Raw genomic sequence first — 57,671 nt, forward strand, 5'->3', positions numbered from 1 at the left:
AAAATGAAAAACATGATTTTCGATAGAGATCATAATTCACTCATCCATTTTGATAAACAAGGAAGAGAATTTGAATTGGCAATTCCAACCCCAGAACATTATATGCCCTTATTGTACGTTTTATCGCTTCAGGAAAAAGATGAAAAAGCAACTATTTTCAATGACGAATTGGTGGCAGGATCACTCAACATGATGTCCGTAAAAATAGACAAAGCATGACTTTAAAAAAGCCTTTTTGGATTGCATTTGCCATTCTTATTACCCTATCAATTTTGAGTTTTACGATTATGAATTCAACTAAAGAAAAAACTAAACTGCATTATTTAATTAGAGAACCAAAAGTAAAAACGGCAAATCCGCCATTGGTGATTTTGCTTCATGGCGTTGGCGGAAACGAACAGAATCTATTTTCGTTTGCTCCGGAATTGCCCGAAAATTTTGTGGTGGTTGCTGCTCGCGGACCGCTGACTTTTGGCGCAAATAACTTCGCTTGGTTTCAGGTAGATTTTTCTACAGGAAAACCTCAAATAAATACTCAACAAGCAGAAAATTCAAGGTTAATGCTAATCGATTTTATTGACGATTTAAAATCTGAAATCAACTTTAATCCGAATGAAGTTTATTTAATGGGATTTAGCCAAGGCGGCATTATGAGTTACAGCGTTGCGCTCACCGATCCCGAAAAAGTAAAAGGAATTGCCGTAATGAGCGGACGACTTTTACCAGAAATAAAACCTTTTATGGCAGATGAAAAACGTCTTGAAAAACTTAAAATCTTTATTTCGCATGGAAAACAAGATGCCGTTTTAAATTATCAATATGCTCTTGAAGCTACCGATTTTCTAAAAACCAAAAACTTAAATCCTGATTTTCATTCTTATGAAGAAGGTCATACCGTAAATAGACAGATGTTTGATGATGTCAATCTTTGGTTAAAAAACAATACTATTTAACTCACTTTGCTAAATTATTTTCAACACATAGAAACATAGTTTATCTAAACTATTAGGTGGAATTAAAACAGTATAAATTTTGACGCGGATTAGGCAGATTCGTTATCACGAAAACGCGGAAAAAAACAGATTTATAAAAAGAATTAAAAAAATCCGTTTTTGTCCGCGCTTTTGCGAAGTAAATCCGTTTTATCCGCGTGCTATCTTATTCAAACTTGTATTTTTAATTATAAAAAAAGCCTGTAAACGTAACATTTACAGGCTTTTTTACATGAATCTAATTTCCTAAATCAAGTAATTAAAAAGTAACTAATTTCACTCCCAATGTAAACCATCTTGAAGGCAATGGCACTGCTCCTACTTCATAATACGTTGCATTGAAAATATTTTGTCCGTCTAAGAAAATGGTAAATTTATTAATCGCCTGACTTACTCTAAAGTCATTTACCCAATAAGAAGGGCCTGTAATTCTTTCGTTAAAACGAGTTGCAAACATTACAGATAAATTTTTAAACTGATAATCTATCGTATTGGTAATTTGATGTTTTAATGAAGAAATCGAGTATTTCGAATAGGTTTCTGTACGCGCTGTTTTAAATTCAGAATCTAAATAGGTGTACCCTAAAAGAATGTTCAATCTTGAATCTTTAGAAAAATCAAATCGGTAAGTTCCGCGTAAATTGATTCCGTTTGTGTTTAGATCTCCCGTGTTTTGACTTTGCCATGGCTGCGTTGTAAGATTACGCATCCAGTCGATATAATTGTCAATTTTTCTGTAGAAATAATTCGCGTTAAAGCTCAACGCTCTTTTATTGTATTTAAATCCGATTTCGCTCTGAAAAGCATTTTCTGAATCTAAATCTGGATTTCCAATGTTTCCTGTCTGTTTCAAATACAAATCTGTGAAAGACGGAATTCTTTGGCTTGTTCCAACATTTCCAATGATTTTAAATGAATCCGTGATCTCATAACTTGCATCAATTCCCGGATAAATTTGCCATTTATAATCTGAATTGTAGTTTAAATACGTTCCAATATTTACATCCAATTTATCCGTAAAACTTGTTCGGTATTCTGCGTAAAGACCCACATTTTCGCGATCGTGATCTCCAATATTTGAGGAGTGAATATTTTCATTTCTAAATTCTGCTCCAAAACCAATTTCGCCTTTAGATAATTTAACCGTAGAGTTCAATTCACCAGCAATAGAGTTGGTGTAATGCTGACTTCTACCAACTGCTAAATTTGAGTTTCCTAAATAACGGTAATCGTCATAATTGTATCGGTATGTTACTCTTGGCATAATTTTCCAATTATCCGTAATTTGATGGTTGGATTGAATATTAGCAAAAGTCGTCTGCACAATTTCGGTAGAATTTTTGTCTCCAGGTGCTGCGTAAAACCCGTTCGCCCCAAATCCGTTGTTGATGTAACCTGCAGATCCTAAAATTTCATTTTTATCATTGATCTGTACATTTCCCTGATAGAAAATTTTATTGTTTTCGAATGCCGTATTATAGCGGTAACCATTGCTTTTATCGTGAGATGCAAAAATTAAATGCTGTTGCTTTTCTTTTCCTAAAACAGCTCCTGCCTGAATTCCTGTTCCATAGAAAGTATCTCCTGTATCTTGCGTATCTTTTTCAAAATTAGAACCTGCATAAGTGCTTACTAAAAATCCGGAATCAGTCGGTTTTTTGGTAATGATGTTAATTGCTCCCGTCAAACTGTTAATTCCGTAGATTCTTGCAGCCGGACCACGAACCACTTCGATTCTTTCGATCGCCTCAACCGGAAGAGGAAGATTCAGCATATTATGGGCAGTTTGCGAATCGATCACTTTTGCTCCGTTTAATAAAACAACAGTCTGTTCAAAACTTCCTCCATCAACACTGATGTCGGCTTGAGTTCCAAAAGGCCCTCTTTGTCTGATGTCTACTCCGTTAGCATATTGCAAAACTTCTTGCAATGTTCTTCCTGGAAGTTTTTTAATGGTCTCGCTTGAGATCACATAAACATTTCTATTTTGTTTAGAAATTGGCGTGTTAAAGCGACCTTCGTTAATAATGACTTCATCCATTTGGTTGATGGAATCTTTCTTGGTCTGCGCGTAAAAATTGGTACAAATTACTGTAAAAACAGCAAAATAGATTTTTTTCATTTTGGTTTACTATTTTTTTGGCAAAAGTAACCTGTTACCGTACCAACAAAGTATACCAGTTTAATAATTATAAGTAGTCCGGATAAATTTCTAATGTATTTTGCGTGCAATTAAATAAAACAAAAGTTAAGCTGAAAGATATCACTTACAAATCAAATATTTAGCTTTGTTTTTTTGCCACAGATTAAAATGATTTTCACAGATTACCTTTTTGGTAAGCCACGAATTACACAAATTAGCACAAATCAATTCGTGAAAATTCATGTAATTCGTGGCTATAAAAATCATTTAAGCTGATCGGCGCAGAGAAATTTTAAAATTAAATCTGCTAAAATCTGCAAAATCTGCGTGAAAAAAAATTATTTAATCTTTCTATCCCGATAGCAATCGGGAGTGGCTAAAACTACTTATTAATCTGCCTCCAGATCTTTGCACTAAAATCATCCTTGTACATTAATCTGTTTGTTCTGGTTGGATTTACGCGATTGGTTAGAATGATTAAAAAACGGTTGGTGTTTCTGTTCATAAAGAAAAATGTTCCTGTAAAACCGGTGTGTCCGAAATCATCTTTAGTGAAAAACTCGTCTGGCTTTCTTTTGTCAAAACCTAAACCGCGATAAATGCCTTGTTGGGCTAAAGGAGAATCTGTAAACTCTTTTACGACCTTAGCTTTTAGAATTTGTTTTCCTTTGTAAGTTCCGTTATTCATCAGCATTTTGCAGATTACGGCAATCGATTCGGCGTTAGCGAATAAACCTGCGTTTCCTGAAACCCCACCAAAAATAGCCGCCGCTTCATCGTGTACATAACCTTTAATAGTATCTTTTCTAAAGAAATTATCCACTTCAGTTGGCATTACATTTTCTATCGAAGTCCATTTTAGCGGATTATATCCAATTTTTGAAATGCCTAATGCTGTATAAATTTCATTTGTAAACTGATCGAGTTTCTTTCCTGTTTTGGTTTCAATCATTTGCTTTACCAAAAGCAAGTTCAAATCGCTATACAAATATTTCCCTCTCGGATTTGTATTCGCCTTCGCAATCCTTTCATAAACCAATGAATAAAATTCTGGGTTCAGCCACATGTTTTTATAAATCTGAACCCAATTTTCTTTAGGTTCGAAAGAAAGATATTTTGAATCGTAAACAATGTTTTTGTTGACAAACATAACATCAAACGGCTCAACATATTGCTCCGATTTTTCGTTGCTCAACAAAGGCGAATTATCTGGTGTAGAAAGCAGCGCCTGATAAAAAGTAATACTTGGCGTTAATCCAGAAGTATGTGTCAACAGCTCAAAAAGAGTCAAATCAGAAATCGCTGTGTTTTTGTACATCGGAACAATTTCGCCAACTTGATCTGTAAGCTTTAGTTTTCCATCTCCAACCAAACGCATTGTTACTAAAGTTGCTCCTAGAACTTTAGACATCGAAGCCAAATCAAAAACATCTTCTGATTTTACCTTTTGTCTTTTTCCATAATCATGGAAACCATAATTTTTGGTTATCAAATTAAAATCTCCTGTACCGACAATAACTTGCGCTCCCGGAAAAAAGCCTTTTTCAAGCGCATTATTCATCATCGAATCGATATAGGCTTCGTTTTCTTTGTTATTGCCGTCCGTAACTATTTTTTTTGAAGAATGAAAGCCCATTACTAAAAAAACAAACGAAATAATGACAATACTGAATGTTATCTTTTTCATCTTTTTACTGATTAATTTTGAAGTCCTGTCCTATCATTTATTTGGTCGTAAATTCTACCGGACTACTTTCGGTCTGGGTCTGACTCAAAGCAGTCACTGCATAAACATAGTTTTCCAAATCGGCATTTGGCACTTCTAGTTTAAGCGCTGTGGTTACATAGTAGATATTTTCAGGATTTGAGAAATCGGTTATTCTTCCTTTTGGAAATCTGTAAATCACATATTTCTTGTCGTTAAATGCGGCTTTCCAAGTTAAAACTGCATTATTGCCTTTTTTAGCAATTACAGCGTTTGTTGGCGGTTCTGGTTTTAATCTTGTAATCCTGTTTGCTTCTGGAGTCAAAGCGATATATTTATATACTTTTTGAGTTAAAGGCTGTCTCAAAGTATCGCCTTTTTTCAGAAAATTAGACGCGGTAAAATGCATCGAACCATCAATTTGAGGCAGTTTACGAATCATTTCAATCTGTTTTACGATTTGATCTGGGCTTCGCCACTCTGGTTCTTTGGCAGTAGCTGAAAGCTTATATTCGCCATGACCTACATAAATATTTGTTCCGTATTTGTGTTCTGCCCACCATTTTGCTAAAACTTCAAAATTGGCTTTGTCAAAACCAATGTGCCAATATAGTTGCGGCGTTACATAATCGATCCAGTTTTCTTTTTGCCATTTTAAAATATTCGCATACAAATCATCATAATTTGTCGCTCCGGCAGAAGTTTTAGAGCCTTCTGAATCTTTAGCGCTATTTCTCCAAACTCCAAAAGGAGAAATTCCGAATTCGACTTCTGGTTTATTGGCAATAATAGTATCTCTGATTTGTTTGATAATTAAATCGACGTTGTCTCTTCGCCAGTCGTCTTTGTCTTTAAACTGACGCGGTTCTTTAGCGAAAGCCTTTTCATCTGGAAATTCTTGTCCGGCAATTTTATAAGGATAAAAATAATCGTCCATATGAACGGCTTGAACATCGTATTTACGAACAATTTCACCGACTACAGAAGCAACAAAATCTCTGGTTTCTTGTAAACCCGGATTAAAATATCTCGTTTTTCCGTACGTCAGAAAAAGATCTGGTCTTTTAAAATATAAGTGATTTTTTGAAAGTACATCCCTAACGGTATCTTTCTGCACACGATACGGATTCAGCCAAACGTGCACGTTCATACCTCGTTTTCCTGCTTCATCAATCATCATTTGCAACGGATCAAAACCTGGCGCAACGCCTTGAGTTCCCGTTATCCAATGTGAAGCAGGTTCTTTTGTCGATTTGTAAAAAGCATCGGCAGTTGGTCGAATTTGAAAAATCACAGTATTTAGATTATACGAACGTAGATTATCCAAAAGGGCAATCATTTCAGTTTTCATTTCTTTGTCTGACAAACCGGGCTTTGAAGGCCAGTCGATATTTTCTACTGTCGAAATCCAAGCGGCGCGCATTTCTCTCTTTGGAGATTGCTGACTGAAAATTTTGGTATGAATCAGCAAAACTAGCATTATAATTTTTACGTTTTTCATCTGCACTTTTATAGTTTAACCGCAAAGAGCGCAATCCCGATAGCTATTGGGAACGCTAAGTTCGCAAAGGTTTATATTTTTATTTATGTTTGTTTTTCTCTCGCAGATTTGGCAGATTCTCCAGATTTAATTTGTGAAAATTTGTGAAATTTGTGGCAAAAAAAATCATTTTAATCTTTTTAATCTGTGGCTATTTTTCTCTCGCAGATTTAGCTGATCTAGCTGATTTTAATTTGTGAATTCGTGGCTAAAAAAAATCTGTGGCTAAAAAATACCTAACAGGTTTTGAAAGCCTGTTAGGATAACTTTATATTAATTAAGCAAATAAATTCCGCCTTCGATAAGAGAAGTCCACACTCTGCCTTGATTGTCGATTGTGAAACCATTTACGCTTGAGCTCCCTAAAGTGATTTGTTTTATGATTTCAAATTTATCTGCATCAACAATGATAACTTCACCTTTTCTACTTCCGATATAAATCTTATTGTCTTTTTCTAAAATTCCTGCTGGATTGTGTTCATATCCTAACTTCAAATCCAGAACTTTACTTTGCTTTTCTACATTTTCTTCTGTCAATTCCAAATCATCAGAAAGAGGCACTCTTAACAATAATCCGTCCATTGTTTTGCCATAAAACCATTTTCCGTCTTGGCTTTTCCCCATCGATTCTCTAATTTTCCATTTTGACGTTCTTAAAAGCGTTTTCCCAGTTTCAATATCTAAAATAGTCAAGAAACGTTGTGGCGTCACAAAATAAAGTCGGCTTTTTGTTGCAACCATATTCACATTTCCAGCCGAATATAAAATCTGTTTGTCATTGCCATTATTCCATTTCCAGATCAACTCGCCTGTATTTTTATTCAAACAATAGATATAAGTATCCCAAACTCCAAAAATGATTTTATCCCCTTGAATCAAAGGTATTCCCTGAGAATACGATTGTGGAAGCTCTTTTTTCCAAATTACCTTCCCGCTCACAGCATCAGAACAAACAAACGCTGTCGAACTTGCTGTATAAATCTTGTTATTTTCAGCAATTGGAGAACCTACTAAAACGCCTCCAACAGCAATATCCCATTTTTGTTTTCCTGATTGCGAATCAAATCCCAAAAGTTTTCCTTCTATGGTTCCAATTACAAGATTACTTTTTACTAATATCGGTGAAAAATAAATGGCATTTCCGGTTTTTGTTTTCCAGTTTATTTTTTTGTCTTTCAAATTTACGGATTGTATTTCGCCAAGAGAATTGGCAAAATAAAAATTCTTTTTATCAAATGAAGGAAGACTATAAATTGAAGCATCATCTTTCAAAAATGGTGCAACTGCTGGAAAATCATCCTTTGGAATTTCAATTTTTGAAGGTTTTGTTGGAACAGAAAATTTGAAAACACCCGGTTTAGCAATTTCTTTTTGATAAATACTGACGCTATCAACACTGATAATCAATTCGTTATAACTTTGAGTTTTACCATCTAGCGAAGTTATAGAAGTTCCCATCAAACCGCTTAAACCCGAAAAATCATATTTTCTCAAGGTATGTCCGTGACCGCAAAAACTAGCAACAGTTGGATATTTTTGCAAAACAGAAAGCACTTCTTTATAATTGCTTACACTATTATCCATTGGATAATGTGCAAAATTTAGCACTTTTTTATTGTTCCCTTTAAGACTATCTTTCAACGTCTTATCCAGCCATAATACATCTTCATGTTTTACAAAACCATCACCCATTTTCATATATGGTCCGCATGGATATCCGATAAAAACGTAATCTCCTTTTGAAAATACAAAACGATCTTCTCCAAATATTTTTTTATAAGTCAACCCTGCACTTTCGCTCCAGTTTGTTTCATGATTACCCGAAATAACGTAATACGGTTTTGTCAATTTTGAAAGGATCGAGTTAACCTCTTTTAATTCATCATCTGCGCCTCGGTTGGTTAAATCTCCTGTTACAACTACAAATTCATTATCCGAATTGTTGATTTCCTTTACGATGTTTTGCAATAAAAAATCATTGTCATTTCCCACAGAAACGTGTAAGTCTGTAAGTTGTACAAATTTTATAATTTTCTTTTTTTCTGCATTCTGCGAAAATCCAGCTGTTATTACGAAAAGCAATAGTATTCTGAAAAATAGATGTTTCATGGTTTCTTTTTAGTTAATTAGCAATACTTTATTTTAAACAGTTCTTATTTCGGAATTTACTGTGTTACTAAACCGCAAAGAGCGCAATGATTTACGCAATGCTCGCAAGGTTTTGTTTTTTTTTAATCTCGCAAAGGCGCGAAGACGCAAAGTTTTTCTTTTTTAAATATTTTTATTCTTTGCGCCTCTGCGACTTTGCGAGCAATTTCATTTACAATAAAAAAATCTTTTTAATCCTTTTGATCTGTGGCTAAAATTTAACCGCAAAGAGCGCAATGATTTACGCAATGATCGCAAGGTTTTGTTTTTTTTTAATCTCGCAAAGGCGCGAAGACGCAAAGTTTTTCTTTTTTAAATATTTTTATTCTTTGCGCCTCTGCGACTTTGCGAGCAATTTCATTTACAATAAAAAAAATCTTTTTAATCCTTTTAATCTGTGGCTAAAATTTAACCGCAAAGAGCGCAATGATTTACGCAATGCTCGCAAGGTTTTGTTTTTTTAATCTCGCAAAGGCGCGAAAAAGCAAAGTTTTTCTTTTTAAAACATTTTTATTCTTTGCGCCTCTGCGACTTTGCGAGCAATTTCATTTACAATAAAAAAAATCTTTTTAATCCTTTTAATCTGTGGCTAAAATTTAACCGCAAAGAGCGCAATGATTTACGCAATGCTCGCAAGGTTTTGTTTTTTTAATCTCGCAAAGGCGCGAAGACGCAAAGTTTTTCTTTTTAAAACATTTTTATTCTTTGCGCCTCTGCGACTTTGCGAGCAATTTCATTTACAATAAAAAAATCTTTTTTAATCCTTTTAATCTGTGGCTATTTTTTCTCTCGCTCCCGATAGCTATCGGGATCGCAGATTCAACGGATTATTTCGCGGAATTTGAAAATCGTGGCGAAAAAATACCTAACAGGTTTTAAAAACCTGTTAGGATAACCAACCAAAATTTATGTATCCCGATCATGTGTGAGAACCGACATACACTTTATTATTACTTTGTTTTTACACTTTCATTGAAGAAATCATGAAAAAACAAAAGTTGATATTTTAAGGAATTCTCCCAATATTTAAGATTATGTTCTCCTGGGCGCTCAATATAATCGTGATTTATTTTTAGAGCCAACATTTTTGCATGAAGCTCTCTGTTTACCGTCATGAAAAAATCGTCAACACCGCAATCGATAATCAATTTTAATTTGTTGTCTTTTACTAAATCCAACATATTGGTAACCGTGTTTTTATCCCAATTTTCTGGATGTTCTGTAATTGTTCCCAATCGTTTTTTGATGTCCCAATTTTCAGGAAACGGACGGAAATCTACACCACCGCTCATACTTCCTGCCGCTCCAAATACATCTTGGTGTTTGAAAGACAAATACAAAGCACCATGTCCACCCATACTCAAACCAGAAATGGCTCTTCCTGTACGATCTTGAATTGTTTTATAATTTTTATCAATAAACGGAACCAATTCTTTTACGACATAAGTTTCATATTTAAAACTCGGATCGATTGGACTATCAAAATACCAGCTTGAATAATTTCCATCTACACCCACCACGATAAAGCCATATTGATCTACTTGTCTTCCTAGTTCCTTAAAATCTTTCGCCCAAGAACGATAGTTCCCGCTGTAACCATGAAGCAGGTAAACTACAGGAAATGCTTTCTTGCCCTTTTTATAATTGTCTGGAACCATTACACAAGTTTTAATATTCTTCTGCATCGAAGCACTAAAAACCTGTAAAGTATCAACCTTTGCTGCTCTAGTTGTAAAAACTAAAAGAAGCAATACGATTGTGTAAATTGTTTTTTTCATAACTGATGTTTTTTATAAAATAATATTTTGAAAAGTAGCGGTAAAATACAAAAATTTATTTCAAACAACTTTTCAAAATAGTGACGGGATGCAGCGCTTTTCTGCCCGTTCCATCAAAAATCTGATGACGGCAACTTGTTCCAGCGGCAGCAATTTCTGTTGTGGGTTCTGTTGCTCTAATTTTCGGAAATAAAGTATCTTCTCCCATTTGCATACTGATTTCGTAATGCTCTTTTTCATAACCAAACGACCCTGCCATTCCGCAACAACCCGAATTGTAAATCGTAACTGTATTATTTTTTGGAACATTCAGCATCGCAAAAGAAGCTTCAACGCTGCTCAACGATTTTTGATGGCAATGCCCATGAATCTTGATGCTTTTTTCTTTTTCAGAAAATTGTTCTGAATGAATTTTTCCGTCTGTAATTTCTCTTTTGAAAAATTCTTCAATAGTGAAAGTATTCTTAGCTAATTTTTCAGCACTTTCTTTATCGCCAGCCAATCGAAGGTATTCATCTCTGAAAGTCAATATTGCCGAAGGTTCAAGACCAATTAAAGGCGTGTTTTCAGAAATTATATTTTTAAAAATAGTAATGTTTTTATTCGCAATTTCTTGTGCTTCTTCCAGAAAACCTTTTGAAATAAATGCTCTTCCACTTTCTTCATGATCGATTACAATTACGTTGTAACCTAATCTTGTTAATAATTCGAAAGCATCGATTCCGACCGAAACATCATAATAATTGGTGAATTCATCGCAAAAAAGATAAACGCTTCCGTTTTCGAAAGAGTTGTTTCCCTGAAGTTTTTTATTGGCTTGATACCATTTTCTAAATGATTTTGGAGCCAATAACGGCACTTGTCTTTCAGGTGCAATTCCCATTCTTTTTTTAACGAAAAAACGATTCGAAACCCAATTGGTAATGGATGGCGCAATACTCCCTAATTCATTCAATTTCGAATTGAAAGCAAACATTTTATTTCGGAAAGAAAAACCGTTTGCTTTCTGATATTGATATAAAAATTCGGCTTTTAGAGTCGCAATGTCAACATTACTCGGGCATTCGCTTGCGCATGCTTTACAGCTTACACACAATTCAAAAACTTTATATAGTTCTTCGTGATCGAATTTATTTTCTTTTTCAGAATTCGTAAGATATTCGCGTAAAGCGTTGGCACGGGCACGCGTAGTATCTTTTTCATTTCGTGTCGCACGATAACTCGGACATAAAGTTCCGCCTGCTGAAGGCATTTTTCGGCAATCGCCAGAACCGTTGCATTTTTCTGCAGCACGCAAAATTCCTAAACTATCAGAGAAATCCTGAATCGTTTGAATTTCTGGTTCCACTCTACCCGCTTCAAAACGAAGATTTTCATCCATTTTAGAAGCATTCACGATTTTACCAACATTTAGAATCGTATCGGGGTCGAAGGCTTTTTTAATTCTTTTTAGCAATTCGTAGTTTTTATCGCCAATCATAAAAGGAAGAAACTCACCTCTTAAAATTCCGTCGCCATGTTCACCACTTAGCGAACCTCTATATTTCTTAACTAAATGAGCAACTTCGGTGGATATATTTCTAAATTGGTGTAAACCTTCCTTTGTTTTTAAATTGATTTTAGGACGCAAATGCAACTCTCCCGCTCCAGCATGCGCATAATAAATCGCACTTTGCCCGTGGCTTTCCATCATGGCTGCAAATTCGGCGATATAATTTGGAAGATCACTTAATTCTACGGCTGTATCTTCAATAGAATCGGCTGCTTTATCGTCTCCCACAATACTTCCTAAAAGTCCAAGCCCTGCTTTTCGAACTTCGTTTACTTTATCAATATCAGTTCCATAAATCTTTGGCAACGCATATCCGAAACCATTATATTGAAGATCTCTAATCAAAGCATCGGCTTGCAGTTCGGCATCTTCCATACTAATGTGCGAACCCACTTCAAGCATGATTACTGCTTTGGGCTCACCTATAATAAAAAATCTATTTTTGGCTTGTTCTCGATTGGTTTTAGTACAATCCAAAATCGTATCGTCCATCATTTCGCAAGTGTACAAATGATGTTTCATTGCCACTACAACTGCTTCTAAACTTTCTTGGATGGTGTGAAAATGCGCCACCACCATAATGTTATTGGTCGGCGGAAGATCATCTACTTTTAACGTAACTTCAGTTGTAAACGCTAAAGTTCCTTCGCTTCCGCAAAGCAGTTTCCCTAAATTGATGGTGTTTTCTGTACCCGAAAAAAGTTCTGATTTTAATAAAGCATCAATTGCATAACCCGTATTTCGTCTATGAATTTCAGGTTTTGGAAATTCTCTTAAGATTTCATCCTGATTTTCTTTGTTTGAAAGTTCTTCGTAAATCGTTTTATAGATTTTATTTTCTAAAGAATCACCTTTGGTTTTCTCGATAAATTCTTCAGAAGTCAAATCTTTAAAAACGGCAAGCGTTCCATCACTTAAAACCGCTTTTATTGCTACAATTTTATCCCTGGTAACGCCATAACGAATTGAAGTTGTCCCTGATGAATTGTTCCCTACCATTCCGCCAATCATACATCTGTTAGTAGTTGACGTTGTGGGAGAAAAAAATAAACCGTGCGGTTTTAAATATAAATTCAGTTCGTCACGAATGACTCCGGGCTGAACGGTTATGGTTTTATTCTTTGGATCAAAAGCTACTATTTTATTGAAATGTTTCGAAACGTCCACAATGATTCCGCTTCCAACCGTCTGCCCTGCAAGAGAAGTTCCTGCTGTTCTTGGCGTTATAGAAATTTTATTTTTTGAAGCAAAACGAATAATATTTACAATATCAATTTCTGATTTCGGAATCGCCACAGCAAGTGGCATAATTCTATAAGCGGAAGCATCTGTGGCGTATATTTTTTTATGAAGTTCATCATAAAAAAGGCTTCCTTCCAGATAAGTTTCTAATTCTTGTAGTTGAAGAGAATCGGACATTGATTTGGTTCTGTGGCTTTTAGTTCTTTAATAGGTCTCGCTTCTGCATTTTGCTTAAAAATTTTAAGCAACAGCGATACACCTTCTAATCTTATTAGAAATCTATTTTATTAAAGCACTACTTTGAAGCTTCAAACTTCTTTCAATGCACTAGAAAAATTCAAGCCAATGAAGTATTGTTTTTCATAAATATATTTGACTAACACCAATTAGTTTTAACAAATATAGATACAAAAAACATACAAATACATTATTTTGCGTTTTTTAACATAATAAATTTACAAAAACGCAACAAAACGCAAAATCGATTTTAAATAAGTTTGAGTTATAAGATAAAAACCCCAGATTTCTTATATTCTTCTAGTCTTTCATCTTCTGGATCTAGATTCGTAACAATGGTATCCAATTTTGTCAGGTCACAGACACCGTGAGGCATTTTGGTATCTAACTTATCAGAAGAAAACATTGAAACCACCTTATCTGAAGCCTCAATCATTGCTTTTTTCACAATTGAAATTTCATAACCAATTTCAGTTAAACCTTGTTTTATATTGATGCTGCTAGCACCAATGAAACAAATATCGGCTTTGATTTTAGAAACCACCTGAATTACATCCATACCTATTGTAACCATTGCGTTTTTCTGCATTTTTCCACCAATAAATATCAAATCAATATTTGGATGCTGAGACAGTTGCATCGCGATTGGAAGGCTATACGTATATATGGTAGCTTTTAAATCGGCAGGAATTAACTTGGCAAAAACTAGATTAGTGCTTCCTCCACTCATTATAATAACTTGATCGTCATGAAGTAGTGACAATGCTTTTGTTACAATTTTCTTTTTTTCTTCTTCAGCAGAAATTGCAATGTCAAAAACATTTGCCGATTTCTCTTTAACTTGAACAGCACCGCCGTAGACCTTTTCTAGCTGGTTTTTACTATCCAATTCGTTCAAATCTCTTCTTATAGTATCTTCGGATAAATCGAGAGCCAAAGCTAAATCTGTTGTAACAACTTTTTGGTCTTCAATAAGCTTAGTCATTATATATTTATGTCTTTCGGCTTTCAGCATATTTTTTTAAAAGTTAAAGTTCATCACAAATATATCAATTATTTCAATTTATAGCAGAAAAGACCGTTAAAACTGCAAAATCATGCATTTTATAGTTTTTGAGAATAATTTAAATAAATATTTTTCGGCAAAAATTGCGTTTTGTTGCGTTATTCAATTTTTTTTTCGAAAAAAAATAAAAAATAACGCACTTATATGCAATAAATAGATATATTTGCTCAACAACCATAAAAAAAACCAGATTATTATGAAAAAATTACTCCTTATTTCATTGTTGGTTTTGTTCATTCAAGTGACATTTGGGCAAACAAAAACAATTACTGGAACTGTAAAAAACCAAGCTGACGGGTTTCCCTTACCGGGGGTCAGTATTGTGATACAGGGAACGACAAACGGTACAACAACTGATTTTGATGGAAATTTCAGCATTAGTGTAGCCTCAGGACGTTCTCTTGTTTTTAGCTACATGGGATCTGAAACTCAAGTAGTAAAAATTGAGGGACAACAAAAACTTACCATTACTCTTGCATCATCTACTGCAAAATTAGATGAAGTAGTTGTCGTGGGATTCTCTTCTCAGAAAAAAGCAAATCTTACGGGAGCAGTTGCTAAAGTTGATGTAAAAAAAGCTTTAGGTAGCATTCCTATTACAGATATTACAAAAGGTTTACAAGGAACAACGCCTGGTCTTAATATTACATACAATTCGGGTAATATAAGCAAGGGGTCAAATGTTAATATTCGTGGAGCAGGAACTATTGTAAATGGTGAAGCTGCAGGATCACCACTTATTTTGGTCGATGGTGTTCCGGGTGATTTATCCTTACTAAATGCTGAAGACGTAGAATCAATGTCGGTACTTAAAGACGCTGCTTCTGCTTCTATTTATGGTGCACGTGCTGCATTTGGAGTTATTTTGATTACGACTAAAAGTGGTAAAAATGCTAAAGGAAAAGTACGATTCGCTTACAGCAATAACGTAGCGATAAGCAACCCAATTTCTTTGGTACAATTTAATGATCCTACCGTAGAGCTTCCTGCGATGATCGATGCACAAGCCAGAGCTGGTAACGCAAATCCAGAATCTTTCGGTATGAACTACAAAACATTATTACCTGGTATCATCAACTGGAAAGAAAAATACGCTGCAACGAGAAATCCTAATGATAAGAACATGATCTTAGGTGAAGATTTTGACGTGATTGGCGGAAAAGAATACTTCTACAGAATTTGGAACCCGCACGATGAAATGTTGAAAAAGAATTCATTACAAACGCTTCATAACTTATCAGCTCAAGGCTCTTTAGGAGAGAAAAGTTCGTTTATTGTTTCGTTAGGACTTGCTAATCAAGAAGGTGTAATGAAAATCAATAATGAAACCAACCAAAGATTCAATCTTAATCTTGGTTTCACAACACAATTGGCAAGCTGGCTTACAGGAGATTTTAAAGTATTAGGAACTTTCCAAGAATATGATTCTCCATTCAACTACTATAATAGTGGTCTTGATACAACTGGTAACGGATATTTTGGATATTATATGCGTTGGGGTTCTTATTTCCCTTATGGTACTTACAACGGCACTCAATTTAGACATGCGGCAGGATATATGGCAAATGCAAGTCAAAATGAAAACAAGTCAAATGATATGAGGATCAGTGGAAAACTTACTGCTCAAATTACAAAAGACTTTAATATTATTGGAGAATACAGTGTAAATAATAACTTCTCAAGTCTTAAAATGAACGGTGGTCAAATTCCGCTTTGGGATTGGTGGACAAGTGCTGCTGATTTAACTTCAGGAAAACCTACAATGATGGAAAGTGCAAATGATTTTGTTGCACAAGCCAAATCATCTTACACAAGAAATGTTGCAAATATTTATGCAAACTACAGCAAAACATTAGCTGAAAACCATAACTTTAAAGTATTGGGCGGTTTAAACTCAGAATGGTATGATTTTGAAAGAACGTATGCTCGTAGAAATACACTTTTAGATAAAAGCAAACCAGAATTTAATTTAGCTATTGGTGATCAATTTACTTCACCTCTTGTATCTACTGCTATCTTAAATCCAGGTTTATCAAGATATGCAATTGCGGGATTTTTTGCTCGTGTGAATTATGATTACAAAGGAAAATATCTATTGGAAATCAATGGACGTTACGACGGTTCATCAAAATTCCCTGCTAATGAACAATGGGGATTCTTCCCTTCTGCTTCTGTTGGATATAGAATTTCTGAAGAAAGCTTCATGGAAGGCACAAGAAGCTGGTTGAATGATTTGAAAATTCGCGGATCTGTTGGTTCGATTGGAAATCAAAATATCGCAGCAAATGCCTTTTTACCAACGATGACTAACTCTAATCCATTTTGGTTAGGAGGTGGTTCAACTGTTCCACCTTCTGTAAATCAACCAACAAATGTTGATCCGAATTTAACTTGGGAAAAAGTAACTACTCAAGATGTAGGTATCGATATCAGATTATTTAATATGTTAGGAATAACATTTGATTACTACCAACGTGATACTAAAGGAATGTTAGCTCCAGGGAAAACGCTTCCGGGTTCATTTGGTCAAACAGCAGCTAATACAAACTCAGGAAATTTAAGAACTACTGGTTGGGAGTTAGCGCTTAACTTTAACAAAGCCATCAATCAAAACGTTACTGTTTATGCAGATCTAACACTTTCTGACAATACTACTGAAGTAACAGAATGGAACAACTCTTCTAAACTTTTGGGATCTTTTTATGCAGGTCAAAAATTAGGCGAAATCTGGGGATTAGAAACAGACCGATTAATTCAAACTACAGATCAAGTTGATGCTACAGGATTAATCGTAAACGGTGTTGATTATAAAAACATTAGAACAGGTGCATTTAAATTTGGTGCTGGAGATGTATTGTACAAAGACTTAAATGGAGACGGAGTAATCTCAAGAGGAGATGGAACAGCTCTTAATCCTGGGGATTTAAAAGTGATTGGTAATACAACACCACGCTACCAATATGGAATTCGTTTAGGAAGTGCTTTATACGGCTTTGACATTGATGCTTTCTTCCAAGGAGTTGGTAAACGTCAATATTGGGCAACTTCTGACTTGATCTTGCCTTTCTACAACAGAACTGATGCTATGTATGTAAATCAGAATGATTACTGGACACCGACAAATACAGATGCGTATTTCCCGAATCCATATCCTGGTCATGCTGGTAATGCATTTGGAGCTTATGCACCTGGATCAAACAACTTTGTGGCGCAATCACGTTATTTATTAGACATGTCTTATTTGCGTTTGAAATCGGTAACTCTTGGTTATACTATTCCTAAAAGCATTACTCAAAAAGCGGGAATTGATAAAATCAGACCATACATTTCAGCATTAAACTTAGTTACTTGGAAGAGCAGCAAATTGCCAGTAGATCCTGAAATCAATGAAACTGAAGCAGCTTGGGGAAGAACTTTCCCGTACTCTAAAACATGGTCGTTTGGTGTTCAAATTGCATTCTAAATAAGGTATTTAAAAATTAAAAAATAATCAAAATGAGAAAATTCATAATAAACTCCAGAATAAAACTGTCAGTTGCCTTGCTTACTTTTGCAAGTCTTACTGTTGGCTGTTCCGATTTTTTAGATACACCTCCTGAAGATGTGTTTACAGATGACAATTTTTGGACTTCCGAAAATAACGTAAAAACCTATTCTTGGTTAAACTACAATACCTTTAATGGGTATGGAAATAATGCCGGAACAACAGCTGACTTTTACTTTCATGCTACCTCTACGTCGCTAATCGATGACAACTTAGCCATGAACGTTTTCACCAACTTCCCTACAGCGGCTAATGCAACCAGCACTAACTGGAACGAGTATTACACTTTGATTCGTCGTTGCAATCTTATGTTGCAAAGAGTACCAAATGTACCTATGGATCAAACGAAAAAAAATCACTATATCGGTGTTGCAAAATTCTTTAGAGCGCACACTTATTTTCGTTTAGCACAACAATTTGGTGATGTGCCTTATACAGACCAATATTTAGCTCAAAGCGATCCTAATGTATACAAACCAGCTTTAAGCAGAGCCGAAGTGGTTGATAATGTAATTAAGGATCTGGAAGAAGCAATCCCAATGCTGTTAAACGTTGATGACAATAACGTTACTGTAAATAAATATACTGCTTATGCCTTACTAAGCCGTGTATGTCTAAGCGAAGGAACTTACAGAAAATACAACGCAGGACAAAATGGAAATGCTTATCTTCAAAAAGCAAAAGACGCTTCTTTGGCTATCATGAACAATAGTTCGTATAAACTAAATGCAGATTGGAAAGCGCTTTACAATTCTGTTGAGCTTTTAGGAAACACGGAAGTAATTTTGACAAAAAGATACATCAAAGGTGTGTTAGGAAATTCAGTACAAGCTTATACAAACACTTCTACTGTTCAAAACGGATTGACAAAATTTGCAGCTGAAAGTTATGTAACGACAAATGGATTACCAATTAAACAAGCCGGAAACGCACAATACTTAGGTGATAACACTATTGCCAATACTTTTGCTAATAGAGATCCAAGATTTGCTAAAGCCTTCAGTACAGCGGATTATGCTTATTCTGACAAGCCTTATAATGGTTTAACCTCTATTACAGGTTATGTGTTTCAATTGTATAACAATCCTGCTACATCAGGTACAGAGGTTACCACAATTGGGCAAAACCAAATTGATGCTCCAGTTTTTACATTAAGCGAAGTATATTTGAATTATGCTGAAGCTTGTGCAGAATTAGGAACAGTTACGAATAGCGATCTTAACTTATCAATCAACAAAGTTCGTACACGTGCAGGAATCGCTACTTTAACAACAGATGGCACAAATGCTTCTGCTAATGGCGTACAAATAGATGATCCGCAAAGAACAACTGCATTAGAACAAAAAGCAGGAATTGTAAATCCTATCATTTGGGAGATTCGCCGTGAGCGCCGAATTGAGTTTATGAGCTGGACTACCATGAGAAAAGAAGATCTTATGCGTTGGAAAAAAGGAGATTATTTGGATACTAATGCCAATCCAGATGTGGTTTTAGGAGCTAGAATTATGGCTTTAATCGGAACTAACTCCAAAACAAAAGTAGATGCAAACGGATATGTAATTCCTTACGCAGCAGGTGTATCAAGATTATTTGTATCTCCAAAAAATTACTTAAGTCCAATACCAACAAACGACATTAGTTTGTACGCCGCGGAAGGTGTGGAATTAAAACAAAATCCAGGCTGGTAATACTAGTAAAAACAAGGTAAATTGCTCCATAATAAACTGCCTCTGAAATAAGATTTTTTAGAGGCAGTATTTTAAAATACTCTTTTTTCAAACACTTTGTGACCTATAAAAAAGACTTAACAAAATTTCAACCTGAAAAAAAATCAGATTTTCAGAACTTAGTTTTTAGATTCCCCAATCTACTTTAAACATTCGTATACTCCGATAAAATCTTAATTTATTAGTCCATTTTGTCTTAACTAATAATTGTATTTAAAATGATAAAATTTATAGCAAAAATCACTTTTGTTGCCATTTTTCTGTTTTGTGCACCAACCTATGCTGCAGAAAATCGATCAATTGATATCAATCATTCCGCAGATTTCAATTACACTATTATAAAAACTGGAGCCGACAATTACGAAAAATACCTTCCGCTTTTAAAAAATAAAAAAGTTGGAATCGTAACCAACCAAACGGGAATTTTAACCAACAAAACTCATGTGGTGGATTTCCTTTTGGAGAAAAAAATTGCGGTTCAAACTATTTTTGCTCCAGAACACGGATTTAGAGGAACAGCCGACGCAGGAGAACATATCGTTGACGGAAAAGACCCAAAAACCGGTTTGCCTATTATTTCACTTTACGGCGACAATAAAAAGCCAAAACCAGCGCAGTTATCTGGTCTTGATGTTATGATTTTTGACCTTCAAGATGTAGGCGCAAGATTCTACACGTACATTTCTTCCTTGCATTACGTAATGGAAGCTTGTGCCGAAAACAATATTCCGCTTATCGTTTTGGATCGACCAAATCCGAATGGTGCTATTGTAGACGGACCTCTTTTAGAAAAAGAATTTACAAGTTTTGTGGGTATGCACCCTATTCCGCTCCTTCACGGTCTGACAATTGGCGAATATGCCCAAATGGTAAATGGAGAAAAATGGCTGAAAGATGGTGCGCAATGCAAACTAACCGTCATTCCTTGTCTAGATTATAAAAGAACAATGCCTTATAGTTTATTGGTTAAACCATCTCCAAATCTACCCAACGATCAATCAATAAATTTATACGCCAGCTTATGCCTTTTTGAAGGTACAAATGTGAGCATGGGACGCGGAACCGAAAAACAATTTCAAATTTATGGTTCTCCGTACTTAACCAATACCTCTTTCAGCTTTACTCCAAAACCGAACTTTGGCGCCAAAGATCCTCTATACAACGGAAAAGAATGTTTTGGCGAAGACTTGACAAAATATCCAAAACTAAAACAACTGGAGTTAAAATGGCTGATCAAAGCGTATCAGAATACGAGTGATAAAACGAAATTTTTCAATGCCTTTTTTACCAAACTCGCAGGAACAAAAAAATTACAGCAGCAAATTGAAAGTGGCGTTTCTGAAAGTGAGATCAGAAAAACATGGCAGAAAGACCTTGAAGCTTTCAAAACAATGCGCACAAAATATCTAATTTATAAATAGCTTTTTAATACATCTATAACTATAACAGCCTGTTTTTCAAAATAGAAATTCTTGGAGAAATTAATTGCCTCCATCTTTAGATGGAGGTTCATAAAATTAGCGCAAAGATGGCTTTAGCCTAAACAATGCCTCTGCTTTATACTAATTTGGCTAAAGCCTACAATTTCTAGCCCCCCCTAGTTAAAACTAGAGACAATTGAAAAAAACAATGAATTATTATAAATGAAATTATTTTATTCCAATTCATACCATCAGCTAAAATAGAACCTATTAATGTAAAATAGTGAAACCAGAAAGTTAAAAAATCTAGGTTCCAAAAATCAAAAAAAAAAGAAAAATGAAAAATAAAAATCCTGAAACTGAACAAGAATCTTTGTACAAAGACTTGGATCAAATGAGCGTGAAAGAACTTCTTACCAACATTAATACAGAAGATAAAAAAGTACCGCATATTATTGAAGAACAGATTCCGAAAATTGAAAAACTGGTTAAAGCCATTGTCAAAAAAATGCAATTGGGTGGCCGATTATTTTATATTGGAGCAGGAACTTCAGGAAGAATCGGAATTTTAGATGCATCGGAATGTCCGCCAACTTTTGGTGTGCCACATGATATGATTATCGGAATTATTGCTGGTGGCGATACGGCAATCAGAAAAGCAGTTGAAAATGCTGAAGATGATACAGAACAAGCATGGAAAGATTTGGAAAAATTTGAAATTTCTAGTTTGGATATGATTATCGGAATTGCGGCTTCTGGAAACACTCCTTATGTTTTAGGAGCTTTGAAAAAAGCCAAAGAACACAATGTAAAAACAGGAAGTATTTCATGCATCAGTAATGGACTTATTGCTCAAGAAGCAGATTATCCAATTGAACTAATCGTAGGTCCAGAATTTTTGACTGGAAGCACCCGAATGAAATCAGGAACAGCGCAAAAACTGACCTTAAACATGATCTCCACTTCAGTAATGATCAAATTAGGAAAAGTCAAAGGCAACAAAATGGTTGACATGCAACTTTCTAATGAAAAACTAGTAAAACGAGGCATCAAAATGATTATGGAAGAACTTGATATTGAATATGATGTAGCTGAAGAATTACTTCATGAACACAAAAGTGTAAGAGCCGTATTATTGGCACAAAAATAAGTTTAGCAAAACCAAAACTATTAAAATCTTTTATAGTTTTATAAAAGAATCAAAAACCAAAAAACTAAAATGACACCAAGTACCATCCTTCTCCTAATTATCGTTTATTTCGGAACATTATTCTACATCTCACACAGAGTAAGCAAGAAAGACAGCGGAAATGAAGCTTTTTTTACTGCCAATAAAAATTCAAAATGGTATTTAGTAGCGTTCGGAATGATTGGAACGGCACTTTCTGGAGTGACTTTCATTTCCGTACCTGGAGAAGTTGGCGCCGCCAGCGGAGAACAATTCAAATATTTTCAGTTTGTTTTGGGTAATGCTCTTGGTTTTATTGTGATTACAAAATTATTGTTGCCTCTATATTACAGAATGAACCTGACTTCGATTTATGGATATATCGAACAAAGAATGGGTGTTTTTAGTTATAAAACGGCTGCTTCTATTTTCTTGATCAGCCGAACGATTAGCTCTGCCTTCAGACTTTATTTGGTTGTGATTGTTTTACAGCGTTTTGTTTTTGATTTTTACCATGTTCCCTTTGCTTTCACCGTTTTAATTTCGCTTTTGCTTATTTTCTCTTATACGTACAGAGGCGGTTTAAAAACTATTATTATTACGGATACTTTGCAAACGTTCTTCTTAGTTACCTCTGTTTTCTTAACGATTTATTTCATCTGCGACCGAATGGATTTGAGTGCTATTGGCGCTTTTGAAGAAGTAAAAAACAGTAATTACTCCAAGATCTTTTTCTTTGATGATTTCATGGGAAGTAAATTCCATTTCATAAAACAAATCATTGGCGGAATGTTTGTAACCATTGCTATGACAGGTTTAGATCAAGATTTGATGCAGAAAAACTTGAGCTGTAAAAACATTGGCGAAGCACAAAAAAACATGTTCACTTTTACAGGAATATTTGTTGTCATCAATATTTTCTTTTTGAGTGTTGGAGCACTTTTATACATCTATGCCAATAAAAACGGCATTTCAATTCCAACTGATTTAGTTACCGGAAAACCAAGAACCGATTTGCTTTTTCCTGAGATTGCTTTAAATCATTTAGCGCTTGTTCCTGCAATTGTATTCTTATTAGGAATTATTGCGGCGACTTTTGCGACTACAGATTCGGCTTTAACGGCCTTGACCACTTCTTTCTGCGTGGACTTTTTAGGAATGGATAAAAGCGAAAACACCAAAAAAAATACGGTTAGAACGAGACATTTGGTGCATATTAGTTTTTCGGTGATAATTTTCTTCGTGATTATTATTTTCAATACTATCAATGACAGCTCAGTGGTTGGAATGATTTTCAAAGTCGCTTCCTATACGTACGGTCCGTTATTAGGATTATACGCTTTTGGTTTGTTCCAAAAATCAAGACATGTCAACGATAAGCTAATTCCAATAATCTGTCTGTTGTCACCTTTTTTCACCTATTTAATCAATGAAAATTCGAAAGTATTATTTGGAGGATATGTCTTCGATAATGAATTAATAGTGTTAAACGGATTACTTACTTATTTCGGAATTTATATTACCAGTAAACGCTCAGCAGAAAGAATTTCATTTTAATTGCCAAAAACCATTTCATGAAAAATTATATTATCAAAATAGGATTGTTTGCAGTAATGCTTTTTTTCATCATCAATTGTGGTGTTTCAAAAAAGAGCACAACAACAACTGTAGTAAGCAAACCTGTTTCAACTGAAAATAAAGAAGTTTATATTCCGAAAACGAAAGCCCAAAAAAAACCATTTCTTCAGGATTCAGATGCTGAAAATCGTTGGACAGACAGTATTTACAGCCAAATGACTTTAGATGAAAAATTAGGTCAATTGTTCTTTGTAAATGCTTATTCCAATAAAGATTCAGTTCATGTCAATAAAGTAAAAGAATTGGTTTCAAAATACAATGTCGGAGGTATTATCTTCTTTCAAGGCGGACCAGTTCGTCAGGCTAGATTAACAAATGAATATCAGGCAAAAGCCAAAGTTCCATTGTTCATCGGCCTTGATGCCGAATGGGGTTTGAGTATGCGTTTGGATTCGACTTATGCTTATCCATGGAATATGACTTTAGGTGCAATTCAGGATTTAGCACTAATTGAAAAAGTGGGAAGAAATATGGGAAGCGAATGCAGAAGAATAGGAATCCATTTTAATTTTGCTCCTGTTTTGGATATCAATACAAATCCGCTGAATCCAATTATTGGAAATCGTTCTTTTGGCGAAAGCAAGACAAATGTAGCCAATAAGGCAGCTGCTTTAATGAGAGGAATTCAAAGTCAAGGTGTTTTATGTACAGGAAAACATTTTCCAGGCCATGGCGACACGGCGGTCGATTCTCATAAGACCCTCCCAACCGTTACTTTGACCAAAGAGCGTATAAATGAAGTAGAATTATATCCATATAAACAGCTTTTTGACGAAGGTTTAGCTTCTGTAATGGTTGCTCACCTCAATATTCCGAGTTTGGAATCTGGAGAAAATATTCCTTCTTCTGCCTCTTATAATGTGGTTACCGAATTACTTCAGAAACAATTAGGCTTTGAAGGATTGATTTTTACAGATGGCTTGGGTATGAAAGGTGCTAGTAATTTTAAACCCGTAGGTGATCTTGAGTTAGCCGTTTTAAAAGCTGGAAATGACATTTTTCTTTGCCCAGATAATGTTCCTGTAGCTTTAGAAAAATTAAAAGTCTTTTATGCTAATGGCGAAATTACCGAAGAACGTTTAGCGCATTCCGTTAAAAAAATTCTTCATTATAAATTCAAAGCGGGTTTAAACAAATACAAACCTGCTGATTTGAATAACTTGCAAAAAGATCTTAACAGCTCTGATAAAGATGCACTTCAGTATACATTATATGAAAATGCTGTTACGGTTTTAAAGAATGAGAAAGAAATTCTTCCGATAAAAGATTTAAGCGAAAAAATTGCATACGTAAAACTGGGCGAAGATACCAACAGTACCTTTATTTCAACCTTAAAAAAATACACTGATATTACAGAAGTTAAGGATACTAATCTTGACAGTCTGAATAAAGAATTGAGAAAATTTGACAAAGTAATTATCAGCTACCATAAAGTAAATAAAGCTTGGGAAAAACAAGATTTTTCACTTCAGGAAATGCTTTGGCTGAAAGAAATTGCCAAACACAACAAAGTGATTTTGGATGTTTTTGCTAAACCCTATTCGTTACTGTCAATCAAAGATTTTGATGATATTGAAGGATTAATAGTTTCTTATCAAAACTCTGATATTAGCCAAGTTGTTTCTGCAGAATTGCTATTTGGAGCCATTGCAGCAAAGGGAAAATTACCTGTTTCGATTAATGATGTTTTCCATGTAAATGATGGTTTGACTACAGAAAAACTGAATCGCTTGGCTTTTACAGCTCCCGAGAACGTAAATATGAATCCAGCCGTTTTATCAAAAATAGATGCTGTCGCACAGAAAGCAATTGATGGAAAAATGGCTCCTGGAATGCAAGTTTTAGTAGCTAGAAAAGGAAATGTTATTTTCCAGAAATCTTACGGAGCACAGACTTATGACAACGGAAAAAAAGTAGCCAATACAGATTTGTATGATGTCGCTTCGATTTCAAAAATGATTTCAACATTGCCAAATGTGATGCAATTGTACGATAAAAACAAAGTCACACTGGACACTCAATTAAAAGACATGTTGCCGTCTTTTGCAAAAACTAATAAAGGAAATATCACTTTTAAAGATTTGCTAAACCATTACGCTGGACTTCAAGCTTGGATTCCATTTTATAAAGCAACTTTAGACAGCAACAACCAACCTTCTGAGAAATATTACAGTAAAGTTGCAAGTCCTGATTTTACAACGAAAGTGGCTGAGAATCTTTACATCAGAAATGATTATCATGATACAATTATGAAAATTATTGCTGAAAGCCCTGTTTCTCCTAAAAAAGAATACAAATACAGCGACTTTACTTTTATTATTTTAAAAGAATATTTAGAAAGAAAAACGCATAAAAAACTGGAAGAATTAAGCCAAGAGAATTTCTTCAGCACGTTAGGAATGACGCATACGCTTTACAATCCGCTGGACCGATTTGACAAAAGCGCTATCGCACCAACTGAAATCGATACGTATTTCAGACATCAAGAACTTCAAGGGTATGTGCACGATATGGCGGCCGCAATGGAAGGCGGAGTTGCGGGACATGCAGGAATTTTTTCAAACAGTATGGATGTTGCCAAAATGATGCAGCTATTTTTACAGAAAGGAAATTATGGTGGTATTCAATATTTTTCTCCTGAAACTTTTGACGCTTTCAACACTTGTTATTACAAAAACCAAGGTGTTTGGAGAGGTTTAGGATTTGACAAAAGAGTCCATAAAGGCGGACCAACTTGCGACTGCGTTTCAGAATCTAGTTTTGGCCACACAGGTTTTACAGGAAACATGGCTTGGGCCGATCCAGAAACCGAAATTGTATATGTTTTCCTTTCCAACAGAACGTATCCAGAAATTGTGAACGACGAAAATAAATTAGCCAAAGGAAAAATTAGAGAAGAAATTCAGCAGATAATTCAAAATGCAATAGTGAAGTAAATTCCAAATTTAAAATCCCAAATTCCAAATCGGAAAGCGTCAAAAATCTTTCCTCTTGCTTCTTTCTTCTAATCAAAAATCTAAAATCTAAAATCAAAAATCAGCAATCTAAAATCTAACCCCATGACCAAAGAACGTTTAACCTCGCTCGATGTCTTTAGAGGATTTACCATCTTCTTAATGACCATTGTCAACAATCCAGGAAGCTGGGATGCTATTTATGCGCCTTTAGAGCACGCCGAATGGCACGGCTGTACGCCTACCGATTTAGTTTTCCCGTTTTTTATTTTTATCATGGGAACTGCGATTCCGTTTGCGATGCCTGTAAAACATTTTGACGGAAGTGTTTTCAATAAAATCTTAGTCCGTTCGCTTCGAATTTTCTGTTTAGGATTGTTTTTAAGCATTTTCAGCCGAATTCATTTATTTGGTTTAGAAGGACTACCGTTATTGGGAGTACGATTGGTTATTGCTTTTGCCGTGGCTTACGCTCTTTTAGGAAACTTTTCAATGAAAGTCAAAACCATTCTTGCTGTTGGAATCTTTGTCATACTGATTTCTCTATCCTTTAGCGGACTAGAGCATTTTGAAGACACAAGAATCCCAGGCGTATTACAACGAATTGCCATTGTGTATTTCTTTGCTTCTATTTTGTATTTAAAGACCAATTTAAAAACACAACTTTTAGTTTTAGCGACACTTTTGATAGGCTATTGGCTTTTAATGGCGTTTGTTCCCGTTCCCGGATTTGGTCCTGCAAATTTCGATAAAGGAACCAATTTGGCGGCGTGGCTAGACGATACTCTTTTAAACGGACATTTATGGGCATCATCTAAAACTTGGGATCCAGAAGGAATTTTGAGCACTTTGCCAGCCATTGGAACAGGAATTTTAGGAATGTACATTGGACAGCTTTTAAACTTGCCAATTGATAAAATCGAAATTGTAAAAAAAACAGCCATTACAGGAACTGTTTTATTAATTGGAGGTTTACTTTGGAATCTCTTTTTTCCGATTAATAAATCGCTTTGGACCAGTTCGTATGTTCTATATACCGCCGGAATTGCAACAATCTGTTTAACGCTTTTATATTATATAATTGATATGAAAGGATATAACAAATGGACGAAACTATTCTTGATTTGGGGTGTAAACCCAATGATTGTGTTTTTCTTTTCTGGAATAATTCCGAGAGCCTTAAGTGCAATAAAAGTTGCCGATCCAAAAACTGCTGGCGAAGAAATTGGCCTTCAAGCTTATATTTATAATCATGGAATTGTTCCATGTTTCGAAAATCCGTTGAATGCATCATTGGCTTATGCTTTGTCTTATGCCATTTTCTGGTCTTTCATCTTATGGATTTTCTACAAAAAGAAATTGATTTTTAAAGTCTAAATTCTTTTTCCAGCAGGTTAAATTTAATCTGCGCACATCTACTTTAATCTTTTAAATCTGCGTGAAATAATCTATTCGCAAAAATATTTCAAGCAGATCTAATAAGATTTCAGCAGATCAAATTAGATTTTATTCATGAAATAAAAAATAATTTCAGCCGGATTAACGTAATTGTTTGTTAGTTATGATTTCTGATGTTTGTATAAAATAGAACTGCTTTTCTTTTTTCTAAAAATTTTGAGAAAAGCAGTATCTTGCCGTACTAATCAAAAGCACCAGATTTTAATTATGGATAGTCCGGTTGAAATTCCTTTTAAAAGCTTTATTCAGCTTAAACCAGAAGAAAGCACTGCAATATACCTGCAGATTGTTTTTGAGTTTATCAAAGCCATACAAACAGGTTTTCTTCCCGAAGGCACCAAACTTCCAGGCACTAGAATTTTGTGCAAAGTGCTTTCCGTTAACCGAAATACTTTAATCAAAGCTTTTCAAGATTTAGAATCACAAGGCTGGATTGAAACGCTTCCTAACAAAGGAACGTTTATTTTATCGCAGCAAAAACAAAAAAACAAGGCTGAATTTATGATTTCGAAAGATCATAATTCGTCAGAAGAAAATATTGGCTTTAGTTTTCAGCGTTCGACTATTCTAGAAAATCCGATTGAAATCAGTAATCTTCCGCATCAATTTAATGATGGAATGCCCGATTTACGATTGGTGCAAACCGATGTTTTGGCTCGATTATATGTTTCAAAATTAAAGCGACGAAAAACATCTAAAACCTACGAACAGATAGAATTGCGTTCACATTCGAATTTTAAAACGCATTTTTCTAATTATCTCAATCTTACTCGAGGAATTCGCATCTCTACTTCGAATCTGCTTACGACAAGCAGCCACGAAATTGCTTTGTATTTGGTTACGAAAGTATTGATTGCTCCGAATGATAAAGTGGCTGTCGCTTCTCCAGGTTATTATATGTCGAATATGACGCTAACCAATACCGGCGCACAGATTGTTTCTATTCCTGTAAATGAGGATGGAATCGACACCAAAAGATTGAAAGAAGTCTGCCAAACAAACAAAATTCGAGTTTTGTACCTAACCTCCAATTATCACTATCCAACGACTATTTCGCTTAGCGCGAAAAAAAGAATTGAAGTTCTAGAATTGGCCAATCAATACGGATTTGTGATTCTGGAAGACGATTACGATTTTGATTTTCATTACGACAACAATCCTGTTTTACCTTTAGCTGCATTTGATTCCAATCAGAAAGTCGTTTACATTGGCTCTTTCGGGAGATCGCTTCCATCTGGATTCAGCTACGGATTTGTTGCTGCTCCATCTGAATTTATAAAAGAACTTGAAAAACATCAAAATATTCTCGAACCAAAAATTGATGTTATTAAAGAACAAGTTTTAACCGAATGGATTAATGAAGGCGAAGTGCACCGGCTTTCTAAAAAGAATAAAAAAATATATAAAGAACGTCGTGATCATTTTGTTTCGCTTTTAGATGAAAAACTTAAAGGCAAAATCAAATTTAAGGTTCCACCACGTGGACTTGCGATTTGGGTGGAATGGCTGGATCATTTTAATTTGATACAATTTCAGAAAGAATGTTCGAATCATGGATTATTTCTGCCGAAAACTATTTTATATCAGACCAAAAATCTTACCGCAACACGTTTAGGTTTTGGGCATTTGGAGAAAGAAGAAATGGAAAAAGCGGTTGCTATTTTAAAGAAATGCTTGGAGATAATTGTTGAGAAATGATTTTTCTCAAACACATAATAACATAACCCCTTTGGAACTCTCCCCATCTCGAATATAAAACATAGCCCACGGTTTCAACCGTGGGAGACATGCAGATTAAACCCTACATTGCGTCCCACGGTTGAAACCGTGGGCTATGTTTGAATAAGATTGTCTTAATTTTTTTTCTGCTCAAAAAAGGCTGTCTTTTTAGACAGCCTTTATATTGTTTTTTAAAGATTTTTTTCTCTTTCCCAGAAACGATGTCTTCCCAAAGCTTTTATAAAAGAAACACTTAAGTTTTTATCTGAACGATTTTCACTCATTAAGACTCCAGGATCATTATTGATGTCGCTGTTGTTTTTTATAATCTGAATTCCTTCTCCTTCAGCTGCAATAAATTTACAATGATGATAAGAATCGTTTAAAAATTCTTTTACCTCTTTAATTTTTGAAAGAGCTGCAATTCCTTTTCCCGCAGGAATAAAAACACCATCGAAAAGTACCGATGCAGCAATTTTATACGTTTGGTCCACAGGAATCTCTGTTCCTTCTTCAGAAACGATTGTTCCTAAATGAGGTGCAATAACAACGGCTTTTGCGCCCGCATTTTGCAAAGCGGTTTTCATAACTTTCACCGACTCGGCATTGACACCTTCTGCACATAAAAAAGCAATCTGTCGCGTAGCTATAGTATTCGAAATAGTTGGATTTTTAAGCATACTCAATGCATCTGAAGGAGTTATGTTTTGGTTTGGTTTAGTCGGTTCTTGTTTGCCTTCATCATCCGCTCCAACTCCGTGATTCATTGGTTTTTCAATATCTTTCGGAACTGGAATCCCTAAATTTTTACCAACCTTTGTCGCTAAACTGGAGTCGACTTGATTTAAAAGACCGAGCATTCTTTCTCTAATTGCTACTGTTTCAACTTTTCCTAGTTCAAAAGATAAAGCGCTTACAATATGATCTTGCTCAATTGGTGTCTGACTGTTATAAAAAAGTTTCGCCTGACTAAAATGATCCGCAAAACTTTTACTTCTCGCGCGCACTTTATGGGCATCTACACGTTCGTTAAAACTCACAAATCCGCCTTGATCCATTTTGGCTTGAAACGGACAGCCTCCTCCTAAAGAATTGGGATGATAACTCACTTTTCCTACCGCAATTTCCTGACGCATATGACCGTCTCGCTGGTGGTTATGCATTGGCGCAATGGTTCTGTTGATTGGGATTTCATGAAAGTTCGGACTGCCTAATCTTGATAACTGTGTATCGGTGTACGAAAACAATCTGCCTTGCAATAGAGGATCATTGGTAAAATCAATTCCAGGAACGATATGGCCCGGATGAAAAGCAATCTGTTCTGTTTCGGCAAAAAAGTTATCTGGATTTCTGTTCAAAACCATTTTTCCGATAATCGTTACAGGAACTAATTCTTCTGGAACTAATTTCGTCGGATCAAGCAAATCAAAATCAAATTTATGTTCGTCGCTTTCTGGAATAATCTGTACGCCCAATTCCCATTCTGGAAAATTACCTTCTTCTATAGCGTCCCACAAATCCTTTTTATGGAAATCGGAGTTTTTTCCTGAAATTTTCTGTGCTTCATCCCATGCCACTCCGTGTGTTCCTAATTTTGGTTTCCAATGAAATTTTACAAAATGAGATTCATTTTTATCATTTATAAATCGGAAAGTATGAACACCAAAACCTTCCATCATTCTTAAACTTCTTGGAATCGCTCTATCACTCATTACCCACATAATCATATGCATCGATTCGGGCATTAGCGAAATAAAATCCCAAAAAGTATCATGCGCTGAAGCAGCTTGCGGAATCTCATTATGAGGTTCTGCTTTTACAGCATGAACTAAATCTGGAAACTTCATGGCGTCTTGAATAAAAAATATAGGCATATTATTTCCTACCAAATCAAAAATACCTTCTTGCGTATAAAATTTCACTGCAAAACCACGAACATCTCGCGCTAAGTCGGTAGAACCTCTCGAACCTGCCACAGTCGAAAATCGTACAAAAACAGGTGTTTTAGTACTCGTATCGTTTAAAAATCCCGCTTTAGTATATTTTCCCATTGTTTTGTAAAGCTCAAAATAGCCGTGAGCGCCAGAACCTCGCGCATGCACAATGCGTTCCGGAATTCGCTCGTGATCAAAATGGGTGATTTTTTCTCGTAATATAAAATCTTCTAAAAGAGAAGGGCCTCTTTCTCCAGACTTTAAAGAATTGTTGTTGTCATTTATTTTAACACCTTGGTTAGTAGTTAAAAACTCATTCTCAGCATTTGATTTGTTATATTCTAAATCATTCTGTTTTCCATCAGAATTGTCTTGGTTTGTTTTTTTTGAATTTTTCATTTTCTGTCGATTTACAATTTTATCATTCAATGAACTATTGTTGTAATTGAGGCATTTCTCAAAAAATAGGATAACAAAGTTAGATTGCTTTTCAGCTTAAAATTTATACAATTAACCGCAAGGATTATAATATTTGAACCTAAAAAACATGATAATCAATGCATTACTGATAATTATATAAGTACCTTTTTGAATCCTATAACAGAAAAAAGCTTTTTGAAAGTAACTTTGAAATAGAGTTTTAATTCAAAAAAAGGCTTATGGATTTTTACATCATTATACAATTAATTTTAGTTGCCATTGGGGCGACGTCGGCCATGACTTGGTTTAGTTATGCGATGTCGAAAAGCTTTAGAGAATTGTATAAAGAACCTGTTTTATTGAGTTATGCTCTAAAAAAAACAAACATCAGCCTTTCTGAAAAATCTCAGAAAACATGGGGATGGCTGATACATTACATTATTGGTTTTCTATTTGTTATGGAATATTACATAGTATGGGTAAAGAATATGTTATCAGTTTCGCCACTCAATGCTCTCCTACTAGGAGTTATCAGTGGTGTAATTGGCATACTCAGCTGGATTGTTATATTTAAAATGACCGATCATCAACCCCCAATTGACTTTAAAGGTTATTACATTCAGCTGTTCTTTGCCCATATTATTTTTGCTGTTACCGCAACGGCGCTCTACTCTATTACATTAACGCTATTAATACTTCTCAAAGCTTATGTCACTGTCTAAATACAACGAGAAAAGAGATTTTAAACAAACTCGAGAACCTAAAGGAAAGATCGGAAAATCGGCAAACGAACTGATTTTTGTCGTTCAAAAACACGCCGCATCGCATCTTCATTATGATTTTAGGTTAGAAATGGATGGTGTTCTAAAAAGCTGGGCAGTGCCAAAAGGTCCATCTATGGATCCAGAAGTAAAACGTTTGGCCATGATGGTCGAAGATCACCCGTATAGTTATAAAGATTTTGAAGGCACAATTCCCGAAGGAAATTACGGCGCTGGAAATGTGATTGTGTGGGACAACGGAACATATGCTTCTGACGAAAAAACAGCTTCTGACGAAAAACAATTGCGAAGCGATCTCGCAAAAGGACGCTTGAGTTTTGTGTTAAAAGGCAAAAAACTGAAAGGCGAATTTTCATTAGTTAAACTTCACGGAAAACAAGAAAATGCATGGCTTTTAATCAAGAAAAATGACAAATATGCTTCTGTTGACGATATTTTAGAAAAAGACAAATCGGTTATTTCCAAAAGAAGCTTGGAACAATTGGAGGAAAAATATAAAAAACTAGCTGTAAAAACAGAAGAAAAACCTACTGAGAAAAAAGCAATAAAAAAAAAGTCCAATCCAAAAGTTGAAATAGCCAGATTCTTAAAACCAATGCTCGCAACCGTACGCGAAAAACCTTTTGATGATGAGGAATGGATTTTCGAAAACAAATACGATGGCTACAGAACTATTGCGGTTATAAATGTACAGCAAGCTGATTTGTATAGCAGGAATGAAATTTCTTTTAACGTTAATTTCAAACCCATTGCTGACGAACTCAAACAAATCGATCACACTGTAGTTTTGGATGGCGAAATTGTAGTAGAAAATAATGCTGGAAGAGCCGATTTTCAACTGCTTCAAAACTATATGAAAACTGGAATCGGAAACCTAAAATATTATGTTTTTGATTTATTGAATTTGGACGGAAATCTTATAACCGAATTGTCGCTTTTGGAACGAAAAGAACTGCTTAAAATTCTCTTTAACAAATACCCTTTTTCGAATGTTTTGTTTTCTGAACATACCGTTGGAGATGGAATTAAACAATTTGAAAAAGCGGTAAAAAATAAAACAGAAGGCATTATTGCCAAAAGAGCTGACAGTACGTATTCTATTAATAGAAGAAGCACCAATTGGCTGAAAATAAAAACGTCAAACCAAGAAGAAGCAATCATAATCGGAATTACAGCACCTCAAAATTCCAGAAAGTATTTTGGGGCACTTCTACTAGGACAATATGATGGTAAAAAACTGCAATACATTGGTAAATGCGGAACTGGTTTTACAGAAACTACACTAAAAGATTTATACGCCAAACTTGAACCACTTTTTATTGCTACTTCTCCCCTTGACGAAAAAATTCCGATACGAGATAAAATTCAATGGGTAAAACCAAAAGTCGTTTGTCAGGTGAAGTTTTCAGAATGGACGCAGGACCAGTATTTGAGACATCCCGTTTATCTCGGAATACGAGTAGATAAAAAGGCAGAAGAAGTTCTTTTGTCTTTCAAAAACGTTACTGCAGCACAACTAAACCCAAAAGAAATGACCGCTACAAAAAATAAAACAGAAATTAAGACCGAGAATGATTTCGATTTGAAAGTTGGAAAAACCGTTTTGCATCTGACCAATCAGAACAAAATTTATTTCCCGAAAGACAAGATTACAAAAGGCGAAATTGTTCAATACTATAACGAAGTTTCAGAATTGATTCTTCCCTATTTAAAAGATCGCCCAGAATCGATGAACCGTTTTCCTAACGGAATTGACTCGCCAAGTTTTTATCAAAAAGATGTTGATGTCGATAAAATTCCAAAATGGCTTAAAACCAAAAAGATCTTCTCAGAATCCAACAATGCAAATATTGATTATCTCATTTGCAACAATAAAGAAACCTTGCTTTATATGGCCAATTTGGGCTGTATCGAAATGAATCCGTGGAATTCGACCATTAAACATATTCAAAATCCAGATTGGCTGGTTATTGACTTAGATCCTGCAAAAGATGATTTTAAACAAGTGGTTCAAACGGCTTTGGTTGTAAAAGAAGTTTTAGACGAATTGGAAACTGAATGTTTATGTAAAACTTCGGGTGCTTCTGGACTTCATATTTACATTCCGCTTGGCGCGCAATACGATTATGATTCTATTAAAATTCTAGGAGAACTGATCGCCAAAGAAGTGCAGTCTAGACTTCCAGATATTGCGACAGTGGATCGAAGCATCAAAAAAAGAAACAACAAATTGTATATCGATTTTCTGCAAAACCGACGCGGACAAACTTTGGCAGCGCCTTATTCAGTGCGACCAAAACCTGGCGCAACAGTTTCTACGCCTTTAGAATGGAGTGAGGTAAATGAGAAATTGCATCCATCGCAATTTACTATCAAAAATGTGTTAAGCCGTTTTGAGAAAAAAGGCGATTTGTGGAAACCCGTTTTGTCTAAAGGAGCTAATATTAAAAAGATTATTCATAAACTGGAAGCCAATCAAAACACTTAAGAAACCCAACGGGTGAATTATAATTAAAATATAACTTTGAATAAAATAGCACGCGGATAAAACGGATTTACTTCGTAAAAACACGGACAAAAACGGATTTTTTTAAATTCTTTTTTTTAAATTCTTTTTTAAAAATCCGTTTTTGTCCGCGTTTTCGTGATAACGAATCCGCCTAATCTGCGTCAAAATTTATACTATTTTAATTCCACCAAACGGGTTTAAGAAGACTTTTTCTTTTTGGTTTCTAAACTGGCTTTTAGCATTTCCATTAAATCGTCGTTTTGTTTGTGTACGACTTTTAATTTTGGGGCTGCTTTTTGTGGTTTTCCTTTGGCTTTCTTTTTAATAATGTCCAAAAGCTTGGCGGTATATTCGTCTTTAAAACCAGAAATATCAAATTTCTCTGTTAGCTGATCGATTAATTTTTCGGCCATATCCATTTCTTTTGTAGACTTTTTGGACATTGGCGGAAGCTTCAATTCTTCTGTATTTCTAATTTCTTGCTCGAAACGGATTCGGTTTAAAACAATGACATTTTTGTATGGTTTTAAAATTGCCAAACTTTCTTTATTTCGCAAAACAAATCTGGTCACGCCTACTTTTCCGGAAACTTCAAGCGCATCGCGAAGCAATCCGTAGGCATTCATTGCGCCTTTGTCTGGCTCGAGATAATAGGGTTGTTCGTAATAGATACTTTGGATTTCTTTTTCGAAAGCAAAACTTTCAATGTCAATTGTTTTGGTTTTAATAGCGTCTGCAGCTTCAAAATCAGAATCTTCTAAGATGACATATTTATCATCTAGTTTGTATCCTTTCACGATGTTTGCAAAATCAACTTCTTTTCCTGTACTTTCATTAACACGCTTAAACTTGATATTGGCGTGATCTTTCGCGTCAAGCATATCCATATCCAAACTGCTTTCCTGCACCGCCGAAAACATCTTTATCGGAATATTAATTAATCCAAAACTTACCGAACCTGTCCAAATTGATCTCATGGCTTTTGTTTTAAAATTGAACCTTAAATTTAATTCAAGTAAAAAACGTAAGCCTTACAAAATCAAAACATTACTTTATAAAATTATGAGTTATGAATTATGAGTTATAAGTTGTTTTACCGAAACTCATAACTCATAATTCATAACTCATAACTAAAAAATTTACCAACCTCTTACAGCTCCGCCTTTAAATTGCTCTAGAGCCTCTTTTTCTACTTCTGGAGATTGAAAAGCTTGTAAAAACTGTTTTACTTTTTCTTCGTTTTTATTGTCTTCACGGCTTACCACCAAATTCACATAAGGAGATTCTTTATCTTCAACAAACAACGCATCGCGCGATGGAACCAAACCTGCAGCAGAAGCAAAAGTATTGTTGATGATCGCAATAGAAACATTTTCATCGTCTAAAGCACGTGGCAATTGTGGCGCTTCTAACTCTAAAATTTTTAAGTTTTTAGGATTGCCCACAATGTCTGTTACTTTTGGCAATAAACCAACACCATCTTTTAGTTTTAATAATCCGTTTTTCTGCAATAGCAATAAAGAACGTCCACCGTTTGTTGGATCATTTGGGATAATAATCGTGCTTTCGTTTTTCAATTCAGAAAGGCTTTTTATCTTTTTTGAATAAGCTGCAATTGGGTAAACAAAAGTCTTTCCGATGATAGCCAATTTGTAACCTCTTTGTTTTGATTGCTCGTCTAAATAGGGTTTGTGCTGAAAAGCATTTGCATCAATATCTCCTTGGCTTAAAGCTTCGTTTGGAATTACATAATCGTTGAAAGAAACCAATTCAACTTCTAATCCGAATTTTTCTTTCGCTACTTTTTTAGCTGCTTCAGCCACTTTTAATTCTGGTCCAGAAGCAACTCCCACTTTAATAAAATGAGGATCATTCTTTTTATCGCTTCCGCAGTTTGATAAAACTAATGCCAGAGCCAAAACTCCAGCGATTTTTACTATATTTTTTTTCATAATAATGGTATATTTTTAATTTCTAAATTTCACTTTGAACTTTGAACTTTGAACTTTCAACTTTCGACTTTCGACTTTCAACTTTCGACTTGCGACTTTCGACTTTCGACTTTCAACTTTCGACTTGCGACTTTCGACTTTCGACTTTCGACTTTCAACTAAATTATCTATGATCGAATCTCTTTGATAATTTATCTCCCGCAAACTGAATTATAAAGACTAAGATAACCAATAAAGCCAGAACAGAATTCATTGTCACAGCGTCATAACCGATATATCCGTATTGATATCCAACTTGCCCCAAACCGCCTGCTCCAACAGCTCCTCCCATTGCAGAATAACCTACAAGTGTGATTAGAGTAATGGATGCTGCGTTAATTAAAGACGGCAACGCTTCTGGCAATAATACTTTGTAAACGATTTGAAGTGGCGTTGCTCCTAAAGCTCTCGCTGCTTCAATTAATCCTGACGGAAGGCTTAGCAAACTATTTTCTACCAAACGCGCAATAAACGGCGCCGCACCAATGCTTAACGGAACCAAAGCCGCACTTACACCAATTGAAGTTCCAACGATAGCACGTGTAAACGGAATCATCCAAACGATTAAAATAATGAATGGAATAGAACGAAAAACATTTACTATAACCGATACTATTCTATTTAAAACGGGTTGATCTAAAATCTGATTTTTACGAGTCAGGAAAAGTAAAATTCCTGTTGGCAGTCCTAATAAAAAACCGAAAAAGCCCGATACAAAAGTCATCACAATGGTTTCCCATGTTCCTTTTACTAATAAATCTATAAGAGAATCAGACATAACCTATAATTTCTGTTTTAATGTGTTTTGAATTAAAATATTGAATCGCAGCATCGTAGTTTTCGCGTTTTCCTGAAAGTTCAATCAGCATAACACCAAAATTCACTTCGCCAGCCTGATCCATTTGCGCGCTTACAATTTTGAAATCGGTATCAAAAAGTCTTGAAACCTCAGAGATAACAGGTTCGTTAACCGATTTCCCTGTCATTTCCAATTTCAATAACGGATTCAAGTTTCCGTTATCTTGCTTTTGCAATTTTTCCTGATAAACCGCTGGAACATCAATATGTAAAGACGAAGCAATAAACTCTTTTGTCAATTCGTGTTTCGGATCTGCAAAAATCTCCCCCACACTTCCCTGCTCGATTAATTTTCCATGACTGATAACCGCCACTTCATCACAAATCGATTTTACCACTTCCATTTGGTGCGTAATCAACAGAACTGTGATATTAAGACGTTTGTTAATGTCTTTCAATAAATTTAAAATCGATCTTGTTGTAGCAGGATCTAATGCGCTTGTCGCTTCATCAGACAATAATACTTTCGGATTATTGGCCAAAGTTCTCGCAATTGCCACCCTTTGTTTTTGTCCACCAGAAAGGCTTGCCGGATAATCGTTTGCTTTTTCTGCCAAACCAACCAATTGCAACAATTCTAAAACACGTGTTTTGATTTCGCTTTTTGAAGTTCCAGCCAATTCTAAGGGAAAGGCTACATTGTCAAAAACGGTTCTTGAAGAAAGCAGATTGAAATGCTGAAAAATCATTCCGATTTGTCTTCTCTCAATTGCCAATTCTGCATTTGATAATTGCATTAAGGCTTTTCCATCCACGATAATTTCACCAGATGTTGGTCTTTCTAACAAATTGACACAACGAATCAGCGTACTTTTTCCTGCTCCAGAAGTTCCAATTACACCAAAAATTTTTCCTTCAGGGACTCTCAACGAGACATCAGACAAAGCCGAAACGATTTTGTCTTTCTGATGAAAAGTTTTGGTTACATTTTTTAATTCAATCATTTTTTGAGTTTTAAAAACAAAAAAGCCTTCCATAAATTAGTTGAAAGGCTTTTTCGAAATAAATTTTATCATTTTATATTAAGCCAGATCAATAAATGCCATTACAGCAACACAGCACATCATGCTGCGGTGATAATAATTATTCATTTTCTGGTTCTGTTTCTTCATAGCGAGTGCAAATTTAAATAGTTATTTTCAATTTTTACTCATAAATCATTAAAACTTTTATTTCCCTATCAATGTAGTAGGTTAAGTTTTAAATTCCAATAGTGAAATTCCAAATCCCAAAACCCAAATTCCAAAACCCAAATTCCAAAACCCAAATTCCAAAACTTAAATCTTAAATTCTAAATATCAAATTCCAAGATCTACTTTTATATATAAAAAAATTCCAAACTCCAATTTGAAGTTTGGAATTTGGAATTTGTGGTACTGGAATTTGGAATTTGGAATTTAACTTTTAGTTGTTTTGTTCCGCAATTACAGATTTATTAATTTTTATCACTCTGATTTTTTTATTGGTATTATCAGATAAGAAAATACGATCGTCAAGTTGTGCTGTCGCAACAATGGTTCCGAATGGATTTTGTCCTAAAATATCAGAAACGCTTAAAACTGTGCTATAATTCATTTTAACGAACTCCGCTTTAGAATATAATTTTAAATATGATGCACTTCCAATATTTTCTGAAGTAACAGCCCAATCTTTACTGAAAGAAACTGCAATTGGCTTGATATCTACAAATTGCACTTTTTGTGGCTCGATCGGAGTCGTTAGTGAAGTTTCGGCATTGGCTTTTATGTTTGCAATGTTATAATACAAATAACTCTTAGCGTCTCTTCCTGCTACAACTAGATTTCCATCAACGATATCCATCGAATATACTTCTGTCCATCCGTTTAAAGTATTCAATTTTGCAATAGGTTTTAAATCCCAATTGCTTGTTTCTGTAATTTGAGAAGCGTCAAGCACTTTTATGCTTTTTTCTTTTTCTTTTACGAAAACCAATCCGTCTTTTGCTACAACACCAAAAACGTGTACAAAAGTGTTCCACCACTGGCCGTTTCCAACGGTACTGATTCCCGAGTTCGTCGTTTCATCAAAAACAAATAATCTCGATTCTGTACTTCCCACATAGATGCGTCCGTTATCCACAGAAACCGATGTTAAACTTGTTAGCGGAATAGTTGTCGTTCCTTTTGTATACTCTTTTATTGTTTTAATGTGAGCCAAAGTCAAAGCATTAAAAATCTCCAGAACATTTCCGTTAATCACATACAATTTTTCTTTAGAAACCGCTATTCCTTTTGGATCAAAAGCTTCTGTACTTCCCGGAATATTTTCGTTCGTAATAGAAGCTTCATCCGTTGGATAATAGTAGGTGTAATCTTTAGATGATGCTGCGTCGTCTTTACTGCAACTTGCAAACAGACAAAGTGCTAAAATTAGGGGCAGGATATGTTTCATGTGTAATTTATTTTTTAGTTCCATTTTCCTTCTCCTTTATATTTTACTAAAAATGGATTTTTGGGATCGATTTTAAATACTGGTTTTTTATAAGTTCCCGTTACGTAAGCCGTTTTGCTATACGTTTTTAGAACATCTGGATCTAAAAACGGAAGATCATTTAAGTAAATCAAGTATTTATAAAAATCGGTAAGCATTCCTTGCTGGCCTCCGCCTTCTCCACTGTTTGCCAAATTACTGCTGTGATTAAAGCCAATATGATGCGAATATTCGTGCGACCAAACCGACATGTCTCCTACCCAATGCCCAGTTACATAACCCGATTCCCATTGCGATGCCAGATTTCCTCCGCCCCAAGCAGAATCTCCTCCTACCATTGCCATGTAAACGGTTCTTTTGTCAAGATAGTTCCAGTATATTTTTTCGATTTCTTCTTTAGAATAATAATCGTAAACGCCATCAACATCATCAGCATTTCCGTGCCAGTTTAAAGCTCCGTTTATACCCGTACCTGCTGTAGCTGCTTGTTCTTGTTTGTATTTATCGAAGTTAGTAAAAGTGCTGTAGTACAAAGGATGGCTCAATGCATACGAATAATTAATAATCATCGTAATGGCTTCTTTTGCCAAAGCTGGATTCATCGGAAGAAATTTACCAAATTCGTTAATGTGGTAGCCATCATGAAACTGAACCAAATGATTCGATTTAATTTTCTTGAACATCTTAAATAAAGGATCTTCCGATTCTATAGAAAACTCTATTGCTCCAGAAGAAAACCCTTCAATTTTATCGATCGTTACGGTATTTCCTGTTTCCAACAAATAGTCGTTTTTCTGTTCTGTCAAAGGAATTTTATGGAATGAACGGTGAAAAGCGGGAACTTTCGAAAAACTAAAAAGCAAAAACTTCTTATCGTAATTCGGCAGTTTTGCATAGACTTTTACATCTGTCAATCCGACTGGCGAATAAAGTGAAACTTGTACAGAATCTTTTCCTTTTTGAATAACTTGAAAAGGTTCGTTTACTCTAAACCAACGATCTGTTTTATCGTACATTTTTGAAGGACTCTCATTATCTTCAAACATTGTCATGGGTTTATTTTCTGCTGGCAAAGCCGAAGCGTCGATACTTGGAAGGTAATTTGGCTTGTAGTTTTCGCCATCATCACTGCAACCAAAAAGAATACTTGCCAATAGGGCAAATACAAAAAAGTGAGTGTTTTTTCTCATCAGTAAGTTAGTAGGTTTGGGGTTAAATATCCTGCAAAACTATAAATATGCTTGTTATAAACAAGTTTATTGCAAGAAAAATATGAATATAAAATATACTGAAAAGTAATTTTACCAACACCTGCTATACTTAAAATTGAGATTCTAAAGTGACTATTTCATTAAATCTAAAGTTTTGATAGTCGATAAATTGGCCTCAAACTCAACAAAACTTGCAGGAAAACCAGTTTTAATTTTTCCAAATTTATCCTTCAAGCCAATGGCAGATGCCACTCTAGTGGTTGCCATTTTTACTGCCTCATCGGCTGAGACATTCAAATGGTTATAAGCATTTTGAACGGCTTCTTCCATTGAGATTGAAGCGCCGGCCAAGTTTCCATCTTCATTTCTGTAGAAACCGTCTACCAAATGAGCATCAAAATTATCCCAATTAAAGTTGGCTACTTTTCGTCCTAAAAAGGTGGCATCGCTAATCAAGAAGAATTTTTCTTGTTTTAACTTGTAAGCAATTTTAGCCGCTGCATAATCGCAATGAACGCCGTCTAAAATTACGGGTGCATAAACGTCTTCATTTTCAAAAACAGCTCCAACCAAACCTGGTTCGCGATGTCCGAATTGTGTCATGGCATTGAATAAATGCGTTACCAGATTTATTCCTTTCGAAAAATAAACTTGCGCTTCTTTATGCGTTATCGTCGAATGCCCTATTGAGATGGTTATACCGCTTTCTATTAACATTTGCAATTGTTCTTCAGTAAAACATTCAGGAGCAATTGTAATGAGTTTTATAACGTCTTTTCCTTTATCAATAATTTCTCGAAGTTCTTTGTTAGTGGGTTTTCGAACTTGATCAATACTATGCGCGCCACGTCTTTGCGGATTTAAAAAAGGTCCTTCCAAATGCATTCCGATAACGCCATTATTGTTCTTTTTCATATAATCGCGAACGGCTTCAATTCCTTGCAAAATGGTTTCACGAGAAGATGAAATTAAACAGGGCAAAACATGCGTTGTTCCGTATTTCATGCTTGCATCGTAAATATCTTGAATGGTTTCTTCGTTTGGAGTTTGGCTGAAATAAAACTTTTCTCCACCATTAATCTGAATATCAATGAATCCTGCTGCAAGGTGATTTCCTTTTAAATCGATTGTTTGAATATCGTTTGGAATTTCATTCTGTACCGAAATAATAGTTCCGTTTTCTACGATTACAACTCCGTTTTCTATTATTTCCTCTCCGGTATGCACCACCGCATTGACAATCGCTTGCTTCATGTTTTTGATTAATTTCTTTGTTCCAAATGTAACGAAGTTTGAATTAATTCCTAAACAAAAAAAGCTTCAGATGTTTTCTGAAGCTTTTTTGAATTTAAATTCTGAAAATTAATATAATGCAGATTAGATAGGGACTGCCTATTTTTTTTAAAAAACGTTCATTTCAAAACATTAGCAATGCTTTCAACCATTGGGGCGCTATGAAATTCTGCGCGTTTCCCAAGGTTGAAACCTTGGGCTATATTTGAATAGGATTGTCTAAATAATTGATAGTGCTAAAAATATTCCGCCCCGATGCGGCTCTTTCTTTCTATCGTAAACATGTTTCTATAGACATTTCGCCCCAATGAGGCTGTAAATATGTCGTTCATGCTATGCTATAAATATTTCTTTCCGATGGGACTTTTGCGACATGATTTTAATGCTCTAGAAGAGCATAATATCTATAGCTGAAATTTGAACCATGAATCTAAAAGCTCCAGAGGAGCGACCTATCTTATGCCTATAGACTATCCATTTTAATCTGGATTTGCCAAGATTTTATACAATTCGGCATTCGAGATATAAAATTGGTTTTCTAAACTGATCTGCGAAAGCTTAGCGCTTACCAAATTATTTTCTCTCGAATTGATTAAGAAAATAGAACTTTCTCCAAATGAGAATAATTTCTCTTCTGAATCTAACATCGTCATATAATCTTTTACCAAATTGTCTATTACGATTTTCTGTTTTCTTAAAGAAGCAATTTCGGTCTGCTGCGCTTTGATTTTATTTTTAAGTTCCAAACGCTGCTGTCCGATATCAAACTGCATATCCTGAATTTTAAGTTTTGCCATTTTTAAGCTTCCTCTTTCTTTTCTTAAGAAAATTGGGAAACTGAAATCAATGTTAAATTTATAATCGTCAGCGTTGAAATTATTCCAATAATTAGGTTCAGAAATGTAATTATAACCCACATTAATTTTCGGAAGCAATGCGTTGGCTTTCAATTGGCGATTCACTTCTAGCATATCCATTTTAGTTTCTAGAGACTGAATTTTTGGATGTGAATCTAACGACTCAACATCAACCATCATGGCATCAGTTCTTAAGGTTTCCTCAATTGTTTGAATAAGGTTTTGTTCTGGTTTTACCATATCTCCTAATTCAACAGGAACATTTTCAATCCATAAATAATTAGCTAATTTCAATTTTGCTTTCGCTAATTTCAAATTTCCGTTTTCAACATTCAGTTCTCTGTTTCGCACTGTAATTTTAGCTTCAACACTATCGATCGCTGGAGCATCACCTTCTTTTATTAATTTCTTAACCCCTTCAAAACGCGTGCTCGCAAAACCTAAATAGTTTTTATACAATTCTGCTTCGTTATAGCTTTTTCTCCATTCAAAATAAGCTTCACTTGCTTGGTATAAAATTTCGATGGCTCGGAGTTTTCGCTGCGCATCACTTAGTTTTACCTGAAGTTTCCCTTCGCGAACATCGGCCATTCTTTGGTTAATAAACATTCCTTGTCCCAAAGCAACATTAATTCCAAGCGAAGTTAAACCAGCCTCTGGAGTCTTGTTCTGCGGATTGTAATATTCTCCACTTGTATCGTCAAAACCTGCTTTAATCTCCACTCCATACCAAGTTGGAATTTTGAAACTACTGTTTAATAACGAATAATATTCTGTGCCTTTAAATTCTTTCTTATTGTAATCTACTTCTAGTTTCGGATCAAATCCGCCTCGTGCCATCATCAGTTTTGCCTGAGCATTTGTTACTTCAAGATTGGCTTGTTTTACCAATGGGTGGTATTTTTTTACGTATCCCAAGAACTCGATAAAAGTAAGCTCCTCTTGATTAAAGTTCTGACTTTGCAACGTAGAAAAACAAAATAGTAGTAAGAAAGAAAATAGTTTTACTAGATTTCTCATTTTACTTTTTCTCCTTTCCTTTTGCTTCTTTTTCTCCTGAATTATAATAATTTGGCGGGAAACCATTCAAGTTTCGCCAAATCTCGTACCATACAGAAACGGTTTCTAGCAATGCAATACTTTGCGCACCTGCACCAATACTAAGTTCTTTTGGCCAATGACGATCTTCTCCATCTGGCGAAACTAAAATTCTGTATTTTCCGTTTGCACTAATAAAATTTTCTATCGCTACGACTTTACCTCCATATGTTCCGTAAGACAAACCAGGCCAACCAGAAAATACGATTCTAGGCCATCCGTCAAACCAAACACGAACTTTTGCACCGCGATGCACAAGTGGTAAATCAATTGGATCTACATATGTTTCTACCGCAATATCATAGTCGGCCGGCATAATACTTACGATAGGTGTTCCTTCTTTAATGGTTTCTCCAAGACCAGCCAATAAAGCGCGGTTTACATAACCGCTCTGTGGCGCTGTAATATAGTATAATCCATTTCTAAGTCGGTAGTTTGTATACTGATTTTCAAGTTTATTGACTTGAGCTTCTGTGTCGTATTGCGTACTTAAAGCCGTAAATTTATCACTTCTCGATTTTGATATTTTCTCCGTATATTCAGCCGTAATTCTGCTAATTTCTACTTTAGCGTTTATCAATTCATTTTTACTGCTTAGCAATTTATTTTCTTGCGTAATCACATAAGCTTCTGACTCTTGCAGTTTCAATCTTTTTTGCTCAACGTCGGTCATTGGTTTAAGACCTTCTTTATTTAAAGCAGTAGAACGGTCAAATTGCGTTTTTGCAATTCGAAGCTGTGTTTTTACTGCCACAAGATCCATGCTGTCGCTTTTTATTTTCAGTTGCGACTGACGAATTTTGTTTTGCGCCTGCTGCAGTTTCAATTGTCTTTCTGTGTTTAGCGATTGTGCTTGCACGTCAAGAGAATTTACTTTATCGCTATACGATTCCACCGCCATTTTTTTTGCATCGACTTGCTGTTTGGTATTATTAACCAAATTAGGATCTAGATAGTCTTCTTTAATTTCAGAAATATAAACAATTGTATCGCCTTTTTTTACATAATCGCCTTCCTTTACGAACCATTTTTCAATACGCCCTGCAATAGTATTATGAACCGTTTGTGGTCTTTGATCTGGCTTTAAAGTCGTTACAGATCCTGTCCCCGAAATATTTTGTGTCCAAGGCAAGAAAAGGCATAAGACAGCAAAAATCAGAAATCCGATTATAACTCTGTTTAAGATTTTATAATGAGGTCTTCGGGCAACGCTTGTAATCGATTTGTATTTGCCCGGCGTTATAAGTACGTTATTGTCTTTAGATATGTTGAGCATGATTAAAGCTTTATGTCGTTAATAATTTTTCCGTCATCAATCGTAATCATACGACTGCATTTGCTTTTCCAAACATCATTTTTAGAAGTTACAATAACCGTCCAGTCATTTTCTTCAGAAAGTAAAAAATCAACAATTTTACTTGAAGTCAATTCGTCCATTTTGTCTACCGGATCTTCTAAGAATAAGATATTTGGTTTACCCACAATACTTCTAGCCAAAAGAATCTTTTGAACATCAGAAGCAGAAAGTTCACGACCTCCAGGATGAATTTGATTCTCCAACCCGTTTTCGAAAGTTTTAATATATGGCGTAAGGCCTACATTATCTAAAGCCCATTTTAAATCCTCGCTATTTAGTTGTTCGTTTCCAAAAACAATATTCTCACGAATTGTTCCTGCAAAAAGTGTATCTCCTTGCAAATAGGTTCCAGACTGCGCTCTGTATGTATCTTCGTTAAGACGATTCATATAATTGTCAGTCACATACATCGCACCACTTTCTGGTTCTAAAACGCCCGAAAGCAAGCGCAACAAAGTACTTTTTCCAGCACCATTTGTTCCGGTAAGAATAATTTTTTCGCCTTGAGAAATTTTCAAATTGATATTCTTAAGCGATTTTTTGCTGTGTTCTGGATAATTGTAATTGATGCTTTCTGTCTCGATATTGATTCCCTTTTCTGTTTTGTCTGAAGTTTGCGGAATGCACGAAATCTCCATATCAGTCACCTGACCTATTTTTTCAACAGACGTCAATACATCATAGAAAGACTCCAATCCGAAGATGATTTTTTCTACCGAGTTAATCAATAATACGATTACGATTTCAGCTGCTACGAACTGCCCTATGTTCATTTGGTGGTGAATTACCAGAAAACCACCGATCGATAATAAGGCAGCAGTAACAATTACTTTAAAAATAGTAAGCTGAATATATTGTTTCTTCATTACCTGAAAGTGCTTTTCACGGTAATTGACATAACTGCTTGCGTATTCGTCATTTCTTCCCAAAGCATATTCAAAAGCTCCTTTTCTGCGGAAACTTTCTCTGTTTCTAGCAATTTCCTGAAGCCATGCTGCTACTTTGTATTTAAATTTTGATTCGTTCAAACTAGTTTCTAAACCGTCTTTGTACGAAAACTTAAAAATGACATATAAAATGACAATAAATAAAAGTCCGATTACCATGAAGAAAGAATGGTAAAGAACCAATAGAATAATCCCCAGACCAACCTGAAGGAATGCGGTGCAAAAATCTAGCAATAGTTTTGCAGTGCCTTTCTGTACCATTAAAGTATCAAAAAAACGATTGGCTTTTTCGGGAGCATATTCCGAGTACATTTCTTTAAATTTTATCAAAGGCATTCTGTACGCAAATTCAAAAGAAGAGCGCACAAAAATTCGCTGTTGCAGATTCTCTACAATTCGCAATTGCAAAATCGTTAGAATACCTCCAAAACCAACTCCAACTGTCACGAGAATTACGAGAACGATCCACGAGACGCTCAGCTGTCCGCTTTGAATAAAATTAATAATGGCTTGGATTCCCAAAGGCAGAGAAAGATTGACTAACCCTGCAAATGCAGCATAGAAGATAATTTGATACACATCGCGCTTATCAAGCTGCAATAAGTTATAAAAACGTTTAAATGGTGTCATGAATGTAAGTATAAATACAAGATTATTACATAGAATAAATATACGGCAAAAACCGCACTTATGGATCAAGATTTTCATCCTAATCCTTAAAAAACAAGTATTTATGAATTCACCCGAGGAGGCGGTATGTCTATTTTACCATGAAAACCAAATGAAAAGATTGTATTATCAATATATTTTTTCCCTTCAGATTCTTTTAAAAAATAAAAACTAGGCATCAATGATTCTGATGAAATCAGGTATTCCATTAAAGGAATTCCCTTTGCTAATTTGGCTGTTTTAGTATCTTTTGTTTTATAATCATCCAGTTCTTCTGGAATTCCGTCACATTTAAAGATTTTTTTCAGGAAGTTGCATGTAATGCCTTTTACCGTGTAGGTTTCAGCATTATCGCTAAGTACTCTAGCCACACTATTAGAGATATTTAAACTGCTGATTAGAAAATAGCCGACAAGTAACGCCTGAAGGCATTTACATAAAAAGCTATTTTTAATTTTGTTCAACATACTCTAAAAAAGGCTGAAAGTTTATTTAAATCACACAGCTTTAAATCGAAAGCCCAGTGATTTATGGCGTTTATTTAATTTTTAATGAGCGCGCAAGTTAGAGCCATTTTTTTTGCAGAACATTAAAATAACATTAGAATTTAGAACGATTCAAAACTTTAGAAATATATTAACAAGGCATTCTTACAGGGCTATCGGAATTATGTAAACACAAACTACAATTCTATAACTCAAAAGAATGTAGGCATTCTACTTTTGGTATTCGAAAATTTGAAACAATTCTTTAAAAATATATTACAAGTGTTACCGATTAAACAAATTAGATTTACGAACCATTTAATACAGAATCAAGAGATGACTTACGCAAAAAATGATTTGACCCGATTTTTAGATGCGCAAAACAAACTTTATCTGACAGCATTATCTGAAATAAAAAAAGGTAAAAAAGAAACCCATTGGATGTGGTTTATTTTTCCGCAGATAAAAGGTCTTGGTAAAAGTGCTCTTTCTGATTATTATGCCGTTGCTGACCTTAAAGAAGCTACAGAATTTTTAAAACATCCGATTTTATCGAAACATTTAATTGAGATCTCTAAATTACTGCTGACTTTAAAAAAGAAATCTGCAGAAGGAATTTTAGGAGAACTTGGCGCAAGAAAACTGCATTCTTCAATGAGTTTATTTGTCCAAGTAGAAAATGCGCATCCTGTTTTTCAAGAAGTATTAGATACTTTCTTTTATGGCCATTTGGATCAATTAACTTTAAATTTTACTCAAAAAACCAGTGTATCGCCAACCGTCGCACTTTCTTAATATTTTTGGCCACAGATTTTAAATAAACACCAACGAAATGTTCCTAACGGAACATCCATCATTCCGATCCAATCATTCCGTAGGAATGTCTCGTTGGTAAACCAGTGTTCTGCCAAACACTGTACTTTCTTAATATTCTTAGGACAAAAAAGGGAATAGCCTGAAAACTATTCCCTTTTTGATTAACAACATAATTATAAATAAAGTACAAATCCTGAACTTTAACTTTTCTCAAAGTTCGAAACTCCTTTTTGAAGCCAACTTAAATATTGTTCAATATCCGGATTATAGGCCGAAGTTTCGTTAAGTGTTTCTCCGTTATGATTTACCAAAACATAAAACGGCTGTGCATTGGTTTTGTAGGTAAGCGTTTGGAATTCGCTCCACTTTTGTCCAATATATTTTAACTTTTTTCCTGTTATTTGAGAAGTAACTTGCTCGCTGGGATGCAATTCTCTTTTATCGTCTACATATAACGAAATCAAAACTAAATCGCCTTTTAAGATTTTCTGAACCTTTTCGTCTGACCAGACATTGTCTTCCATTTTGCGGCAATTTACGCAGGCATGACCGGTAAAATCAATCATAACCGGCTTTCCGATTTTTTTGGCGTATTTCATTCCTAAATCATAATCAGTAAAAGCCATAATATTGTGCGGTCCAAGCTCTGCTCCTTCTGGCAGATTTTGCGTTATTTCTTTGGAAGAACCATTATTTAAACCATTGGGAATTTCGCTGTAATGCATTGGAGGAGGAAAACCGCTAATCATTTTAAGCGGTGCGCCCCAAATTCCAGGAATCAAATAAATGGTAAAAGCCAAAACCAAAACGCCTAATCCTAATCTTGGAACGCTTAAATTTGAAATCGGACTATCATGTGGCAACTGAATTTTTCCAAATAAATAAAAAGCCAATGTTCCAAAAATGGCAATCCAAATCGCTAAGAATGTTTCTCTTTCCAGCCAATGCAATTGCAGCACTAAGTCAGCATTCGATAAAAATTTAAAAGCCAAAGCCATTTCTAAAAATCCTAAAAAGACTTTAACCGAATTGAGCCATCCACCAGATTTTGGAAGCGAATTCAACCAGCCTGGGAAAGCGGCGAATAAAGTAAACGGCAAAGCTAATGCCAGAGAAAAGCCAAACATTCCGACAAACGGAGCGATTCCGCCACGAGAAGCCGCTTCAACTAATAATGTTCCCACAATTGGTCCTGTACAAGAGAAAGAAACGATTGCGAGAGCTAGAGCCATAAACAATATTCCGACGATTCCGCCTTTGTCTGCTTGCGAATCGACTTTGTTTGCCCACGCATTTGGAAGCATAATTTCGAACGCGCCCAAAAATGAAAAAGCAAAAATCATTAAAAGCACAAAAAACATCAGGTTAAACCAAATATTTGTCGAAAGCGCATTGAGAGAATCGGCTCCAAAAGCCCAAGTTACAACGGCTCCTAAAAAGATATAAATGCCAATAATGGCAATTCCGTAAAAAACGGCTTTTCTAATTCCTTGCGATTTAGTTTTGCTTTGTTTGGTAAAAAAACTTACTGTCATTGGAATCATCGGAAAAACGCAAGGCGTTAGCAAAGCTGCAAATCCGGAGAAAAACGACAGTAAAAAAATCGTCCATAAACTTCTGGATTTTGTTTGCGGTTTCTCTTTTTTCAGTTCTTTTTTTGGCGTATATACAGCTTCAGCAGGAACAATTTCTGCTGCTTGTACTTTTACTTCGGCAACGGCAGAATCTATTTCTGTTTTTATTATTTCCTCTTTAATCGCATCTTCTATTAAAGTTTTCGCTTTCGCGGAAGGACTAACCGTAAACTCTAATTCGTCTGAACTCGGAGGAAGGCAATTTTCATCATTACAAACCATATATTCAACTTCGGCAATGATTTTGAAAGGTTTTGATGAAAGTATTTTAAGGCGTTGTCTAAAAGTGGTTTCTTTCTCAAAAAACTTAATCTGCATTTTGAAAACAGGATCGCTAATTGTTTTTCCTTTTTCTTCTTTTACAGCATCAGTTAACTGAAAATCTGCACTTTTTATAAAATTAAAATGAGTCGGAATCGGACCTCCGTCTGAAACTTCCTGACTGTATAAATGCCAGCCCGATTCTATAATGGCTTTTGCCTGCAATTCATATTCCGTATCAGAAATTTTCTCGACACTGGTTTTCCATTTTATGGGATTATATATCTGAGCCTTTACGAATATGGAAAACAGCAGGAAAAAGCCCAGTAAAAAAATATTCTTTTTCATGGGTAAAAACTTTTATAAAGAGGGTTGAATAGCAAAAAACAACCCTCTAAAATCCGCTATACAAATTAAATTGCTTACTAATTCAAAATACTATTTGATAGGGAAATACAAATTAAACTCTAGTATAAAAATTGGGTCAGATTATTTTAATGGTTTAAAAACGACTTCCATAGAATCGGCTTTATCAAATAATGAATTAGCAAATTCCTGAATGTCTTTAGCAGTAATGCTTTTTACAATATCAACATAAGTTGCAGGATCGTTCATATTGTAACCCTCTTCAAAATAATTAGAAAGGACACTCATGCTATAACTATTAAAGTTTTTGGCATCTTCTCTAGATTTCAAATAATTGGTTCTAGTTTTCTCCACATCTTCAGCAACGATTTCGCCTTTTTTGATTTTATCAATTTCCTTGTATACAATTGGCAGTAAATGTTCTACTTTGTCTGCATCGCAATCAAAAGTAATTTCTACACCTGCCATTGCAACAGGATCTTTAGTCAATTGTGCTTTGACGTGCGCGCCATAAGTTCCGCCTTCTTTTTCGCGAAGGCTTTCAGTGTAGCGTAAAGTCAAAATGTCTCCTAAATAAGAATTTAAAATTCTGTTCTTCTGCGAATAAGGAAGTTCTTTTAAGAAAGCAATATTAACCGAACTTTTAGGCGTTTGCATTTTGATGAAAACATCACGATCTATTTTCTTTGAAATCCATTTTGGATAATCTTTACTAAATGTTTCTTTTCGTTTAATGCCTTTTATACTCGCAATATATTTTTCTAATAATGGTTTTAAAACTTCTGGTGTAACATCTCCAACAATGTAAAATTCAAAATTTGATACATCGGCAAAACGATCGGTATAAATAGCTTTCATTTTATCAAAAGATAAATCATCAATATACTTTTGATTTAATGGACGAATTTTAGGATTGTTTTTTCCGTAAACAATATTAGACATGCTATCTTGCATTTTGACATTAATGTCGTTTTCTCTGTTTTTCAAAGAGTTTTGAAGTCTTTGTTTAAGAAGATCGTACATCTGAGCATCGAATCTTGGCTGTACAAAACGTAAATGCACCAATTCCATCATCGTTTCAATATCTTTCACATTGGCAGAACCGGTTACTTGCTCTTTTAAAGAATTAATGGTAACAAAAGAATTGGCAATTTTTCCCTTTAGAACTTTTTCCAAATCTACATTTGAAAGTTCGCCAACTCCAGACATCATTGCCAAACTTGTAGAACGATATGCAGAAGGCAAATCTTCTGTTTTAAACAAAGACATACCACCTAAACTTTCTGCTTCTAAATTAACCTGTTTCTTATTTTTATCAGCAAATTTATAATGCACTTTTACACCATTGCTTAATACAAAAGTTGTGGCATCAATTGCAGTTTCTTTTTTCTCCGAAATAATTTTTCCCGGAACAATTTTTAGATCTCCCAAAAGTGTTTTCCCTTCAAAAGTATCAACGTAAGGTTGCAAAGAAGCATCGTTTTCTGCTTTCTGAATAATATCAAAAGCTTTTTCTTGAGTTAAATTTTGTTCGTTTTCAACACCAGTTACCGCCACAACTCGGTTTTGAGCAGTATATAATTTACTTATTTGCTCTTGCAACATTTTAGAATCCAACTTGCTTAAAATGTTTTTTACCATTTCAAATTCTGCTTTAGGGTCTGCAATGACTTCGTGATTCAAATAATCGTCTTTTACCATTCCGATTACTTGTTTGTGCGAAATCTCATTTAGTTTGTCTAAATAATTTTCATAACCTGAAATGTTTTCTGTAACCGCTCTATCGATTTCTCCTTTTGAAAAACCAAATTTGTAAACGCGAACCCATTCGTTCATTGCCATTGCAAATGCTTCGGCTTGTTTTTCTGGTTTTGGAGCAACACTCAAAATCCAAATATCATTCAAACGCGTATAGTTTTGATAACCAACCGATGCACTTTTAAATGGACATTCTTGTTTCTGCGCCATTTCTGCCAAACGATTATTTAAAATAGAAAAAGCAATGCCTCTTTGAGTAGATTTCTCTAATTCTGCATAGTCATTTGTAGATTTTTCAGCGGAATGGCGAATCATAAAACTAATGTTGGAAGCCGAAATTTCTTTGTCCAAAGCCAATTTGAAAGTTGGTTCGACTCTTTCTGGAATCGCAATTTCAAAACGTTTTTTAGGATTTTGAGGCGTTGGAATATCAGCAAAAAGCTTTTTAATTTTTGCTTCGATTTCGTCTGCATTAATATCTCCAACAATCGCGATTGCTTGCAAATCTGGACGGTACCAATCTTTATAAAAATCTTTTAAAACTTGATATTTGAAGTTTTTCACAATATCCATATCACCAATCGGCATACGGTCTGCATAAAGCGAATTATTGTAATAATACGGCGCTAACTGATTGTAAATTCTAGCACGAGCGTTTTGTCTCGTACGCCATTCTTCTGTAATTACACCGCGCTCGGCATCGATTTCTTCATTTGTTAGAGATAAAAAATTAGACCAATCATGCAAAACCAATAAGCAAGTGTCGACCACTCCTCCATCTTTGGACGGAATATTATCTAAGTTATAAACGGTTTCGTCTGTGCTGGTATAAGCGTTAATGTTTTTTCCGAAAATAGCTCCTTGTTTCTGAAGGGTATTCAAAATTCCTTTTCCTTCAAAATTTTTGGTTCCGTTAAACGCCATGTGTTCCAGAAAATGGGCCAAACCTTTCTGCTGATCGTTTTCTAAAATCGATCCAACATTCTGAATAATGTAATAACTAGCTGTATTTTTATTAACCTCAGTAGGATAAATATAATACGTCATTCCGTTTGGCAGAACTCCCTTTTTTATTTTCTGATTAACCGCAATTGGATCGGTCAATTTAAAGCTCTGCGCTTGCGCGAATGACAAACATCCGACAACGAATAATAAAATTGATATTTTTTTGCTGTATTTCATAAAGCTAATTATTAACTCTTCAATAATTTATCCAGCTGTGCTCTCAATTCAGGATTTGACGGACGAAGCGCATCTGCATTGATAATATTTCCTTTTGTATCAAACAATAAAAATCTCGGAATCGCATTTACATCATAATTTTTAGCTACATCAGAACCAAAATCTTTATCTGCCATTAACTGAATTCCTTTTAATTGTTCTTTAGTAACGTAATCTTTCCATTTTTGTGCGTCTTTTGGTTTATCTAACGAAAGACTTACAAAAACAATATTTTTTCCGTGATAATCTTCTTCAATTTTTTTCATGTGTGGAATCTCTGCTTTACAAGGTCCGCACCAAGTTGCCCATAAATCGATATACACAAATTTCCCTTTAAAATCTGAAAAAGAAACCGGTTTGTCGTTAATATCTTTATACGTAAAATCTAAACCTTTTTGCCCAACGCTTTTGTGCAATACTTTTTCATAATCTAATAAAAACGCTTTACTAGCATCAGAAACCATAAAAGGCTTGATGCTTGGCGCTACTTTTTCGTATTCTTCAATTTTCATTTTAGAAGTTGCCACTGCATCGCGAAGATAAACATCGATTAATGCTGGATCTGTAATATGTGTAATGGCTTCTGCTAAATCTAAACGCTTTGGTTTATCACCACTATTCATACTCACATAAAAGAAATAATTTGACATTAAAGATAAGCCATTTGCCACTTTCAATAAGTCTGGATCTGTAAACTTCTTGTCTGTCTGCCAAGTTTTAATCACTGCAGGACGATCGTCTTTGTCAGGAAATGCGCTTCTTGGCATTCTAAAAAACGTATAAGTCAGTTCTTCAACATCTGTTGCAACGGCTAATTTTAATAATTTATTGAATGCCGCGTCTTTGGTTTTAATCGATTTTGAAAACTCATCTGCTTTGGCTACGCCTTTGTCCAACCAAGGATAAAAGTCTACATAAGTCTGGTCTCCGCCTAATCTCGAATAAGGTGCGAATTCATTGTAAATTTCATTGGCTTTTTGAACTAAAGCATTTTGTCCGATATTCTTTCCGCCTAAAACATAGTTTTCTTTATTAGTAATCGAAAGCGAAATATCTAATTTAGGCTCCAAATATAAACGGATTAATTGATTTCTACTTTTCATTTGACCGTAATCAACGTAATAAAAACCAGCTGCTGAAACTGGAATCATAAAACCAAACTCCCCAGACGAATTGATTTTTGCAGTAGCAGCTACCGCTGGCTTTCCTTCTTCAACGTTATAAAGCGTTATTTCTTTCGCTTTAAGATCGGGAATTGAAATTGTTCCTTTAATTACTGCATATTCTGAAAGATTGGCAGCAAAACTCATTTGAACCATAATAAAGGTCAGAATGAAATACAAAATGTGTTTTTTCATGTTATTTTATTGTTTTTTGTTGATAGCTTAAATTGAAATTCGCATCGATTGATCGCCTTGTTCGATGATAATATCTTTACTTTCTTTGGTCTCTTTTAGCTGTTTTAGATTTTCGGGTTTCAATAAATCTTTGGATTCAAAATCATTTATCTGCGTGACTTTGGCACCAATTTTCACTTTCTTTAAATCTTCATTCTGCTGATCGATTATTTTTTTGACCAAAAGATTCTGGTTGTCGTCAAAATCCAATTCGATTCCGTTTAGGCAGAAAGAAGACATTTTTTTAAAATTTTTATTGGGTTCCAAATACATCGTTTTGTGCAAAAGATCGATTGTAAAATTGAAACGTTTAATCAAGTCTATTCCCAAAGATCCATCGGCGAAAGCCCAACTTTTATTGCCTTCGTCATATTCTTGCAAAGCGATGGTTACGTTTGGAAAATTATTTCCGTTGATGGCAACGTTTGGAATCGCTCCGCCTACAATTTTGGTCTGTTTTCCTAAACTAAAATTGACAGAAGTATATTCGGTTTTTAAACTGGCTTCTAAATTATTTTTATGATTGAAAGGCCCGTAAGCGATCAAATCGTAACCTGCGCCAGTATCAAAAGTAAAATTGCCTTCGACTGTTTTTTTATCTTCAAAAGTCAGATTCATTTTTACTACCGGAAGTCCCGATTTATAATCGAAAACAAACGCTTTTGCTTTTCCCCAATAATTGAAATTTCCGAAGTTGTACAAATCAATCGTCATCGTATCAAAATTGACAGAAGTGATGAAATTGCGAAGCAGATTAGCACCAAACAATCCGTCGTAAACCCCATGTTTTGGAAAAATAACCAACCCTTGATTTTTCAAGACCTGATTGCCAATATAAATGGTATTGTCTGCCGAGTACTGCACTTGCTGACTTCCGCCAACCACCGAAGCCGATTTGCTTTTAGTAACCACAACTCCCGCTTTGTACGCGCTGTCTGGATTCAGCGCCATTCCGTCTGCGCCTGTATCAAAAAGCATCAAAAATTCGCGATCGGCTTTGTTGAGTTTTATTTTAATAGCAATTCCGTTTTCAATAATTTCAAACGGAATACTGGCCACTTTTTTAACCTCAGCATTTCGATCGACTTTATACAAACCGTCAAAAAAGGTTACGTATACAATTTTATTTTCTGCATTAAAAACAATCTGCGACGGCTTTTTTTCTTTTCCATTAAAGCAAAAATCTACCTGTGTAAAAGTTTCATTTTTAATCGTCGCAGATTTTCCAATTTGAATTGAATCTAAAACTGGAAACGCTTTGAAAATTCCGTTCAAATAAAATTCGTTTGAAGAAGCATCTCCTACTCCAACCGTAAATTCTGGC

36 protein-coding genes (2 of these 36 only partly in view) are annotated in these 57,671 nt (G+C 35.0%); 13 read left to right on the top strand and 23 right to left on the bottom strand.

The features are described 5' to 3' along the window. Both ygiD and ABTV69_RS21925 read left to right on the top strand, forming a co-directional pair. Positions 1-219, top strand: the end of a protein-coding gene (gene ygiD, locus ABTV69_RS21920; protein WP_433832656.1) for a 4,5-DOPA dioxygenase extradiol. Its footprint begins 672 nt before the window's first position; the window shows 219 of its 891 coding nt (coding positions 673-891); the start codon falls outside the window, past its left edge; it ends in the stop codon at positions 217-219. Next, positions 216-953: an alpha/beta hydrolase gene (locus tag ABTV69_RS21925; protein WP_433832658.1), complete on the top strand. Its 738-nt coding sequence runs from the start codon at positions 216-218 to the stop codon at positions 951-953. Before ygiD ends, ABTV69_RS21925 begins: the two co-directional genes overlap by 4 nt. A gap of 298 nt (positions 954-1,251) precedes the next feature. Here the strand turns inward: ABTV69_RS21925 and ABTV69_RS21930 are convergent, their stop codons facing one another. From ABTV69_RS21930 to ABTV69_RS21960, 7 genes are all read right to left on the bottom strand, one after another. Next, a complete protein-coding gene (locus ABTV69_RS21930) occupies positions 1,252-3,114 on the bottom strand; it encodes a TonB-dependent receptor plug domain-containing protein (protein ID WP_433832660.1) in 1,863 nt (620 codons plus the stop codon). A 403-nt stretch (positions 3,115-3,517) separates the two neighbouring features. Continuing rightward, positions 3,518-4,822: a serine hydrolase domain-containing protein gene (locus tag ABTV69_RS21935; RefSeq protein WP_433832661.1), complete on the bottom strand. Its 1,305-nt coding sequence runs from the start codon at positions 4,820-4,822 to the stop codon at positions 3,518-3,520. A gap of 37 nt (positions 4,823-4,859) precedes the next feature. After that, positions 4,860-6,341: a glycoside hydrolase family 10 protein gene (locus tag ABTV69_RS21940; RefSeq protein ID WP_433832663.1), complete on the bottom strand. Its 1,482-nt coding sequence runs from the start codon at positions 6,339-6,341 to the stop codon at positions 4,860-4,862. Positions 6,342-6,653: 312 nt separating this feature from the next. After that, entirely contained in the window at positions 6,654-8,489 is a 1,836-nt protein-coding gene (locus ABTV69_RS21945) for a PQQ-binding-like beta-propeller repeat protein (RefSeq protein ID WP_433832665.1), read from the bottom strand. Positions 8,490-9,478: 989 nt separating this feature from the next. Continuing rightward, a complete protein-coding gene (locus ABTV69_RS21950; protein WP_433832667.1) occupies positions 9,479-10,306 on the bottom strand; it encodes an alpha/beta hydrolase in 828 nt (275 codons plus the stop codon). Positions 10,307-10,361: 55 nt separating this feature from the next. Further along, complete coding sequence (locus tag ABTV69_RS21955; protein WP_433832669.1) at positions 10,362-13,277, bottom strand: FAD-binding and (Fe-S)-binding domain-containing protein; 2,916 nt, start codon at positions 13,275-13,277, stop codon at positions 10,362-10,364. Between the two features lie 325 nt (positions 13,278-13,602). Then, on the bottom strand, positions 13,603-14,352 hold the full coding sequence (locus ABTV69_RS21960; RefSeq protein WP_433832671.1) for a DeoR/GlpR family DNA-binding transcription regulator: 750 nt from the start codon (positions 14,350-14,352) through the stop codon (positions 13,603-13,605). Positions 14,353-14,599: 247 nt separating this feature from the next. Here ABTV69_RS21960 and ABTV69_RS21965 point away from each other — a divergent pair, with 247 nt between their 5' ends. The 8 genes from ABTV69_RS21965 to ABTV69_RS22000 all read left to right on the top strand — a co-directional run bounded on the left by ABTV69_RS21965 (position 14,600) and on the right by ABTV69_RS22000 (position 30,011). Continuing rightward, entirely contained in the window at positions 14,600-17,866 is a 3,267-nt protein-coding gene (locus tag ABTV69_RS21965) for a SusC/RagA family TonB-linked outer membrane protein (protein WP_433832673.1), read from the top strand. A 32-nt stretch (positions 17,867-17,898) separates the two neighbouring features. Continuing rightward, complete coding sequence (locus ABTV69_RS21970) at positions 17,899-19,635, top strand: RagB/SusD family nutrient uptake outer membrane protein (RefSeq protein ID WP_433832675.1); 1,737 nt, start codon at positions 17,899-17,901, stop codon at positions 19,633-19,635. Between the two features lie 257 nt (positions 19,636-19,892). Then, positions 19,893-21,095: an exo-beta-N-acetylmuramidase NamZ family protein gene (locus ABTV69_RS21975; protein WP_433832677.1), complete on the top strand. Its 1,203-nt coding sequence runs from the start codon at positions 19,893-19,895 to the stop codon at positions 21,093-21,095. Between the two features lie 337 nt (positions 21,096-21,432). Continuing rightward, positions 21,433-22,245: an N-acetylmuramic acid 6-phosphate etherase gene (gene murQ, locus ABTV69_RS21980; protein ID WP_433832679.1), complete on the top strand. Its 813-nt coding sequence runs from the start codon at positions 21,433-21,435 to the stop codon at positions 22,243-22,245. A gap of 69 nt (positions 22,246-22,314) precedes the next feature. Further along, complete coding sequence (locus ABTV69_RS21985) at positions 22,315-23,820, top strand: sodium:solute symporter (RefSeq protein ID WP_433832681.1); 1,506 nt, start codon at positions 22,315-22,317, stop codon at positions 23,818-23,820. A 17-nt stretch (positions 23,821-23,837) separates the two neighbouring features. Beyond that, positions 23,838-26,837, top strand: coding sequence for a glycoside hydrolase family 3 N-terminal domain-containing protein (locus ABTV69_RS21990; RefSeq protein WP_433832683.1), 3,000 nt, complete (start codon positions 23,838-23,840; stop codon positions 26,835-26,837). Positions 26,838-26,960: 123 nt separating this feature from the next. Further along, entirely contained in the window at positions 26,961-28,232 is a 1,272-nt protein-coding gene (locus tag ABTV69_RS21995) for an acyltransferase family protein (protein ID WP_433832685.1), read from the top strand. Positions 28,233-28,469: 237 nt separating this feature from the next. After that, positions 28,470-30,011 (top strand): PLP-dependent aminotransferase family protein, encoded by a 1,542-nt coding sequence (locus tag ABTV69_RS22000; protein WP_433832687.1) that lies wholly within the window; start codon positions 28,470-28,472, stop codon positions 30,009-30,011. A gap of 212 nt (positions 30,012-30,223) precedes the next feature. On the opposite strand, the gene ABTV69_RS22005 is transcribed toward ABTV69_RS22000, so the two are convergent. Next, complete coding sequence (locus ABTV69_RS22005) at positions 30,224-32,365, bottom strand: catalase (protein ID WP_433832689.1); 2,142 nt, start codon at positions 32,363-32,365, stop codon at positions 30,224-30,226. A 260-nt stretch (positions 32,366-32,625) separates the two neighbouring features. Between ABTV69_RS22005 and ABTV69_RS22010 the strand changes: the two genes are divergently transcribed. Further along, on the top strand, positions 32,626-33,108 hold the full coding sequence (locus ABTV69_RS22010; protein ID WP_433832691.1) for a hypothetical protein: 483 nt from the start codon (positions 32,626-32,628) through the stop codon (positions 33,106-33,108). Further along, positions 33,095-35,656, top strand: a complete 2,562-nt coding sequence (gene ligD / locus ABTV69_RS22015; protein WP_433832693.1) for a DNA ligase D — start codon at positions 33,095-33,097, stop codon at positions 35,654-35,656. Before ABTV69_RS22010 ends, ligD begins: the two co-directional genes overlap by 14 nt. Positions 35,657-35,874: 218 nt before the next feature. On the opposite strand, the gene ABTV69_RS22020 is transcribed toward ligD, so the two are convergent. From ABTV69_RS22020 to ABTV69_RS22070, 11 genes are all read right to left on the bottom strand, one after another. After that, a complete protein-coding gene (locus ABTV69_RS22020; protein WP_433832695.1) occupies positions 35,875-36,654 on the bottom strand; it encodes a Ku protein in 780 nt (259 codons plus the stop codon). Positions 36,655-36,816: 162 nt separating this feature from the next. Next, complete coding sequence (gene metQ, locus ABTV69_RS22025; protein ID WP_433832697.1) at positions 36,817-37,629, bottom strand: methionine ABC transporter substrate-binding lipoprotein MetQ; 813 nt, start codon at positions 37,627-37,629, stop codon at positions 36,817-36,819. A gap of 163 nt (positions 37,630-37,792) precedes the next feature. Next, positions 37,793-38,446 (bottom strand): methionine ABC transporter permease MetI, encoded by a 654-nt coding sequence (locus tag ABTV69_RS22030; RefSeq protein ID WP_433832699.1) that lies wholly within the window; start codon positions 38,444-38,446, stop codon positions 37,793-37,795. Next, the gene (gene metN, locus ABTV69_RS22035) at positions 38,439-39,470 is read right to left on the bottom strand and encodes a methionine ABC transporter ATP-binding protein MetN (RefSeq protein WP_433832701.1); all 1,032 of its coding nucleotides are present in this window, start codon (positions 39,468-39,470) and stop codon (positions 38,439-38,441) included. The genes ABTV69_RS22030 and metN overlap by 8 nt, the downstream gene beginning before the upstream one ends. Before the next feature lie 460 nt (positions 39,471-39,930). After that, entirely contained in the window at positions 39,931-40,962 is a 1,032-nt protein-coding gene (locus tag ABTV69_RS22040; protein WP_433832703.1) for a hypothetical protein, read from the bottom strand. Next, the gene (locus ABTV69_RS22045) at positions 40,953-42,167 is read right to left on the bottom strand and encodes a hypothetical protein (protein ID WP_433832705.1); all 1,215 of its coding nucleotides are present in this window, start codon (positions 42,165-42,167) and stop codon (positions 40,953-40,955) included. The genes ABTV69_RS22040 and ABTV69_RS22045 overlap by 10 nt, the downstream gene beginning before the upstream one ends. 153 nt (positions 42,168-42,320) lie before the next feature. After that, positions 42,321-43,442: an N-acetylglucosamine-6-phosphate deacetylase gene (gene nagA / locus ABTV69_RS22050; RefSeq protein ID WP_433832707.1), complete on the bottom strand. Its 1,122-nt coding sequence runs from the start codon at positions 43,440-43,442 to the stop codon at positions 42,321-42,323. A 518-nt stretch (positions 43,443-43,960) separates the two neighbouring features. Next, positions 43,961-45,358 carry a TolC family protein gene (locus ABTV69_RS22055; protein WP_433832709.1) on the bottom strand — a complete coding sequence of 466 codons (1,398 nt, stop codon included), beginning with the start codon at positions 45,356-45,358 and terminating at the stop codon, positions 43,961-43,963. Between the two features lies 1 nt (position 45,359). Beyond that, on the bottom strand, positions 45,360-46,712 hold the full coding sequence (locus ABTV69_RS22060; protein ID WP_433832711.1) for an HlyD family secretion protein: 1,353 nt from the start codon (positions 46,710-46,712) through the stop codon (positions 45,360-45,362). A 2-nt stretch (positions 46,713-46,714) separates the two neighbouring features. Further along, on the bottom strand, positions 46,715-48,370 hold the full coding sequence (locus tag ABTV69_RS22065; protein WP_433832713.1) for a peptidase domain-containing ABC transporter: 1,656 nt from the start codon (positions 48,368-48,370) through the stop codon (positions 46,715-46,717). Positions 48,371-48,471: 101 nt separating this feature from the next. Further along, complete coding sequence (locus ABTV69_RS22070; protein WP_433832715.1) at positions 48,472-48,780, bottom strand: hypothetical protein; 309 nt, start codon at positions 48,778-48,780, stop codon at positions 48,472-48,474. A 450-nt stretch (positions 48,781-49,230) separates the two neighbouring features. Here ABTV69_RS22070 and ABTV69_RS22075 point away from each other — a divergent pair, with 450 nt between their 5' ends. Beyond that, the gene (locus tag ABTV69_RS22075) at positions 49,231-49,689 is read left to right on the top strand and encodes a DUF1810 domain-containing protein (protein WP_433836742.1); all 459 of its coding nucleotides are present in this window, start codon (positions 49,231-49,233) and stop codon (positions 49,687-49,689) included. 221 nt (positions 49,690-49,910) lie between these two features. Here ABTV69_RS22075 and ABTV69_RS22080 read toward each other — a convergent pair whose 3' ends face one another. From ABTV69_RS22080 to ABTV69_RS22095, 4 genes are all read right to left on the bottom strand, one after another. Beyond that, positions 49,911-51,953 (bottom strand): cytochrome c biogenesis protein CcdA, encoded by a 2,043-nt coding sequence (locus ABTV69_RS22080; RefSeq protein ID WP_433832717.1) that lies wholly within the window; start codon positions 51,951-51,953, stop codon positions 49,911-49,913. Positions 51,954-52,094: 141 nt separating this feature from the next. After that, positions 52,095-54,911, bottom strand: a complete 2,817-nt coding sequence (locus ABTV69_RS22085; RefSeq protein WP_433832719.1) for a M16 family metallopeptidase — start codon at positions 54,909-54,911, stop codon at positions 52,095-52,097. Between the two features lie 11 nt (positions 54,912-54,922). Next, a complete protein-coding gene (locus tag ABTV69_RS22090) occupies positions 54,923-56,308 on the bottom strand; it encodes a TlpA family protein disulfide reductase (protein ID WP_433832721.1) in 1,386 nt (461 codons plus the stop codon). 27 nt (positions 56,309-56,335) lie between these two features. After that, positions 56,336-57,671: the 3' portion of a retropepsin-like aspartic protease gene (locus tag ABTV69_RS22095; protein ID WP_433832723.1), read on the bottom strand. Its footprint extends 140 nt past the window's final position; the window shows 1,336 of its 1,476 coding nt (coding positions 141-1,476); its start codon lies off the right edge, out of view; it ends in the stop codon at positions 56,336-56,338.

This window comes from Flavobacterium anhuiense (genome assembly GCF_050990855.1).
In the GTDB taxonomy this organism is placed as follows: Bacteria; Bacteroidota; Bacteroidia; order Flavobacteriales; family Flavobacteriaceae; genus Flavobacterium; species Flavobacterium anhuiense_C.

Excerpts from the sequence above, each read along its gene's own strand:
- ABTV69_RS21925 (WP_433832658.1), top strand. The coding sequence starts at position 216 with ATGACTTTAAAAAAGCCTTTTTGGATTGCATTTGCCATTCTTATTACC.
- ABTV69_RS21930 (WP_433832660.1), bottom strand. The coding sequence starts at position 3,114 with ATGAAAAAAATCTATTTTGCTGTTTTTACAGTAATTTGTACCAATTTT.
- ABTV69_RS21935 (WP_433832661.1), bottom strand. The coding sequence starts at position 4,822 with ATGAAAAAGATAACATTCAGTATTGTCATTATTTCGTTTGTTTTTTTA.
- ABTV69_RS21940 (WP_433832663.1), bottom strand. The coding sequence starts at position 6,341 with ATGAAAAACGTAAAAATTATAATGCTAGTTTTGCTGATTCATACCAAA.
- ABTV69_RS21945 (WP_433832665.1), bottom strand. The coding sequence starts at position 8,489 with ATGAAACATCTATTTTTCAGAATACTATTGCTTTTCGTAATAACAGCT.
- ABTV69_RS21950 (WP_433832667.1), bottom strand. The coding sequence starts at position 10,306 with ATGAAAAAAACAATTTACACAATCGTATTGCTTCTTTTAGTTTTTACA.
- ABTV69_RS21955 (WP_433832669.1), bottom strand. The coding sequence starts at position 13,277 with ATGTCCGATTCTCTTCAACTACAAGAATTAGAAACTTATCTGGAAGGA.
- ABTV69_RS21960 (WP_433832671.1), bottom strand. The coding sequence starts at position 14,352 with ATGCTGAAAGCCGAAAGACATAAATATATAATGACTAAGCTTATTGAA.
- ABTV69_RS21965 (WP_433832673.1), top strand. The coding sequence starts at position 14,600 with ATGAAAAAATTACTCCTTATTTCATTGTTGGTTTTGTTCATTCAAGTG.
- ABTV69_RS21970 (WP_433832675.1), top strand. The coding sequence starts at position 17,899 with ATGAGAAAATTCATAATAAACTCCAGAATAAAACTGTCAGTTGCCTTG.
- ABTV69_RS21975 (WP_433832677.1), top strand. The coding sequence starts at position 19,893 with ATGATAAAATTTATAGCAAAAATCACTTTTGTTGCCATTTTTCTGTTT.
- murQ (WP_433832679.1), top strand. The coding sequence starts at position 21,433 with ATGAAAAATAAAAATCCTGAAACTGAACAAGAATCTTTGTACAAAGAC.
- ABTV69_RS21985 (WP_433832681.1), top strand. The coding sequence starts at position 22,315 with ATGACACCAAGTACCATCCTTCTCCTAATTATCGTTTATTTCGGAACA.
- ABTV69_RS21990 (WP_433832683.1), top strand. The coding sequence starts at position 23,838 with ATGAAAAATTATATTATCAAAATAGGATTGTTTGCAGTAATGCTTTTT.
- ABTV69_RS21995 (WP_433832685.1), top strand. The coding sequence starts at position 26,961 with ATGACCAAAGAACGTTTAACCTCGCTCGATGTCTTTAGAGGATTTACC.
- ABTV69_RS22005 (WP_433832689.1), bottom strand. The coding sequence starts at position 32,365 with ATGAAAAATTCAAAAAAAACAAACCAAGACAATTCTGATGGAAAACAG.
- ABTV69_RS22010 (WP_433832691.1), top strand. The coding sequence starts at position 32,626 with ATGGATTTTTACATCATTATACAATTAATTTTAGTTGCCATTGGGGCG.
- ligD (WP_433832693.1), top strand. The coding sequence starts at position 33,095 with ATGTCACTGTCTAAATACAACGAGAAAAGAGATTTTAAACAAACTCGA.
- ABTV69_RS22020 (WP_433832695.1), bottom strand. The coding sequence starts at position 36,654 with ATGAGATCAATTTGGACAGGTTCGGTAAGTTTTGGATTAATTAATATT.
- metQ (WP_433832697.1), bottom strand. The coding sequence starts at position 37,629 with ATGAAAAAAAATATAGTAAAAATCGCTGGAGTTTTGGCTCTGGCATTA.
- ABTV69_RS22030 (WP_433832699.1), bottom strand. The coding sequence starts at position 38,446 with ATGTCTGATTCTCTTATAGATTTATTAGTAAAAGGAACATGGGAAACC.
- metN (WP_433832701.1), bottom strand. The coding sequence starts at position 39,470 with ATGATTGAATTAAAAAATGTAACCAAAACTTTTCATCAGAAAGACAAA.
- ABTV69_RS22040 (WP_433832703.1), bottom strand. The coding sequence starts at position 40,962 with ATGGAACTAAAAAATAAATTACACATGAAACATATCCTGCCCCTAATT.
- ABTV69_RS22045 (WP_433832705.1), bottom strand. The coding sequence starts at position 42,167 with ATGAGAAAAAACACTCACTTTTTTGTATTTGCCCTATTGGCAAGTATT.
- nagA (WP_433832707.1), bottom strand. The coding sequence starts at position 43,442 with ATGAAGCAAGCGATTGTCAATGCGGTGGTGCATACCGGAGAGGAAATA.
- ABTV69_RS22055 (WP_433832709.1), bottom strand. The coding sequence starts at position 45,358 with ATGAGAAATCTAGTAAAACTATTTTCTTTCTTACTACTATTTTGTTTT.
- ABTV69_RS22060 (WP_433832711.1), bottom strand. The coding sequence starts at position 46,712 with ATGCTCAACATATCTAAAGACAATAACGTACTTATAACGCCGGGCAAA.
- ABTV69_RS22065 (WP_433832713.1), bottom strand. The coding sequence starts at position 48,370 with ATGACACCATTTAAACGTTTTTATAACTTATTGCAGCTTGATAAGCGC.
- ABTV69_RS22075 (WP_433836742.1), top strand. The coding sequence starts at position 49,231 with ATGACTTACGCAAAAAATGATTTGACCCGATTTTTAGATGCGCAAAAC.
- ABTV69_RS22080 (WP_433832717.1), bottom strand. The coding sequence starts at position 51,953 with ATGAAAAAGAATATTTTTTTACTGGGCTTTTTCCTGCTGTTTTCCATA.
- ABTV69_RS22085 (WP_433832719.1), bottom strand. The coding sequence starts at position 54,911 with ATGAAATACAGCAAAAAAATATCAATTTTATTATTCGTTGTCGGATGT.
- ABTV69_RS22090 (WP_433832721.1), bottom strand. The coding sequence starts at position 56,308 with ATGAAAAAACACATTTTGTATTTCATTCTGACCTTTATTATGGTTCAA.